The organism is Micromonospora sp. NPDC049497, from assembly GCF_044465805.1.
GTDB lineage: Bacteria > Actinomycetota > Actinomycetes > Mycobacteriales > Micromonosporaceae > Micromonospora.
This window is the reverse complement of record NZ_JBITMC010000015.1, coordinates 1-54740: the sequence shown is the minus strand read 5'-3', so window position 1 is coordinate 54740 and position 54740 is coordinate 1. Positions and strand designations below refer to the sequence as shown.

Sequence of the window (54740 nt, the reverse complement as noted above, 5' to 3'; positions counted from 1 at the left end):
GAACAGGGCGGCCGGATCGACGCCGGTGGCCGGGGCGTCCGGCACGAGCAGGCCGTAGAGCGGCCACAGCCGCTCCAGCGCCGTCGTCTGGCGGCCGCTCATCCGGCCGCGGCGCGGGTGGAAGGTGCGGATGCTCCGCGGGGCGGTGGCGGTGTGCGCGTCGGTGGAGGTCACAGCCATCCGAGCGTACGCGACGACTGCGCCGTATCGGATGTGATGTTCGCCCGGGGATGAGAGGATCCATCCCGTACGACCAAACGGGTGCGACGCGTACGCCGGGAGGGGGTTGTGGTGACGGTGACCCGCGGTGGCCTGGCGCTGTCGATCATGGCCGCCCTCGTCGGTCCGCTCCTCGCGGCCGGCCCGGTCGGCGCGGCGCAGCCGCAGCCGCAGCCGTCGCAGCCCGGCCCGGCCGTCTTCGTCGAGGTCAGCCCGAGCACGGTCGAACCGGGTTACCTCGTCGGCATCAAGGCCAGTTGCCGGGACAACTCTTTCCCCGCGACCGTGGTCTCCGACGCGTTCGGCCGCGTGCAGGTGCAGCCGCAGCGCGGCCTGCTCACCGCCGCGCCGATGGTCCGTGACCGCACCCGTCCGGGCAACTACCGGGTCAAGCTGGAGTGCCGGGACGGCGAGACCGCCTCGACCATGCTGCAGGTGGTGAAGGGGGTGCCAGCCAGCCGTGGCCCGGCAACCGGGTTCGGTGGCGGGGCCGGCGGCTTCACCGGTGGGCTGCTGCTCCCGGGCGGGGTCGCCCTCACCGTGGTCGGGCTGGTCCTCTGGGTGGTGTCGGCCCGGCGGCCCCGTGGCGTCGCCCGGCGCTGACCACCGCCATGACCACCTCCTCGTCCCCGGACCGGGTCGCCACCGCGGCCCGGCGCCGGCCCGGCCGGAGCCCCTGGTCGGTGCCCCTCGCGGTGGTGCTGGTGCTGGTCGGCGTCTTCGCCACCGGCGCCGGCCTCGGTCGCACCGCCGGACCCTTCGACTGGGCCACCACCGCAGCCGACCAGCCGGCCCGCAGCGAGCGCACCGGCCTGACCGCCAGCCGTCCGGTGCGCCTCTCCGTACCCACGATCGAGATCGCCGCCGACGTCGAGCCGGTCGGCCAGGCGCGGGACGGCTCGATCGCCGTACCGCCGCTGGAGCGGGCCGACGAGACCGGCTGGTACGACCGGGGTCCCACCCCGGGTGAGCCGGGACCGGCGGTGATCGTCGGGCACGTCGACACCAAGCGTGGGCCGTCGGTCTTCCACGACCTGCACCGGCTGCGTCCCGGCGACACGATCGAGGTGACCCGCGCGGACCGTTCGGTGGTGGTGTTCCGCGTCGACTCGGTGGAGCACTTCCCGAAGGACCGCCTGCCGGCCGACCGGATCTACGGTGACTCCGGCCCGCCCGGCCTGCGGCTGATCACCTGCGGCGGCGACTGGCTCGGCGGCCGGACCGGGTACGCCGACAACGTCATCGCCTTCGCCTCCCTGGTCTCCTCCCGAAACCCCTGACCCCCGCCCCCGCCCCTGCCCCTGCCCCACCTCGCCCTCCCGCCGCCGAGAGGGCGCTCTTTCACGGAAATAGTGGCCATCCGGCGCCGAATAGCCACTATTTCCGTGAAACTGCGTGCTGGGACGGAGGGGCGTCAGGGGCGGGGTGGGACCTGCTGGACGACCTCGAACTCGAGGAGCGTGGCGCCGGAGGCGACCGGGGGCCGCTGCTGTTCGCCGGGTGCGGAGGCGTGGGCGGCGCGGGAGGGGCCGGCGGCCCAGGCCTGGTACGCCTCTTCGCTCTCCCAGCGCGTGTAGACGAAGTAGCGGCTCTCGCCGGCGAGCGGCCGGAGCAGTTCGAAGCCGAGGAAGCCGGGGGAGTTCTCGACCGCGCCGGCCCGCGCCGCGAAGCGCTTCTCCAATTCCTCGCCGGCGCCGGGCGGAACGTCGATCGCGTTGATCTTCACAACTGCCATACCCCACCCTAACCAGACATCGCGCCCAGGACCGGCCCGCCCGCCCCAGGGAACGGGGGTCCTGGTGGGTCAGAAGGACTCGACGACGGGGACGAGGTCGGCGTCGACCACGATCGGGGCGTGGTCGGAGGGGCCCTTACCCTTGCGGGCCTCCCGGTCCACGTACGCGGACCGGACCGCGCGCGCGAACGGCGCCGAGGCGTACACGAGGTCGATCCGCATGCCCTTGTTCTGGTGGAACATCCCGGCCCGGTAGTCCCAGTACGTGAAGGGGTGCGGGCCCTTCATCGGCGTGGGCACCACGTCGGACAGGCCGAGGTCGCGCAGTGCGGCCAGGGCGGCCCGTTCGGCGGGCGTGACGTGGGTGGAGTGCGTGAACAACGCCGGGTCCCACACGTCGGCGTCGGTGGGCGCGACGTTGAAGTCACCGCACACCGCGAGGGGCAGGCTCCCGGTCAGCTCCGTCTCCAAGGTGTCGCGCAGGGCCGCGAACCAGGCGAGCTTGTACGCGTAGTGCGGATCCTCCGGCGTGCGGCCGTTCGGCACGTACACCGACCAGACCCGTACGCCGCCGCAGGTCGCCGAGATGGCCCGGGCCTCCGGCTCGGGGAACCCGGGTTCGTCCGGGAACCCGACCACCACGTCGGTGAGGCCCACCCGGGACAGGATGGCGACCCCGTTCCACCGGCCGTCGCTGTGGCTGGCCACGGTGTAGCCCAGCGCGCCGACCTCGTCGGACGGAAAGGCGCCGTCGGGGCACTTGGTCTCCTGCAGGCACACCACGTCCGGTCCGGTGCCGGCCAGCCAGTCGAGCAGTCGGGGCAGGCGGGCCTTCACCGAGTTGACGTTCCACGTCGCCAGGCGCATGGTTCCAGCCTGCCCCATGCCGGGTCGCCCCGCCGGTCAGGTGCCGGGGGTGTCGTTGGGGCGGGTCTGCTCGGCCAGGAACCGTTCCAGCTCCGCGCCGAGTTCGTCGGCGGTCGGCAGCGGCGCGCTGTCGGGCGCGAGCAGGTTCTTTCCGCCCCGTCCCCGGGCGAACGCGTCGTACTGCTCCTCGAGGGCCCGGACCAGCGCGCCGGCGTCCTCGGTCTGGGCGACCTGCCGGTCGATCTCCACCCGGACGACCTCGGCCGCCGCGCGCAGCCCGTCGCCGGGCAGCAGCAGGCCGGTGCTGCGGGAGACCGAGGTCAGCAACACCTCGGCGGCGGCCGGGTACTCGGTCTGGGCGACGTAGTGCGGCACGTGTGCGGCGAAGCCGAGCGCGTCGCGGCCCTGCTCCCCGAGGCGGTACTCCAGCAGGTGGCCGACGCTGCCGGGCACCTGGACCCGCTGCAGCCACGGCTCGTAGCCGGCGATCAGCTCGGGACGGGTGGCGTGCGCGGTCACGCCGGCGGGCCGGGTGTGCGGCACCGCCATCGGGATCGCGTTGAGCCCGACGGTGAGCCGGACGTCCAGCCGGGCGGAGAGCCCGGCGACGGCGGCCACGAACCGCTCCCACTGCAGGTCCGGTTCCGGTCCGCTGAGCAGGAGGAACGGGGTCTCGTCGTCGTCCTGGAGAACATGCAGCTCCAGCGCGGGCTCGTCGTACGACTCCCAGTGGTCCTCGACGAAGGTCATCACCGGCCGGCGCGAGCGGTAGTCGTAGAGCTGGTCGAGGTCGAACCGGGCGATCGGGCGGGCGTCCAGCGAGGTGAGCAGCTGCTCGCGGGCCAGGCGGCCGGCGCTGCCGGCGTCGACGAACCCGGTGAGGGCCTGGATCAAAACCGGCTGGCCGAGGTCGGGCAGTTCGTCGGTGAGCTCGTAGAGCTCGTGTGGGTCGAGCACCGGTACGGACCTCCCTGGATGTGCCAATCGGTCACCGTTGCGGACGGTGCCCGGTTCGGGCAACGCTCCCGCCATCCTCCTGCATTCCTCGCGCGGCCGATGCGCCGGTCCGGCCCGGCGGTGACGAGCTGTCCCGGATGCGGCGACACCGCCCGCCCGCCGACCGGCCACGTGGTCCTCCACCGAACGGGGGACGTGGGTGATCACGGTGGGACCGCTGCCGGTTCGTCCCCCTCCGGACCGGGGGCGGCCGGGCCGCGTGGTGGGCGAGGTCTGCCCGTTTCCCGAGGTCCGTCCCCTCGGCGTCGCCGCGGTGCCGGGACGTCCCCCCGGCGGGGGTGGTTTCGTGAGGAGCGCCACGAGATCACCATGCGTAATCGCAGGAGGAGCCTGCCTAGCCTCGGCTGATGCCTGACGCCAACTCCCTCGACGACCACCGCACCCACGGTGCCGCCGTTGACCGTTCGGACGATACCCCCTCGTCCGTAAAGTCGAACACCCTCGGCGCGTACGCCCGGAACCTCCTGCGCGGACCCGGCCGGGTCCGGATCGCCCTCGCCGCCGGCCTGGTCTGCTGCCTCGGCCTGACCGCGGTGGCCCAGACCCGTGACGAGGCCGCCGCCGACGCGGCCCGGATCGACGCGGCCGCGGCCCCGATCGAGCGTGCCGAGCCGGACGCCGCCTCGCGGGACCACGACCGGTCCGCGAAGGACCCGAAGGCCTCGCCGGTGGCGCCGTCCACCGCCGCCGCCGACCCGGACGTCCGCCCGGCGCCGACGAAGAAGCCGAAGCCGAAGCCGAAGCCGAAGTCGACCGTCGTGGCTCCGGTCGCCGGCCTGGACCGCGCCCAGATGCGCAACGCCCAGGCGATCGTGCGCACCGGCCAGAAGATGGACATGCCCCGGCGCGCGCTGGTGATCGCCGTCGCGACCGCCATGCAGGAGAGCACCCTCTACAACTACGCCAGTGGGGTGCTCCCGGAGTCGCAGAACTACCCGCACCAGGCGATCGGCTGGGACCACGACTCGGTCGGGCTGTTCCAGCAGCGCCCGAGCAGCGGCTGGGGCGAGGTGGGGGAGCTGATGGATCCGGCGTTCGCGACCCGCCAGTTCCTCTCCGCCCTGATGCAGGTGCCCGGCTGGCAGCAGATGCGACTCACCGACGCGGCACAGGCGGTGCAGGTCTCGGCCTTCCCAGAGCACTACGCGCAGCACGAGTGGCGGGCCGCCGAGGTCGTCGACGCGGTCCTCGACGCCGGGCGGTAGGCTGCCGACCGGCCACTATGGACGGTTGCTGTTCGGGCGTCCTGGGTACAGATGTTGTCGCTGCGATGTACACATGATGCAGGCAGCACCGACTGGAGGACGACATGTCTCTGATGCAGCGACTCACCGCGTTCCTGCGCTCACCCAAGGGCCAGCAGCTGGTCGAACGGGGTCGGCGTGAGATGGCCAAGCCCGCCAACCAGCAGAAGCTGCGGGGCCTGGCGGCCAGGTTCCAGAAGCGCCGCTGACCCCCCGCTCCGTCCCCCGCCCCCTGGTGACCCCCCGGGAGATCTCGTGACCGATTCCGCGCCCCTCGACGGCCAGCCCGCAGCCCTGCCGCCGCAGCCGCCCACGGTCGCGCGGACGTCGCCGCCGGAGGTGCCCGAGGCGCCCCCGGCCGGGCTCTGGGACCGGATGCGGGAGGACCCGCAGTACGCTCCGGAGCACCTCGCCCTGGAGGCGGTGCGCCGGCTCGGGCCGGAGGCGGCGCAGTGGGCGGCCCGGGCGCGCGCCGAGCAGCCGGCGGCGTCGCCGGAGGCCCTGGCCGACCAGGCGGTCCGCAAGTTCGTCAACCACGCCCGCCTTTCCGGGGCCGTGTCCGGCGCGGCGGGGCTGCCCGGCGCGGTGATCGACGTCGGGGTGCTGGCCTGGACCCAGGCGCGGATGGTGCTGCACGTCGCCGCCGCGTTCGGGGTGGACCCGACGCACCCGGACCGGGCCACCGACCTGCTGGTGCTCCAGAAGGTGCACAAGGTCGCCGAGAGCGCGCGGCTCGCGCTCGGGGTGGCCGCCGGTCGGGAACGCGCCGGTGCCCTCTTCGGGTCCGGCGGGCAGAACCCGCTGGGCAAGGTGATGCTGCGCCTCGGCGTACGGCTGGCGCAGATGGCCGGCGTGCGGGCCGCCAAGCGGGTCTTCGCGAAGGTGGTGCCGGGCGCGGCGATCGTCCTGGGCACCTGGGCCAACTCGTCGGCGACGAAGGACCTGGCGGAGCGCTCCCGCGCCCTCTACCGCCAGCACGGCGGCACCGTGCCCGGGCAGCGTCGCCCCTGACCCGTGCGACCCCGGCCGGGGTCGGCGTCAGCCGGACAGACCCCAGGCGCGCCAGGTCACCTCGGCGAGCCGGTCCTGGCCGGCGGCGTTGGGGTGGAACCAGTCCAGCGGGTTGACCAGGTCCAGGGTGAAGCGCACCCGGTGCACCGCGCCGCCGTCGTGGCGGCACCGGGACCCGTACGCACGGCAGGCCGCGGCCAACTGCTTGTTGTACGCGCCGATGCGCTCCCGGACATTGGCGCGCCGGGCCTGGTCGAGCGGGTCGTCCGAGGTGGGGTTGGCCAGCAGCGCCGGGCAGAGGCCGCGGCGCCAGACGCGTACCGCCCGCTCGTCGGTGTGCCCGACCTCCCAGAGCCGGTACAGGTCGGGGATGCTCACCACCAGCACCCGGGCCCTGGGCCGGCCGGTCCGCAGCACGCGCAGGCCCCGGTCGATCTCCCTGCGGAACTCGGTCACCGGGGTCATCGCCTCGACACCGCCGCGGCACACGTCGTTGGCGCCGATCAGCACGGTCACGAGGTCGGTGCGGTCGCGTACGGCCGCCTCGGCCTGACCGGCCAGCGACGCGGCCCGCGCGCCCGGACGGGCGTGGTTGTGGGCCTTGCCCCGCAGTGCCGTGTCGTCGTCCAGCAGGCGCCGGTAGACGCTGTCGACCCGCAGCCCGTCCCCGGTCGACCAGGAGTTGCGCTGGCACGAGGCCAGGACGAGGCAGGAGCCGAAGCCGGTGGTGATCGAGTCGCCCAGGGCGGCGATGCCACCGGTGGCGCCGGGTGAGGGTGTCCCGCGGGTGGGCCGGGGTGCGGCCTCACCGCCTCCCTCGCAGGCGAGCGCGACGAGCGCCACCAGGCATGCGAGGGCGGCGACCCAGCGTCGAGGCATCCTTCCCCCGTCCCGCAGCGGAGAGCGACAGCGCGGTAACTCTATGCGCGGGGTCGGGGCGACGTGAAGTGCTGTCGGTTTTGTGGCAGAAGGCTGTCGCCGGGCAGGGAGCGTGTGCTAGCGCCAGGTTCCCCGCTGGCCGTGGAGCCACCAGTGCAGGGCCCGGGTGATCCGGGGCAGCACCAGGTACGTCATCAGCGGCGTCAGTGTCAGCGTCATGATCAGCACGCGCAGGGCCAGCGGCACCTCGGGGAGGAACCGGCTGGTCAGCAACGTCGCGGTGAGGCTGAGCGGGAAGAAGGCCAACCAGATCGTCACCGCCTGCTTCCAGCGCGGCGGCGAGGGTGGCGGGACGGTGGGCTCGGCGCTGACCGGCACCGTCTCCACCACGGGCTCCGGCACCGGGTCGAACCAGCCCTCGATCCCGGTCCGCTTCTCGACCCGGGTGTGCTCGACGATGCCCTGCGCCGAGGTCAGCCACCAGTGCCGCTGCGGCGACTCCTCCCACCGGCGCAGCGTCTCGTCGTCGGCGAACCGGTAGAGCATGTGCCACTCGCCGGAGCCGGGAGCGCTGCGGACCCACCCGGCGCCGAGGAAGCCGGGGAACGCCTCGGCCAGGGCGGTGCCGGCACGCATCCACGCCACCATCTCGTCGGTCCGGGCGGGGTCGGCGCGCCGGGCGATGGCGACGGTCACCGGCATCGCGTGGGTCAGGGTCATGCGTCCATCGTCCACGCCCCGGACCGGTGTCGACGGCTCCCGGCGCACCGGTGTAACGCAACCCACGACGGCCGTGACGCGGCACACCGGCACCGGCCGCGTGGCCGGGAATCACCCGCGGTTAAGCACGCCGAGGACGGGTAGGTCGGTGTGATGACGAGATCGCAGCCCCGGCGGTTCCGTGGCCCGGTGCAGGCGCGCAGCGCCCTCAACCTCCGGCTCGTGCTGGCCGGCTTCGGCCTGGTCACCATGACGATCTTCGCCGTGCTGGCCTTCTGGGCGGACGTGGTGTGGCTCGGGGTCGTGTGCGCGATCCTCGCGGTGGTCGCCGCGGTCGACCTGGTCGTCATCCAGCGCCGTCGTGCCGCCCGTCACCGGGAGGAGCCGGGCGTGCGGCACTCACTGTTCGAGTGACAGGAGCAGGCCATGCCCATCGCCACCACCAACCCCGCCACCGGAGTGGTGCTCAAGACGTACGAGGCGATGTCGGACGAGCAGGTCGACGCGGCCATCGAGCGGGCCGACCTGGCGTACCGGCAGTTGCGCGGCACCACCGTGGGCCAGCGGGGCGCGTGGCTGGTCGCGGCCGCCGACCTGCTGGAGGCCGAGCGGGACGAGATCGCCCGGATCATGACCATGGAGATGGGCAAGACGTACGCGTCGGCGAAGGCCGAGGTGACCAAGTGCGCCACGGCCTGCCGCTTCTACGCCGCGAAGGCACCGGAGTTCCTCGCGGACTCACCGGCCGACGCGGCGGCGGTGAAGGCGACCCGGGCGTTCGTCCGGTACGAGCCGATCGGCCCGGTCCTCGCCGTCATGCCGTGGAACTTCCCGCTGTGGCAGGTGATGCGGTTCGCCGCGCCGGCCCTGATGGCCGGCAACACCGGCCTGCTGAAGCACGCCTCGAACGTGCCGCAGACGGCCCTGCTGATGGAGGACCTGTTCCGCCGGGCGGGCTTTCCCGAGGGCGCCTTCACCACGCTGCTGGTCGGGTCCGAGGCCGTCGAGAAGATCCTCGGCGACCCGCGGGTACGGGCGGCGACGCTGACCGGCAGCGAGGGCGCCGGCCGCTCCATCGGGCAGATCGCCGGCCGCGAGTTGAAGAAGACCGTCCTGGAACTCGGCGGCAGTGACCCGTTCGTGGTGATGCCCTCGGCCGACGTGGACCGGGCCGCCGAGGTGGCCACCACGGCCCGCTGCCAGAACAACGGCCAGTCGTGCATCGCCGCGAAGCGGTTCATCGTGCACACCGACGTGTTCGACGCCTTCGCGGAGCGGTTCGCGGCGCGCATGGCGGCCCTGCAGGTCGGCGATCCGATGGACGAGGGCACCGACGTGGGGCCGCTGGCCAGCGAGCGCGGGCGGGACGAGATCGACGCCCAGGTCCGCGACGCCGTCGACAAGGGCGCCACGGTGCTCTGCGGGGGCACGAAGCCGGACGGGCAGGGCTGGTACTACCCGCCGACGGTGGTCACCGACCTGACCCCGGACATGCGGATGTGGACCGAGGAGGTCTTCGGGCCGGTCGCCGGCCTCTACCGGGTGTCGTCGTACGACGAGGCGATCGAGGTGGCCAACGGCACCGCCTTCGGTCTGGGCTCCAACGCGTGGACGCGGGACCCGGACGAGCAGGAGCGGTTCGCCACCGACCTGAATGCCGGCAACGTCTTCATCAACGGGATGACCACGTCGTACCCGGAGCTGCCCTTCGGCGGTGTCAAGAACTCCGGGTACGGCCGGGAGCTGTCCGCCGTGGGCATGCGCGAGTTCTGCAACACCAAGACCGTGTGGGTGGGGGAGGGCGCCGCGTCGGCCGGCGCCGGCGCGCACGCCGAGTAGGCCGGGCAAGCTTTAGCCGGACACCGACCTGGGTACGGAGGGTGCCCATGACGGTGTTCGGCTTCCACGCCTCCCACGAGCAGATCCACCCGAGCCGCCTGCTGGAGGCGGTCGTCCACGCCGAACGGGCCGGGTTCCAGGCCGCCATGTCCTCGGACCACTTCTCGCCGTGGAGCGAGCGGCAGGGCCAGTCCGGGTTCGCCTGGTCGTGGCTCGGCGCGGCGCTCCAGGCCACCAACCTGCCGTTCGGCGTGGTCAACGCGCCCGGGCAGCGCTACCACCCGGCGATCATCGCCCAGGCCATCGGCACCCTCGGCGCGATGTACCCCGGCCGGTTCTGGGCCGCGCTGGGCACCGGCGAGGCGAGCAACGAGCACATCACCGGCGACGGCTGGCCCCGCAAGGACATCCGCAACGCCCGGCTGCGTGAGTGTGTGGACGTGATCCGCGCGCTGCTGGCCGGCGAGGAGGTCAACCACGACGGGCTGGTCCGCGTGGACCGGGCGAAGCTGTGGACCCGGCCGGAGCAGCCGCCGGCCCTGATCGGCGCGGCCGTCAGCGAGGCCACCGCCCGGTGGTGCGCCGAGTGGGCGGACGGGCTGATCACCGTCAACGCCCCGGTCGAGCACCTGCGGCGGATGGTCGACGCCTACCGGTCGGCGGGTGGGCGGGGGCCGCTGCACCTCCAGGTGCACGTCAGCTGGGCACCCGACCAGGCCGAGGCCGAGGCGGTCGCGTACGACCAGTGGCGCAGCAACGTCTTCGCGCCGCCGGTCTGCTGGGACCTGGAGATGGTCGAGCACTTCGACGTGGTCTCCGCCGACGTCCCGATGGGGAAGGTCACCGACGCCGTCAACGTCTCCGCCGACCTGGGCCGGCACGTCGGCTGGCTCGAGGAGTACGTGGCGCTGGGCTTCGACCAGATCGCCCTGCACCACGTCGGGCAGGAGCAGCGGGCCTTCATCGACGCGTTCGGCGCGGAGGTCCTGCCGAAACTCCGCGCCGCCGGCTGACCGGCCCAGCCCGGCCCGTCGGCCCCGCCCGGTCCCGGCCCGCCCCCGCCGGAGCCCGCAGTTTCACGGAAAGAGTGGTCATTCCGCGCGGAATGACCACTCTTTCCGTGAAACTGCGGCCTGGGGCGTGCGGCGTGCGGCGTGGGGCGTGCGGCGTGGGGCGTGCAGGGGCGGGGTGGGGGTTACAGGCGGCGGGCGAGGACCTGGCCGGGCCACGGGTTCCGACCGGGGCGCTCGACGGTGAACGGCTCGGTGGCCGTGAAGCCCTGCCGCTCGTACCAGCGGACCAGCGCCCCGTCGTCGCCGGCGTGGCAGTCGACCCGCAGCAACGGCAGACCCCGGGCGCGGGCCAGGTCCGCGGCGTGCGCGAGCAGCCGCCCGCCGACCCCGCGTCCCGCGTACGCCCGGTCGGTGACCAGCAGGTTCACGTACAGTTCGGGTTCGGTCGCCGCCGGCACGTAGTCGGTGGCCGCGCCGACGACCAGCGCGCCCACCGGCCGGTCGCCGACCACCGCCAGCCACAGGCCACCACCGGTCGCCCACACGTCGGCCTGGACGACCCGCCGGGGATCCTCCGACGCGGGCGTGGCGCCCCACTGGCCGGTGCGCCCCCAGGCCACCAGCCACGCGGTGGCGTCGTCGAGCAGGCGCAGGATCGTCTTCGCGTCGGCCGGACCACCGGGGCGCACGATCATCTCGTCGGTCACGGTGCCGATCCTGCTACAGCCGCCGCCGGCCGGTGCGCCAAGGCGTGCCGCACCAACACCGGCACGGCCAGGCCGGTCGCCGCGAAGACCGCCCCCAGGGCCAGCCAGCCGGGCGGACCGAGGCCGAGCAGCGCCCAGGTCAGCACCGCCGGACCCGCCGCCCGGGCCAGACCGGCGAGCAGGCCGTCGGCGCCCTGGTAGGCGCCGACCGCCGCCGGGTCGGCCAGGTCGTACGCCAGTGCCGCGCCGGCCGTGCCGTGCCACAGGTCGCCCAGCGTGTACCCGATGGTGGTGACCAGCAGCAACGCCACCGCCGCCCCGGAGGGCAGCCCGGCGGTGGCCGCCCACAGGGGCATCGCGACGGCCAGCGTCAGCCCGGCCCGGCGCATCGTCCGCGCCGCCGACCCCACGTCCCGGGCACCCCGGCTGAGCCGGACCGCGAGGAGCACGGTGAGCACCGTGTTGACCAGCAGCACCGCCGACACCGTGACCGGTGGCGCGCCGGTGGCGTTCACCACCCACAGCGGCACGACCAGGGTCAGCACCACGTGATGCAGGGACACCACCGCCGAGGCCGCGCTCACCGCGAGGAACGGCCCGTCGCGCATTGGTCGCCGGACCGCCCGTCGTGGTGCGTCGCCGGTCGGGCGCCCCGGCGGGTACGCGGGCAGCCGCAGGATCAACGCCGCCGACACCAGATAGGTCGCGGCGTTCCCGACGACCAGCAGCCGGTACGCCGAGGGCGTGTCCGCCGCCAGCGCGATCCCGGCGAGGCCGGCGCCGACCGCGATGCCCAGGTTCGCGACCGCCCGCAGGGTGGCGAAGGCGCGCACCCGCCCCTCCGGTCCGGCGACGGCGGCGATCAGCGCGGCCCGTACGGCCAGGTTGCCCGACACCAGCAGCGCGTCCGCCACCGCCACCGCGAGCAGGAGGGTGAACGAGTCCACCAGCAGGTACGACGCGGCGACCCCGGCCTGCAGAACCTGCACGACGGCCCGCACGGTGCGTGGGTCGCGCCGGTCGGCCAGGCGGCCCAGCGGCACGCTGGCGGTGAGCCCGACCAGGCCGGCGACGGTGAGCGCCAACCCGACCCGCGCCGGGCTCAGCCCGACGACCCGGGTGAGGTAGAGCGCCGAGCCGGCGACCCACAGCCCGGAGCCGACCGTGTTGGCCAGGGTGGCCAGGGCGAGGGTGCGCAGCCGGCCGGGCGGCGGAATCGGCGACACCGCCGACCAGCGGCTCACCCCCGTGCGGGAACGACGACGGTGGACATGTGTCGAACCTAGGGGCGTCGGGTCGGGCGTCGGGTGCCCCACGGGGGCGATGCCGCTCACAGAGGAGGCTCAGAACCGAGGAGGCGTTCGTCGGGGCGTCGACCGTCGACCGAGCGCGGGAAGACCGATCAGGGCATTCCGCCGGATTCGCTGGACACGCCGGCGTTGTAGCCCTGGTTGTCGTCGCCTCCGTACCCCTTGCCCCGCATCGTGCCGGGCCGCCGACGGCGCTGGTCCTGCCGGCTCTGCCGAATGGCGCGGCGGGCGGCGCGCAGCGCGTCCGCCCCGTCGGCCTCCGCCCGACGGCGCCGGCGCACCGCCACCACCGTGACGGTGAGGACCAGCAGCAGCGCCACCACCGCCACGACCACGATCCACATCGGTCCCTCCATGCCGGCGATGGTAGGGGGTGTCGCCAGGACACGGCGACCGATGAGTTCCGGGCCCTCCCGGAGTCGGTACCGGCGAGAAGACTCCTGAGCGGAAGGACCACCGATCATGACGACCGTCCACACCCTCGACGTTCCGGGCGCACGGCTGCGCTACGAGGTACGCGGCTCGGGCCCGCTCGTGCTGGTCATGGGCTCGCCGATGGACGCCGCCGCGTTCGCGCCGCTGGCCGACGCCCTCGCCGCCGACCACACCGTGGTGACCCACGATCCGCGCGGCATCTCCGGTAGCACCCTCGACGACCCGGGGCAGGACTCCACCCCGGAGGTGCGCGCCGACGACGTGGCCGCCCTGCTCGACGCGCTCGGCGCCGGCTCCGCCGACATCTTCGGCAGCAGTGGTGGTGCGCTCACCGGCCTGGCGTTGGTGCAGCGGCACCCGGGCCGGGTCCGTACCCTCGTCGCCCACGAGCCTCCGCTGCTGGAGCTGCTGACCGACGCCGAGGAGCGCCGCACGGCGGTCGACGACATGATCTCCACGTTCCACTCCGACGGTGCGGGGCCGGCGTGGCGGAAGTTCATGACCCACGCCGGGTACGGCGACGACATGCCGATGCCGCCGGGCGAGCCGTCGGCACAGGACCTCGCCAACAGCGCCCGGTTCTTCGCCCACGAGCTGCGCTTCACCACCACGTGGCGGCCGGACCCGGCGGCGCTGACCGCCGGGCCGGCCCGGGTCGTCGTCGGGGTCGGCGTCGAGTCGACCCGCCTCGTCACGTACCCCACCTCGGTGGCGTTGGCGGAGCTGCTCGGCACCCGCCCGGTCGAGTTCCCCGGTGACCACGGCGGCTTCATGTTCCACCCGGAGGAGTTCGCCAAGACGCTGCGCGGCGTGCTGGCCGACGGCTGAGCCGGCGCGGTCCGGGTGCGGGCTCCGCGCCGGTGCGCGGCACCCGGAGGGCGGCGCCGGGTCAGGCGTCCGAACGGTGCACGACGTGCCCGAGGAAGGACCGCCAGGCGGTCACCGGGAACGTCAGGGTGCCACCGGTGCGGTCCTTGGAGTCGCGGACGGCGACGACGCCGGGCAGGTTGTCGGCGACCTCGACGCAGTTGCCGCCGTTGGAGCTGCTGCGGGTGCTGGTGCGCCAGCGGGCGCCGGTCAGGTCAGCCATGGCCGTGCCTTCAGGAGTTGGATCGTCTGGTCGCGCGGCAGCGCCACCGACCTGAGAGTGTCCCAGATCTGCCAGAGGGCGGCAACGTCCTTCGTGGTCCGCCCGGCGGCCTGGTCGTCGATGTAGGCCACGTCCTCGGCGTCGTCGGTGCTGGCGAGGACGAAGGCACCGGCCTGGCCGGGGTGGAAGCCGGCGCGCAGCGGCAGCACGTGCAGCAACACCCGGGGGCGCTGCGCCATGGTCACCAGGTGGTCGAGCTGCGGCTGCATGATCTCCGGCTCGCCCCGGTGCAGCGCCGCCTCGTCGACGACGAAGATGGTCAGCGCCGGGCGGGGGCGGTCGAAGACGGCGGCCTGCCGGGCGATCCGGGCGGCCACGTAGCCCTCGACCTCGTCGTCGGCGAGCGGACCGCTGCTCAGCACTGCGTGCGCGTACGCCTCGGTCTGGAGCAGGCCCGGTAGCACGGACGGCTCGAACGAGCGGAGGGTGTCGGCCCGGCGCTCCACCTCGGCCCAGGGCAGGAACCAGACCGGCTCGCGGCGGCGCACCACGTCCGGCCAGAGCTCGCCGATGGGCCGGCCGAGCGCGGCCGACACCGCCGCCCGGTGCCGAGGGTGCGGCACCCTGCCCGGCGTCACCCAGCGGGCCGCCGTCTTCGGGTCCACGCCGGCCCGGTCGGCCAGGGACTCCGCCGTCACGCCGGCCTCGGCCATGGCGATCCGCAGCGCGTCGTTCACACCCGCCTCCACGAAGGACGTTCCAGACGTCCGCCGACCCTATCGCTACGCGGTGTGGCCGTCGCGCGACGCGCGGCAGTGTTTCCGGCAGCGGAACCGCCGCCGTGGCCCGAACCGTCGGCGGGACCGCGGGCCGCCCGGACAACGGCGTCCGGGCGGCCCGTCCAGTCCGCCCCGAAGGAGGCCGCCCGTGCTGTTCCCGTTCCGTCGCCGCGACCCCGTCCCGCCGCCGCCCCGCCTGCCGAACCCCCGAGTCTCCTGGGAGGACGCCCCCACCCGGGTGATCCCCACCATGGATCCGGGGCGCGCCGGCAACCTGACCCCGGCACAGCGGTGGCGGGCCGGCGGCTGGCGGCGCAACCCGGGCCGGTGGGGCGGGACGGGGCGGTGAGCCGGCCGGGACGTCCGCACGTACCCATGCGTCCGCTGTGGCGGTGCCGGGCGTGCGGCGCGCAGTGGCCGTGCCCACCGGCGCGGCTCGCGCTGCTGGTCGAGTACCGCCACGACCGGGCCGCGCTGCTGGTCTACCTGGCCACTCTGATGCACGAGGCAGCGGACCAGTTGGGCCAGCTCAACGGCCACTCCCACCCCGCCGGGCTGACCGACCGCTTCCTCACCTGGGCCCGCCCACGCGGCCAGGACCCCGAGACCGGGAGGTAGTGGCGACCTTTTCCCACGAAGTTCCGCCGTGGTGCATCCAGCGGCGGTGTGCGCGGCGAAGCCCTCTCCAGGAACACCCCGCATCAACGAGAAGAGGGAAAACAGCCATGAGGAAGACGATGACCGTGGGCGGCGTGGCCGCCGCCGCGCTCGTGGCCAGCGTGACCGTCGCCGGGCCGGCGTCGGCCGCTCCGCGCAACGAGGGCGCTGCCTGCGTGCAGGCCGGGCTGGGCACGCTGAAGAGCCTCGGCCTGCTGGAGGCCGCCGCGCAGCGCGAGGTGGACTACTCCACGCTGGCCGACCCCGTGAACGGCCCGATCTTCGCCGAGCTGCCGGCCGGGTCGTACCTGTCCCTGGGCACGGTGGTCAAGCTGCACACCACCAACCCGGGGCTGTTCGCCTGGTGCGGCTGACCGTCGGACGTGTGGCCTCCGGGAGCTGGAAGGCCACCCGCCGCACGCACGCTTGATTCCGCACGACGGTGGTGGCGCGAGCACCACCGGACGGACGGGCGGCCTCCCGTGTTCCCGCGCCCGGGAGGCCGCTCCTCCGCGATCATGGGCCGCGCGAGCGGGATCAGGACGCGCAGGCGCCGCCGTTCAGCGTGACCAGGCCCGGCACGGGGTTGGCCCCGCCGCCGGTGGTCCCGTTGAAGCCGAAGGTCACCGTGGCGCCGGGTGCGATCGTCGCGTTCCAGGACAGGTTCTTCGCCGATACCGTCGCGCCGGACTGGGTCACCGTCGCCGACCAGGCCTTGGTCACCTTCTGGTCGCCGGTGAAGGCGAACCGGGCCGTCCAGCCGGAGACGGCGGCGGTGCCGGTGTTGCGGATGCTCACCTGGCTGGTGAAGCCGCCCGGCCAACTGCCGTGGTTGGTGTACGTCACCGCGCAGGTCGGCGCCGGTACCGCGCCGGAGTCGCCCTGGTCGGCCAGGAACGACGCGATCCAGGTCAGCGCCGAGTTCCAGTTGATCGCGACCTCGTTGGTGGCGTACGAGTTGATGTCGTCGACGTAGCAGAACATCGGCTCGCAACCGGCCAGCAACTGCTGCGCGAACGGGTCCTGGAGGGCGGCGTTCGGGCCACCGGCGAGGGAGCCGGCGGGCGGCTTCGGCAGGGCCGGGTCGAGCTGGTGGGCGAAGATCCGGCTGTGCTGGTTCTCCGCCGCGTGCTCGCCCCAACCGGTGACGTACGAGATGTTGAGCGCGTTGCGGCCGAGGATGTAGTCCATCGCCTGCACCGCGCCGTCCCGGTACGTCGGGTCGCCGGTCAGGTCGAACGCGGTGGCCAGCACGACCGCGTTGTTGATGACGTTGCTGTTGCCGCCCCAGAAGTAGCTGCCGGCGTCACCGGGCATCGGCAGCCCGTACGCCTGCCCGGCCAGCTCCGCCAGGTAGTCGTCGGCGGCGGCGGTGACCGAGGCGCGGACGCGGGTCAGCTCGGCGGCCGGCAGCCCGTTCGGCACGGTGGCCAGGTCGAGGCGGCCCAGCGCCGCGACGCCCTGCCAGCCGAACCCGCGCGGGTCGAACACGTCCCCGGTGTGGTGCGGCGACGCGGACAGGTCCGTCAGGTAGGCCCGGGAACCGGTGGTCAGGTACAGCTCGACCGCCGCCCAGTAGAACTCGTCGGTCACGGTCGTGTCGTCGTACGCGCCGCCGCCGGTGCTGTCGGTCGGGCTGGCGTACCGCTGCGGGTTGGCCTTGGCCGCGGCGTAGGCCGTCTTCGCCGCGGTGGCGCAGCGGCCCGCGAAGGCCGCGTCGTAGGGGGCGAAGAGCCGTGCGCACTGCGCGGCAACGGCGGCCAGGTTGAGGGTGGCCGCGGTGGACGGCGGGTGCAGCTCGCGCGGCTGCGGGTCGTCCTGGGGTTGCAGCGGCAGCCCGGTCCACTGCCGGTCGTGGATCTTGTGGTGGGCCATCCCGGCGAGCGGCTCGCCGGCCGGTACCTGCATGCGCAGCAGGAACTCCAGCTCCCAGCGTGCCTCGTCGAGGATGTCCGGCACGCCGTTGCCGCGCTCGGGCACCCGCAGGGTGTTGTCGCCCAGCGCCGCGCCGCCGTCCGCGGTGGCCGCCGTCTTGGTGCGCTCGAACGTGTTCAGCAGTTGGTAGGTGGCGATGCCGCCGTTGACGACGTACTTGCCGTGGTCACCGGCGTCGTACCAGCCGCCGCGCACGTCCAGGGAGTAGTCGCAGACGCCGGGCTGGCAGGGCACCGACGTGTCGCCCTGGTTGGGGGCCACGCCGAGGTGGCCGGCGGGGCGGCCGTACTCGTCGCCGATCAGGTCCCCGTCGATGGGGATGCCGCTGCGCTGGGCGTAGAAGAACTGCAGGGCGTCGGACCGGAGCTGGTCGTAGAGGCTGCCGGAGATGTCGAACGGGTGGCTGGTCTCGCCGTCGGCGACGAGGGTCAGCCCGGCGCCGGGGGTCCGGTACGACGAGAAGTCGATGGAGTGCACGGTCTGGCCGGAGGCATCGTCCTCGCCGCGCGGGCTGCTGGTGCCGCTGGCCACCACGTCGCCGGAGGCGGAGCGGAGCTGCCACGGCAGCGCCTCGGTCGCCTCGGTGACGACGGTGGCGTTCTTCGGCCCGCCGGGCAGGTAGCCGACCTGGTTGACCCGCACGCGGGGCCCGGTGTCCGGCACGTACGGCTCGGGCGGGTCGCCGCCGCGCAGGGAGACGTCGTCCAGGCAGACGGTCTGCTCGGCGGCGTTCCCACCGACCTGGAAGATCAGCTGGGCGCTGGGGTTGTCGGCCGGCACGGTGAAGGTCTGCGTGAACCGCTGGGCGGTCCCGGTGGCGGTCGCGTCCACGCTGGCGTACGTCGTGTAGGGGGCGCTGCCCAGTTGCAGGACGGCCTTGACGGCGGCGCCGGGGGTGGCGGAGACGTCGAAACCGAGGGTGTACTCGGCGCCGGCGACGAGCGGCACGCCGTCCTGGCCGATGCCGGCGTCCCACGGGTTGGCCAGCCCGCCGGGAACGGTGGTGCAGAGTCGCCCGTCGGTGACCGCGAGCGGGCCGGTGCCGTACGAGAACCAGGGGGCGACCCCTTCGCTGAAGTCGCCGTTGTCGATCTGCTCGGGGGCGTCGGGAGGCGGTTCGGCGTACGCGGTGCCGGCGCTGGCGCCGGTCAGGGCGACGGCGGCCGCCGCGGCGAGCACCGCGAGGCGGCGTCGGGATGACGTCACGGGTAGTCCTTCCGGGACGGGTGAGGCGCTGGTGGTGGCACTGCTGGTGGGGGCCGATACCTGGGAGCGCTCCCAGGTATCGCCCCGATGTTCCCAGTGCCCGGGGTCCCTGTCAATCGACCAGGTCTGATGAAATCGTGGGCGGTCCACAGTGAGATTCGCCGCGCCCCGCGGGCTCGGTCGTGATCTCCTAGAGACAACTCGACCCTCCGCCTGGCAGGCTGCCTCCCATGACCCTGAAGCTGCGTTCCGTGGGAACGAGCGACCGTGGGCTGATCCGCAGTGGCAACCAGGACGCCCTGCACGCCGGAACCTGGCTCGTCGCCGTCGCCGACGGCATGGGCGGGATGGCGGCCGGAGACCTGGCCAGCGCCATCGCGATCGACACGGTCGCTCCGCTGGACGTGGAGACCCCGGAGGACGCTCTCGTCGCCGCGCTGCAGAGCGCCATCCAGCAGGCCGGCGCGCGCATCCGCCAGGCGGTCGCCGAGGACCCCGAGCGGCAGGGCATGGGCACCACCCTGACCGCCCTGCTCTTCGCCCGCACGGGCACCTGCCTGGCTCTGGCCCATGTCGGGGACTCCCGCGCCTACCTGTACCGGGAGGGGGTGCTGAAGCAGGTCACCCGCGACGACACGTTCGTGCAGATGCTCGTCGACCAGGGGGTCATCACCGCCGACCAGGCGAGCAGCCATCCCCGGCGGGCCGTGGTGACCCAGGCGTTGCAGGGCGACGACGTCAACCCGTCCTACGCCACGATGGTGCCCCGGGCCGGCGACCGGTGGCTGTTGTGCAGCGACGGCCTGTCCAACGTCGTCCGCCCGGACACCCTCACCGAGGTGCTCGCCGCCCACCCGCAGGCCGGCGAGTGCGTCCGTAAGCTCATCGACCTGGCGCTGCGGGCCGGCGGCCCGGACAACATCACCGCCGTGATCGCCGACGTCGTCGAGGAGTGACCCGCGTTCCTCAGCGGCGTCGCGGCGTCGCGTGCCGGGTCGGCACCGCGTCCGTCGGGTCCTCCGGCCAGGGGTGGCGGGGGTAGCGTCCGCGCAGCTCGGCGCGCACCTGCGGATAGCCGGTGCGCCAGAACGACGCCAGGTCGGCGGTCACCGCGACCGGCCGGCCGGCGGGGGAGAGCAGGTGCAGCAGCACCGGTACCCGGCCGTCGCCCACCCGGGGCGCCTCCCGCCAGCCGAAGGTCTCCTGGAGCTTCACCGCGAGCACCGGCGCGTCCGGATCGGCGTAGTCGACCCGGACCCGGGACCCGCTGGGCACGGTGATCCGCTCGGGCGCCAGCTCGTCCAGGCGGGCCGCCGCCGACCAGGGCAGCAGCCGGCGCAGGGCCGCGGCCACGTCGATCCGGGCCAGGTCGGCCCGACGCCGGGCGGTGGCCAGCTCCGGTCCGAGCCAGACCGGCGCCGCGTCGACGAGGGCCGCGTCGTCCACCTCCGGCCAGCCGTCGCCCAGCGCGCGCCGACAGAACGCCAGCCGTTCCCGTAACGCCCGGGCCGCCGGGGTCCAGGTGAGCAAGCCTGTGCCGGTACGCCGCAGGCCGTCCACCAGCGCCGCCGACACCTCGTCCGGGGCCGGGTCCAGCGGGCGCTCGACCAACTCGACCGCGCCGAGCCGGACCACCGTCCGGGCCACCACGTCGGTGCCGGACCACGCCACCTCGCGTACCTCGCGCAGCAGCGGTCCGCCCGCCTCCCGCGCGGTCGCCTCGTCGACCGGCGTGGCCAGGCGGACCCGCGCGGTCGGCGCACCGGGCGAGCGGTCGGCCACCGCGACGGCCAGCCAGTCCGCGCCCGCCAGGCCCGACCCGGCCGCCAGCTCCGCGGCGGTCCCACCGCTCATCAGGTACGCCGAGCCGCCCGGCCGCCGCACCCGGGCCAGCCGTTCCGGGTACGCCAGGCCGACCAGCAGCCCGGCCGCCAGGTCGTCGGTCAGCGGGGCGGCACCCCGGGCGGTGGTGCCCGTCGAGCCGGGCTCGCGGTGCCGCCGCGGCGACCCGTGGGCCGCCGGGGGCAGGGCGGCGCGCAGGCGGCGTACCTCCGCGCGCCAGCGCGCCGTGGCTCCCGGGTCGGTGCCCGCGCGGAGCCGGCGCCACGCGGCGGTCAGGTCGTCGCCGTTCCCGGTCAGGCCGTCCTCGGCCAGCAGCGCGACCACCTCGGCGGCCCGCTCCGGACCCACCCGGTCGGCACCGTCGAGCAGGGCCCGGGCCAGGCGCGGATGCGCCCCGGCGGCGGCGACGGCCCGCCCCCGGTCGGTGATCCGGCCATCGTCGTCCACCGCCCGGATCGTGCGCAGGGTCTCCCGGGCCACCGCCATCGCCGACGGGGGCGGCGGGTCGGGCAGGGCGAGCCCGGCGCCGTCCGGTGCGCCCCAGGCGGCCAGTTCGAGGGCGAACCCGGTCAGGTCGGCGGTGGCGATCTCCGGTTCCGGCTGGGCGGGCAGCCGCTCGTGGACGGCCGGCGACCAGCACCGGTAGACGTACCCGGGGGCCTCCCGGCCGGCCCGTCCGGCGCGCTGGGTGGCGGCGGCCCGGGACACCGGCACCGTGACGAGCGCGCCCAGCCCCCGGGACAGGTCCATCCGGGCCACCCGGGACAGCCCCGCGTCGACCACCACCCGCACACCCGGCACGGTGAGGCTGCTCTCCGCCACCGCGGTCGCCAGCACGACGCGCCGCCGGTCGGCCGGGCGCAGTGCGGCGTCCTGGTCGGCGCCCCGCTGACGGCCGTGCAGCGGCAGGACCGCCACCTCGGCGCGCAGGTCGGCCAGCCGGCCGGCGACGGCGGCGATCTCCCCGGCGCCGGGCAGGAAGACCAGGACGTCACCGTCGCGCTCCCGCAGCGCCCGCCGGACGGTGGCCGCGACGTGGTCCAGGAGCCCCCGGTCGACCGGCCGGCCGGCCGGTGCCGCGACCGGTCGCGGTGGCGGTGCCCAGATCCGGGTCACCGGGTGCAGCGCCGAGGACGCCCGGACGACCGGCACCGGCGGACCGTCCCCGCCGAGCAGGGCGGCGAACCGGTCCGCCTCCGGGGTCGCGGACATCGCCAGCAGCCACAGGTCCGGACGCAGCGCGGACCGGGCCTCCACGGCGAAGGCGAGCGCGAGGTCGGCGTCGAGCTGGCGTTCGTGCACCTCGTCGAGCAGCACGGCGCCGGTGCCGGCCAGCTCCGGGTCGTGGTGCAGCCGACGGACCAGCAGACCGGTGGTGACCACCTCGACGCGGGTGCGGGGACCGGCCCGCCGTTCGCCCCGGACCGCGTACCCGACCCGTTCGCCGACCCGCTCGCCCAGCAGGGCGGCCATCCGGTGGGCGGCGGCGCGGGCGGCGATCCGGCGTGGCTGCGCGACCAGCACCCGACCGGTCACCTCGTCGGCGACCGCCAGGGGAGCGAGGGTGGTCTTGCCGGTGCCCGGCGGTGCCACCAGGACTCCGGCGCCGGCCGACCGCAGTGCCGCGACCAGCGCCGGCAGCACGGGCCGCACCGGCAGGTCCAGGCGCACGTCGGAGAGCACGGCCCAGTCTCGCACCGGCTGGACGCGGACACGACGATGGCCGGGCCCGCCGACCCGGCCATCGTCCCACCACCCCCTCAGTACGTGCCGTCGAGCTGCCCCCGCAGCTTGGTCAGCGCACGGGCCAGCAGCCGGGAGACGTGCATCTGCGAGACGCCGATCTGCTCGGCGATCTGCGACTGGGTCAGGTTGCCGTAGAAGCGGAGGGTGAGGATCTTCTGCTCACGCTCGTCGAGGGTCGCGAGCGCCGGGCCGAGGGCGACCCGCAGCTCGGCCAGCTCGAACTCGCCGTCCTCGCCGCCGAGCATGTCGCCCAGCTCGGTGGCCCGGTCGCCGTCGCCGGTCGGGGTGGACAGCGACACCGCGTTGTAGGCGCGGGCGCCCTCCAGGCCCTCCAGGACCTCTTCCTCGGTCAGCTTGAGGTGGGCGGCGATGTCGGCGACCGTCGGGGAGCGGCCCAGGGACTGCAGCAGCGAGCTGTTCGCGTCCGAGATGGCCAGCCGCAGCTCCTGGAGGCGGCGGGGCACCCGGATGTCCCAGGTGCGGTCCCGGAAGTGGCGCTTCAGCTCACCGATGATGGTCGGGATCGCGTACCCGGCGAAGTCGACGCCGCGCGACGGGTCGAACTTGTCGATGGCCTTGATGAGGCCGACGGCGGCGGTCTGCGCGAGGTCGTCGGTGGGTTCGCCGCGACCGCTGTAGCGGTGGGCGAGGTGGTTGGCGAGCGGCAGCCAGGCCTCGATCGCCTTGTCGCGCAGCGCGGCGCGGGACGGGTGGTTGGCCGGCAGTGCCGCCATCGCGTTCAGCAGGTCGGCAGCGCTGTCGGTGAGCGCGCGCGGGTCGAGCTTCTCCGTGGTGCTCTGCACGGCCTTGGTCGCCTGTTCGCTGATCGTTGGCGCGGTCATGGGTGGTCCTCCCTGCACCTCGTCCGCGGATAAAAGACGTGACGCTTTGGTTTAGCTTCAGATGTCCGTTCGGGAGTCACCTTAGCCTGATCGTCTCGCCAAAATCTAGCCGAAAGTACGATGTACTTAAGTGATTTTCGGTCAGCAAGAACGTGAAAGGGGCAAAAACCCTCTCGATTGTGACCCCGCTAACGGCTTTCCCGCCTCGACCGGACAACCGACGGGCCGCTCCGGTCGGTCGGTGACACCCGGCCGGGTGGCCCCCTGACCTCGGATAACAGGCTCCGGGTGTCGACTTTCCGTCGTTGTCCCGTCCACGGGACCAGCCGTAGCGTCGCGGGTACCACTCATTCGGAGGCCCCGTGCTCGACCCCGCCCTGCCCCAGTTGGTCGTCAACAGCCGCACGCTCTTCTTCAGCTGGCTGCCGGCGGACCACGACGCGGTCGCGGCGCTGGTGCCGGCGGGGCTCGCCCCCCGACCGGATCGCCAGGTCTTCCTCAACCAGTACGTCGTCGACGACGAGTCGCAGACCTCCGGCTTCGGGGCGTACTCCCTGACCTACATCGGGGTGTCGCTGAGCGGGGCCGACGCCCCCGGCGGGAACAGCCCCGGCGGCTGGTGGACGACGTACGTCACCTCCAGCGAGCGGGTGCGGGCGTACGCGGCGGCCCGTGGCGCCCCCGCGGTCCTGGGGCGTACCACCATCGAGACGGAACGGGGATACCTGGTCGCCCAGACCGAGATTGGTGGCATCCCGGTGATCCGCGCCCACTGCCAGGTCGGCGAGGCCGGCCGGGCGATCAGCAGCGGTCACCACCGCTACTTCACCGCCCGCCACGGGGAACTGCTCAGCGCCGTCTACCCGTACGTCGCGGAGCCGGTGGACCCGTTCGTGATCGAGTCGGTGGAGTTCCTCGACCCGACGCACCCGACGTACGCGCTGCGCCCCGAGAACCCGCTGACCATCCCGTACGGCTTCTACTCACCGCGGGCCTCGTTCGCCTACCCGGGCGGTCTCAGCGTGCACAAGGGCGCGGCGGTGCCGGCGCAGGTCGGCCCGGCCGCTCACCAGGTGCCGGCGCGACGGGCCCGCAGCGGCCTGCCGTCCGGGTCGTAGACCAGCCGGTACACCGGCAACGCCCACGCCCGGGTGTACCAGGGCAACCGCTCCGCCCGGTGGGGCCGAAGCCGGCCCGGTGGTCGGGGGCCGCTCTGCCCGGAGTCGTACCACCGTTGCAGCTCGTCGGCCGCCCGGACGACGGCCGCTGTCGCGTCGGCCGGGTCGAGCAGGTCGTCGTCCTGGCCGCCGGCCGGGTCGCGGTCCAGGTGCTCGCGCAGCAGCCGCAGGCGCAGGTCCCGGGCGAAGACCCGGGCGCCGTCGCCCAGCCCGGCCGGGTCCACCGGAGCCCGCTCGTCACGCGTCTCGTCGAGGACCGCGCAGGACAGCTCGCTGTCGTGCGTCCAGGACCGGCGGTTGAAGTTGTCGCTCCCCACGCTCGCCCAGACGTCGTCGACCACGCAGACCTTGGCGTGCACGTACACCGGCTGCCCGGCGGGGTTCTCCAGGTCGAAGATGTGCACCCGGTCCGGGGCGGCCTTCTCGCACAGGGACAGCGCCTGCTCCCGGCCGACCGTGTTCGGTGGCAGCGCGAGCCGGCCGTCCACGTCCGGGAAGCGGGGGACCACCGCGATGAGGTGCAGGTCCGGGTTGTCCCGCAGGGCCTGCGCGAAGAGTTCGGCCACCTCGGTCGACCAGAGGTACTGGTCCTCCAGGTAGATCAGCCGGCGGGCCCGGTGGACCGCCTTGGTGTAACCCCGGGCCACCGTCCGCTCGCCGTCGGGGGCGAACGAGTACCGGGGCCGGACGGCCGGGTAGGTGCGCAGCACCTGGATGTGGTGCGGGCCGCAGGGCGGCGGGGGCGGTGGCTGGTCGGGCAGCGGGTCCGGGCGCAGGTCCGCGCCGCGCAAGCGATCCCGCACGTACGCCATCGGGTTCTCCGAGTCCAGCGGCATCGGGTCGGTCCACCGTTCCCGGAAGCTGGTGTCCAGGGCCCCGACCGCCGGGCCGCGCACCATGAGCTGCACGTCGTGCCAGGGCGGCCGGTCACCGTACCGGGCGGACATCACCACGACCTGGGGGTCGCCGGCGTGGTCGGCGTCGTCGCGGCGGCTGTGGCACAGGTCGATCCCGCCGGCGAAGGCGACGTCCCGCTCCGGCGCGCGCGGGTGGCGCAGCACCACCAGCTTCTGGTGGTGCGAGCCGCCCCGGCGGACCCGCTGGTCGAGCAGCACCTCGCCGCCGGCGGCGGAGATCGTCTCGCTGAGGTTCCGGTTCTCATCCTCGCTGTACGCCAACGCGTCGAGGTGGGACCGCCAGACGAGCCCCTTGACCACCACGCCGCGCTGCGCGGCCTGGGCGAACAGTTGGGCGACGGTGGGCCCGTCGGGCCGCATCCGCTGGTCCGGGTCACCCCGCCAGTCGGTGAAGAAGAGGTGGTCGCCGGCCTCCAGCGCCTGCACCTCGTCCACCAGCCGGTCGAAGTAATCGGCACCGTGAATTAACGGCTCGGCAAGGTTTCCACTGGTCCATACGGGTAACTCTGACCGTGGGTTGGCGCGTTCGCCCGCGGAGAGGAACCACTCCTGCAGCGTCAACGGTCCAGCCCTCCTGAGGTCGACGACGTCCTCACGGTACGACCCTCGCTGAGGGCTCGTACGCCGTCGGCACCACGGTGACCTGGACGGCTGCCCCCGGCGATACCCACACGACGACGACGCGCAAACGCGAGGAGGCCACACCATGCCCGGCGAGACGACGAACTCCGTGACCGAGTACCGCGAGCAGGCGGTGGAGGGGGAGCGGGGTGCGGTGGTAGCCGTGTTGGTGATGGTGATCCTGGGCGTGGCCGGCATATTCGCCGTCTCCTAGGCGGCCCCGACACGGCGGTGGGCGCCCCGAGTAGATCGGGGCGCCCACCGTTGTCCTGCCTCGGGACGGTCAGGGGCGGGGGCCCTGCCCGTCGGTGTGCGGCAGCCGCTCGGCGGGGATGACGCCGAGCCTGCCGGCCTGGAAGTCCTCGAACGCCTTGAGCAGCTCGTCGCGGGTGTTCATGACGAACGGGCCGTAGTGCGCCACGGGCTCCCGGATCGGCCGGCCACCCATGATGTAGAGGTCCAGCGCCGGGGTGTTGCCGTCCTGCTGGGCGTCGGCGGCGAACCGCAGGGCGTCACCGGGGCCGTGCACCGCGAGCTGGCCGGTGTGGAACGGCCGGCGTCCGATGCCCACCGTGCCCCGACCGCCCAGGACGTACACCAGGGCGTTGAAGTCCGGGTTCCAGGGCAGGTCGACCTGGGCGCCGGGCTGCACCGTCACGTGCGTGATGCTGATCGGGGTGTGGGTCGAGCCCGGACCCTGGTGCCCGGCGACCTCACCGGCGATCACCCGGATCAGCGCACCGCCGTCCGGCGTGGTCAGCAGCGCCGACTCCCGGCCGCGGATGTCCTGGTACTTCGGGGCGGTCATCTTGGCGACCCGGGGCAGGTTGACCCAGAGCTGCGTGCCGTGGAAGAGCCCGCCGCTCATCACCAGGTGCTCCGGCGGCGCCTCGATGTGCAGCAGGCCGCTGCCGGCCGTCATCCACTGGGTGTCGCCGTCGGTGATGGTGCCGCCGCCACCGTGGGTGTCCTGGTGGTCGAAGATGCCGTCGATGATGTAGGTGACGGTCTCGAAGCCGCGGTGCGGGTGCCACGGGGTGCCCTTCGGCTCGCCCGGCGCGTAGTCCACCTCGCCCATCTGGTCCAGGTGGATGAACGGGTCCAGCTCGGTCATCGGCACCCCGGCGAAGGCCCGGCGCACCGGGAAGCCCTCACCCTCGTAGCCGCTGGGCGCGGTGGTCAGCCGGCGGACCGGCCGGAAGGCGGTGGACTCGTCGAGCCGGGGCAGGCGGGGCAGGACGAGGACGTTGTCGACGGTGATCGCGGGCATCTCAGGCTCCTTGGCTGTCGCTGGTGAGGGTCGACGCGTCCCGCTCGGCGCGCAGGCGCCGGCCGAGCCGTTCGAAGATCCGGGTGAGGCAGGCGACCTCGGTGTCGTCGAGGTCGTCCATCAGGCGGTTGCGGACCGACGCGAGGTGGTGTGGCGCGGCCTCCCGCAGGGTGAGCAGCCCGGTGGCGGTCAGTACCGCCTCGCTGCCCCGGCGATCCGCCGGACAGGCCTCCTTCGCGACCAGCCCACGCTTCTGCATGGACGAGATCTGGTACGTCAGGCGGCTCGGCGAGAACACCAGGCGGCTGGCCAGCTCGCCCATCCGCAGCCGCTGGCCCGGCGCCTCGGAGAGCAGCACCAGCACGTGGTAGTCGGCGAAGCTCAGCTCGCTCGCGACACGCAGGTCCTCCTCCAGGTGGGTGAACAGCCGCTGGCTGGCCTCTATGTAGGCCCGCCAGGCGGTCAGTCGGTCCGGCTCCAGGCTCTCGGTCACGTGCCCAAGAGTAGCACTATTTCAAAACTTAACAACCATCCCCAAGCTGCACAGCAAGGCCACATCCCCGAACCCCTAGGCAACCCTTCGAATCTGAACGGACCGCCTCAACCCCGCCGCCTGGGTCCCTCCTCGTCGGCCAGGAGGGGACAACTTCGGGGAGGATGTCCCCTCCCTCGCACCGCAGCCAGCACCTTCCCCGAAGTTGCCGCCCTCGAGGCGTACACGACACGGCCGCCCCGGCGTGGTGCCGGGGCGGCCGTTCGGTAGGTCGGTCAGCGGGCGCTCGGCTGGCCGGCGCCCAGGTGCAGTCGGCCCAGCAACTGCCGGGCCTGCTCGGCGAACTGGGCGTCCACCGTGACGGCGTACTGGCCGGCGCGCAGGGAACTGGCCGAGGTGAAGTCCCGCCGCCCCCCGGTCATCGCGTGCGTGACCGCCCCGAACACCGCGCCCCAGATAGCACCGATGACCAGGCCGACCAGGATCACCGCGATCCAGTTGCCGACGGTGAAGATCCCGAACAGAAGTCCGATGAAGAGACCGAACCAGGCGCCGCTGCCGGCGCCCACCAGTGCCGCGCGTGCCGTGCTCATCCGGCCGAGAACCGTCTCCACCAGGGTGAGGTTCGTGCCGACGATCGCGGTGTGCTCCACCGGGAACCGGTTGTCGGCGAGATGGTCGACCACCCGCTGCGCGGACGGATAGTCCGGGTACGACCCGATCGTCACGGTGGGTGAACCGGTCTCCGGGCCGTGCCCGTCGCCGCTCGGCGCGGCGGGGCGGCCCGCGGGACCGGACGGGAGGGTGTCGCCGCCCGGCATGCCGGGCCGCCAGGCCGAGGTCGGACTCGACGGTGTGGTCATGAGCATCCTCCTTCGTCAACCACGGATGTTCCCCCGCTCGTCGGGCGGTAACGCCGGGTCACCCGGTCATTGCGGGAATGTCGCCCCTGCGGCCCGGGTAGGCACCGCCGTGGACAGCGGGAGGATCAGCGAACACGGCTTCCTGGCGGACGGACGCAGCGCCGTCCTGGTGGACCGGGCCGGGTCGGTCAACTGGTGGTGTCCGGAACGGTTCGACGGACCGTCGGTCTTCGGCCGGCTGCTCGGCGACGACGCGGGGCACTGGTCGATCCGGCCGGTGGGGACCTTCACCACCGACCGGTCCTACCTGGACGACACGCTCGTGCTGCGGACCGTCTTCACCACCGGGCAGGGAACGGTGGCGGTCACCGACGCGCTCGCGCTGGAACCCGGTGCGCGGGGCCACGACATCGGCCTGCGCTCACCGCGCGTCCTGGGGCGGGTGGTGGAGGGCCTGTCCGGAGCGGTGGCGGTGCGGCTGGACTACCAGCCGCGGTTCGAGTACGGCCGGGTCATGGCGTACCTGGTGGAGACCGACGGGGCGATCGGTGCGACCGCCGGCGCCTGCCACCTCAGCCTGCGCGGCGACGTGCCGCTGACCTGCGGCGACGGCAACGCCTCGGCGACGTTCACGGTGCGGGCCGGTGAGACGTACCAGTTCACCCTGGGGTACGCGCCGACCTACGACGCGGCACCGCCGCACCTGCCCGACGCCGACCGGGTGGTCGCCGACGCGGTCGCCGGCTGGCGCTCCTGGGCGGACCTGCACCGGGACCACTACCGGGGGCTGTTCCGCGACGTGGTCCGGCGCAGCGCCCTCGTCGTGCAGGGGATGACCTACGGGCCCAGCGGTGGAATCGTCGCCGCGGCGACCACCTCGCTGCCGGAGGAACTCGGGGGCGACCGCAACTACGACTACCGCTTCGTCTGGGTTCGGGACTTCAGCCTCACCCTCCAGGCGCTGTGGCGTGCGGCCTGCCCGGACGAGGCCGATCGGCAGTTCGCCTGGGTGGCGCGGGCGATGGGCCGGATCGGTGACGAGCCGGTGCCCATCATGTACGGCGTCCAGGGCGAGCGGGACCTCACCGAGCACACCCTCGACCACCTACCCGGGTACGCCGACAGCCGGCCGGTCTTCGTCGGCAACGACGCCTGGAAGCAGCGGCAGACCGACGTGCTGGGCGAGGTCCTCGACGCGGCCTGGCTCATGCGGCACTACCTCGACCCGATGATGCCCGACGTGCGGCACCTGCTGCGCTCGCTGGCCGACCAGGCGACCGTCACCTGGCGGAAGCCGGACGCCGGCATGTGGGAGGCCCGGGACGCCGAACGCCACTACGTCTCGTCGAAGGTGCAGTGCTGGACGGCGCTGGACCGGGCGGTGCGTTTCGGTCTCCGGTTGGGCGAGCCGTCCGACGTGGCCCGCTGGGCGGCGGCCCGCGACGAGGTCCGTGCGGCGGTGCTCACCCGGGGCTGGAACGACCGGATCGGCGCGTACACCGGGGCGTTCGGCTCCGACCACCTCGATGCCTCGGTCCTGATCATGCCGCTGGTGGGTTTCCTGCCCGCCGACGACGAGCGGATGCGCTCGACGATGGACGTGGTCGAACGCCGGCTGTCCCGGGGCGGCCTGCTGCGCCGCTGGGACGACGATCCGGCGGGATTCGTCATCTGCTCGTTCTGGCTGGTCGGCTGCCTGGCCCTGGCCGGCGAGGTGGACCGGGCCGGCGACCTGTTCGCGCAGCTCGCCGGCCGGGTCAACGACCTGGGCCTGTACGCCGAACAGATCGACCAGGTCACCGGGGAGCACCTGGGGAATTTCCCGCAGGCGTTCTCCCACATCGGGCTGATCAACGCCGCCGGCCACCTCACCGAGGCCATGGAGCGGCGCCGCGAGGCCGCGGGCCGACCGCGGCAACCCGTGCCGGCCGGTACGGGACGGACGGAAGGAGCACGCTCATGACCGGACGGCTCACCGGGAAGACCGCCCTGATCACCGGCTCCGACTCGGGTATCGGACAGGCCACGGCCATCGAGTTCGGCCGGGAGGGCGCCGACGTGGTGGTGCACTACCTGCACGACCACGCCGGGGCGAACCACACGAAGGCCGAGATCGAGAAGACCGGCCAGCGGGCCGTCGTGGTGCAGGGCGACATCAGCGTCGAGCACCAGGTCGAGGCCATGTTCGACGAGGCGCTGGCCGAGTTCGACCGGCTGGACATCCTCATGAACAACGCGGGCGTGGACGCCTCCGGTATCCCCGTGGCCGATCTCGACACCGAGACCTGGGACCGGTGCATCCGCACCAACCTGTACGGGATGTTCTTCTGCTGCCGGCGGTTCGTGGGGCACCGCCGCGACGAGGGCGGCCAGGGGAAGATCATCAACATCACCTCCGTCCACCAGGAGGTGGCCCGGGCCGGTGGCGCGGACTACGACTCCAGCAAGGGCGGCATGCTGGAGCTGGCCAAGAGCCTCGCGCTGGAGGTCGCCCCGATGCGCATGAACGTCAACAACATCGGGCCGGGGATGGTGCTGACCCCGTTCAACCAGGAGGCGATCGACAACCCGAAGTACCTGGAGGAGCAGGTGCAGAGCATCCCGTGGAAGCGTGCCGCGGAGCCCGGCGAGATCGCCAAGCTGGCGGTCTTCCTGGCCAGCGACGACGCCGACTACGTGACCGGCTCGACGTACTTCATGGACGGTGGCCTGATGCAGAACCAGGGGCAGGGCGCCTGACCGCGGCGTACCGTGCCGGGCCCGTCGTCGTCCGACGACGGGCCCGGCGGTTCCTCGTCGGTCAGGAGCAGGCGGTGCCGTTGAGCGTCCAGCCGCCGAACGCGGGGAGGGCGCTCCCGGTGAAGGTGCCCTGGAAGCCGACGCTGGCGGTGCCGCCGCTGGCCAGGTTGCCGTTCCAGGTGGCGTTGCGGACGGTGATCCGATCACCGGACTGGCTCCAGTCGCCGTTCCACCCGTTGGTCAGCCGGACGCCGGCCCCCGGGGCGAAGCTCAGTGTCCAGCCGTTGAGCGCGGCACCGTTGTTGGTCACCCGCAGCTCGGCGGTGAAGCCGCCGGTCCAGACGTTCGGGGTGTACGTGACCGTGCAGCGGCCCGCCGGCGGGGGAGTGGTGGGCGGTGCCGTGGTCGGCGGTGCCGTGGTGGGCGGAGGAGTGGTCGGCGGTGCCGTGGTGGGCGGTGCCGTCGTCGGCGCGCTCGTCGTCGGCACCGGCCCGGCCGCGATCGCCAGGTCGTACGCCCGCTGCGGGACGAACTGGCCGGCCGGCGCGATGCAGCCGTCGGACTCGCCGGGCAGCTTCACCCAGAGGAACGCGTCGATCGCGGCGTCGCCGGTGGCGGTGGTGCTGGGCGTGCCGATGGCCCGGCCGGCCGGGTCGCACCACTCGGAGCCGGCCGGTCCGTTGCCGTTGCGGCTGGTGTCGATGACCGCCTTCAGCCGGGACACGCCGGTCGCCGCGATGATCGCCTTGGCGTACGCGACCTCGTCGGCGGTGCGCCGGTAGTTGGAGACGTTCAGGGAGATGCCGTCCGCGCTGTTGGCGATGTCCGCGCCGAGCAGCCGGGAGGCCGCCTCGCTCGGCGACAGCCACGCCGAGTGCCCGGCGTCGAGGTAGACCCGGGCCTGCGACGAGCCCGCCTTGAGCTTCTTGCCCGCGTACGCCATGGAGGCCTTCGTCTCGGCCTGCTGGGCGGCGTTCTGGCAGCTGGTCATCAGGGGCAGCACGTCCGGCTCCAGCACGATGGTCGCCGGACGCCCGTTGAGACCGGCCGCCACCTGGTCGACCCACTGCCGGTAGGTGGCGTGGTCCGGTGCCCCGCCGGTGCTCGCGCCGCTGCAGTCCCGGTTGGGGATGTTGTAGACGACCAGGATCGGCACCTTGCCGGCCGCGGCGGCCGCTCCGACCAGGGCGTCCACCTCGGCGCGTACGGTCGAGGTGTTGGTGCGGGTGAACCAGCGACCCTGGGGCACGGTGGCGATCCGGTCCCGGATCACGGCGGCGCGGGGGTCGCCGGGGTTGGCGGCGACCCAGCCGGCCGCGGCGGTGGCCGGGTCGACGTAGAAGGCCGACTCGGCGGCGACGGCCGCCGGCGCGTGGATCAGGGCCAGGGCGGTGGCGGCGGTCAACGCCGACGTGGCGGCGGCCGCGGCGAGTACCGGTCTGCGTCTCATGTCAGTCACTCCCGTTCATCGAGGGACGCCGCTGGAAGCGCTCCCAATACCGTCGCCAAACTACGTGGCGGTTGCCGGCTTGTGAAGACCCCGCCCGCCGGTGCCGACAAGTCGCCTGATGGGGCCCCGGAGCTTTCGTCAACGCGTGGATTACTTTCGATTCACCGGACTGAAGTTCTGTTCTGGTCGAGTGAAAGGCGTTAATGTCTGGACACACCACCCGGTGCTCCTCCAGTCGGCGGGAGCGGCACCGAGATCCCCACCCCTGGAGGTCTCGTGTCCCCTGTCCCGCGCCGACTGCTGGTCGTCGCCACCGTCCTGCTCACCGCCCTCGCCCCGGTCGGCCCACCGCCGGCCGCCGCTCACCCCGGTCACGCCGGCGACCACCCCGCACCCGCCGAGGCGCCCGCGCGTACCTCCTCGGAGGCCGCCGTCGCGGCGGCGCTCGCGCCCCCGGCCACCAGCGGCTTCGAGAAGGTCGCCCTCGACGGCGGCCTCTCCATGGGCGAGCCGATCGAACTGGCCGTCGCACCCGACGGCAAGGTCTTCTACATCAACCGGGGCACCACCAACGGCGGCGGCCAGGTCCGCATCTGGAACCCGGCGACGAAGACCACCACCGTGGCGCTCACCCTCGCCCTCGACGCACGGTACGAGGACGGGCTGATCGGCATCACGCTGCACCCGGGCTTCGCCAGCAACCGCTGGGTGTACCTGTTCTACTCGCCCAAGGGCACGCCGCTGGTCAACCGGATCTCCCGGTTCACGTTCGACCCGTCGGCGCTGACCCTCTACCCGGCCAGCGAGGACGTGCTCATCGAGTGGCCCACCGAGCGCGACCTGTGCTGCCACTCCGCCGGCTCGATGAGCTGGGACTCCGCCGGCAACCTCTACTTCGCCGTCGGCGACAACACCAACTCCGGCGGGGACTCCGCCGGCATGGCGCCGATCGACGAGGGGACCACCCGCAACCCGCAGTACGACGCCCAGCGCACCTCGGGCAGCACCAACGACCTACGTGGGAAGATCAACCGGATCCGCCCGCAGAACGACGGCAGCTACACCATCCCGGCGGGCAACCTCTTCCCGGTCGGCACCGCGAAGACCCGGCCGGAGATCTACGTGATGGGGGTCCGCAACCCGTACCGGATCTGGGTCGACCGCACCGCCGGCGACACCCTCTACTGGGGTGAGGTCGGCCCGGACGCGGGCGCCGACGTCGCCAACCGGGGGCCGGCCGCGTACGACGAGTTCAACCGTGCCACCGGCCCCGGCAACTACGGCTGGCCCTACTGCGGCGGGCCGAACGTCGCGTACAACGACTGGGACTTCGCGACGAACTCGCCGCGCGGCTGGTTCCCCTGCGGCGGGTCGACCGGCCCGGTCAACGACTCACCGCGCAACACCGGCCTCAACCAGCTTCCGCCGACCAGGCCCGCGCTGGTGTGGGAGCAGCACGGCGGCAGCGAGGACTGGCCGGCCCTGGACAACCCGGGCGGCTGCGGCTCGCCCAACCACGTGGAGGTCTACCACCACGACCCGAACCTGGTCTCCGACGTGAAGTGGCCCGCGTACTACGACAACAAGTGGCTGATCTCCGAGTACTGCCGCAACTGGATCAAGGAGGTCCAGTTCGACAACGGCAACCCGGCCACCGGCGTCCCCACCGTCATCGAACCGGTCCTCGCCGGCATGACGTTCGTGCACCCGATCGACTGGCAGTTCGGCCCGGACGGCTCGCTCTACCTGCTGGAGTACGGCAGCGGCTACTTCTCCGGTGCCGCCGACGCGGGCCTGTACAAAATCAACTACGTCCAGGGCGGCCGGTCGCCGGTGGCCAAGGCCGCGGCCAACAAGGACAACGGCCTGGCACCGCTCGCCGTGACCTTCTCCAGCGCCGGCAGCTCCGACCCCGACGGCGACCCCCTGTCGTACGCCTGGGACTTCACCGACAACGGCAGCGTCGACTCGACGGCCGCCAACCCGTCGTTCACGTACACCGCCAACGGCAGCTACCGGGCCCGGCTGACGGTCAGCGACGGCACGGGCCGCACCGGCACCGCGACCGTCACCGTCGTGGTCGGCAACAACCGACCCACCGTCTCCCTGAACGGGCTGCCCGCCGGCGGGCTCTTCGACTGGGGGCAGGACGTCACCCTGGCCGCCTCCGCCAGCGACCCGCAGGACGGAACCCCGGCCTGCTCCTCGGTCATCGTCCGGGCCGCCCTCGGTCACCAGGAACACGCCCACGAGGAGGGGGAGGGCACCGGCTGCGGCGCCACCTTCAACACCGGCCCGGTGCACGCCGGCCCCGACTCGGTGCTCTTCTTCGTGCTGCGCGGCAGCTACACCGACAAGGGCGCGGCCGGCTCGGCGCCGCTGACCGGTGAGAAGGAGATCAGCCTCTACCCCAAGCAGTGGCAGGCCGAGCACTACGTGGCCCTGAACGGTCCGAAGGTGATCGACCAGTCGGCCGCGCAGGGCGGCAAGCGGCTCGGTGACATCCAGAACGGGGAGAACGTCCGCCACCACGCGGTGAGCCTCAAGGGCATCACCGGGGTCAAGGCCCGGGTGTCCTCCGGCGGTCCCGGCGGCACGGTCTCGTTCCGGTACGACTCGCCCACCGGCCCGGAGGTCGCCCGGCTGACCGTGCCCAACACCGGCGGGTGGGACTCGTACACCGAACTCAGCGCCACCGTGACGAAGCCCGACGACGGCACCCACGACCTGTACCTGGTCTTCACCGGCGGCAGCGGCGCGCTCCTCGACGTGGACAGCTACACGTTCACCGGGCCCGGCGTCGGCACCGGCGGGGCCCGCACCGGAGAGATCAAGGGCCTCGGCAAGTGCGTCGACATCGCCTCCAGCCAGACCACCAACGGCACGAAGGTGCAGATCTGGACGTGCAACGGGACCGCGGCGCAACGCTGGACGCTCCCCGGCGACGGCACGGTCCGGGGCCTGGGCAAGTGCCTGGACGTCAAGAGCAGCGGCACCGTCAACGGCACTCTGGTCCAGCTGTACGACTGCAACGGCACCGGGGCCCAGCAGTGGACCGCCCAGCCCGACGGCAGCCTGCACAACCCGCAGTCCGGTCGCTGCCTGGACATCCCCGGCTCGGTCACCACCGACGGCCGCCAGTTGCAGATCTACGACTGCAACGGCACCGCTGCCCAACGCTGGACGCTCCCCTGAGGTGAAAGGAAGGGCCCCTTCTTAACGCCTCGTGTAGAGGAAGGGGCCCTTCTTAACACCGGGCCGTCGTCGGTGCGCGTCTATGCGGCGGTCGCCGCGGCTTCGGTCGACAATGGGGCAATGCGTCTGGTCATCACGGCGGACACCCACGTGCCGAAGCGGGCCCGGGACCTGCCCGCGCCACTCTGGGCGGCGGTCGACACCGCCGACGTGGTCGTCCACGCGGGGGACTGGGTGGACGAGTCGCTGCTGGACGCGCTGGGGGCGCGCGCCCGCCGGCTGGTCGGGGTGTACGGCAACAACGACGGGCCGGCGCTGCGCGCCCGGCTGCCGGAGATCGCCCGGGTGGAGCTGGACGGGCTGCGGATGGCGGTCGTCCACGAGACCGGGCAGAAGACCCGGCGGGAGGAACGCTGCGCCGCCCGGTTTCCCGACGTCGACGTGCTGGTGTTCGGCCACTCGCACATCCCCTGGGACACGGTCGCTCCGGGCGGCCTGCGCCTGCTCAACCCCGGCTCGCCGACGGACCGGCGGTCGCAGCCGTACGCCACGTACCTCACTGCCAGGGTGGTCGACGGCCGGCTCGACGACGTGGAGCTGCACCGGCTCCCGCCGCGCTGAGCCCGTCGGCGCCTGCCGTCGTACCGTCGGGGTCCGCCGCGCCGCCCGACCCGGCGCGGCGCGGCGGCCCGCCGTCACTGGCCGCGGCCGGTCTCCTCCTGGAGCTCGTCGATCCGCTTGGAGGCCTCCGCCTTGGTCATGTCCTCCGGCAGGTCCTCGCCCGCCTCCCGGGCGAGCGTCGCCAGGTACGACTCCTGGGCCGCGGTGGGCGGCTCGTCGCCGGTGACCCACTCGTCCGGGTCCTTGATCGCGCCCTGCGGATTGGCGCGGCTGCTGTCGCGGTCCGTCATCATCTCCACCTTCCTTCGAACAGACGTGCCAATACCCCCGGTGGCCGCGATCCATGCCGGCGTGGGCCGATCTCCCGCCACCCCGGGGGACGGAGGACGCATACGATCATCGGATGGCTACGGAGCGGGCGGGTGTCGTGGTGGTCGGCGCGGGGATCGCCGGTGTGGCGTGCGCCGTCGAGCTGGTCGGTGCCGGGATTCCCGTGCAGGTGCGGGAGCGGGGGCGGGTGCCGGGCGGGCGGATGGCCAGCAAACGCTTCGACGGCCGGCCCGCCGACACCGGGGCCGCCTATTTCACGGTCAGTGACCCGGACTTCGCCGAGGTGGTCGAGCGCTGGCGGGCGGCCGGGCTGGCCCGGGAGTGGACCGACACCTTCGTCGCGTACGGGCCGGACGGTCGGCGGGACGTCCCCGGCCCGACCCGCTGGTCCGCGCCGCGCGGGCTGCGCTCGCTGGTCGAGGACCTCGCCCGGGACCTGCCGGTGACGGTGGACCGGCTGGTGCACACCGTCGAGCCGGGGCCGCTGGTGGACGGGCAGCCCTGCGAGGCCGTGGTGCTGGCCATGCCCGGTCCGCAGGCGGCGCTGCTGCTCGACCCGGCGTTGACCCGGGCCACCCGGGCCGCGCAGGCGCAGGACTGGTCGCCGTCGCTGGCCGCCGTGCTGCGTTTCCCGGCCCGTGGCTGGTCCGACTTCCGGGGCGCCTTCGTCAACGACCACCCGATCCTGAATCTCGTCTGCGACGACGGCGACCGGCGTGGGGACGCGGCCCCGGTCCTGGTGGCACACACGACGCCGGAGTTCGCCGCCGGCCACCTGGCCCGGCCCACCGGCGCCGCTCCGGCGATCGAACAGGCCGTGCGGGACCTGCTCGCACTACCCGAACCGGCGGCCGACGTGCACGTGCACCGCTGGAGGTACGCGAAGCCGACGGCGGGCCCCGCGGGGACGTACCACCTGGACGCGGACGGCGTGGGGCTGGCCGGGGACGCCTTCGGCAAGCCCCGCGTGCAGAGCGCCTGGCGCTCCGGCCACGACCTGGCCCGAGCCCTCACAACCCACCTGTCCTGACCACCCGCCCCGCGCTCCCCTCACCGCGTTGATCAAGGGGTTTGGGCCAGGATCAGCATGGATCCTGGCGCAAACCCCTTGATCAACCGGAGGGAGCGGGGAGGGGCGGGGAGGGGGAGGGGCGGGGAGGGGGGTGGGGGTGGGGTGGGGGTCAGGCTCGGGCGGGTTCGGGGGAGCGTTCGGCGGCGTCGGGAGGGGTGCGCTCGCCCTCGCGGTCGAGCAGTTGCATGACCGGGGTGGCCGCGATGCCGTGCACCACCACGGACACGATGACCACCAGGCCGACGGTGGCCCAGATCAGGTCCGCCTGCGGGAACTCGGTCTTCGTGGTGGCGTACGCCAGGTAGTAGAACGAGCCGACGCCCCGGATCCCGAAGAAGGCGATCACCCAGTGCTCCGCCGGACGGCCCGGTGCCCCGCGCAGCGACAGCCAGCCGAAGAGCGGCCGGACCAGGAAGATCAGCGCCAGTCCGACCGCTGCGGCCTCCCAGGTGAGCGGGGCCAGCAGACCGCCGACCACGGCACCGCCGAAGAGCAGCAGCAGCATCACGGTGAGCAGCCGCTCGACCTGCTCGGCGAAGTCGTGCAGCACGGCGTGGAACTCCGAGGTGCGCTCGGCGGCCCGGATCGCCCGCGCCGCCACGAACACCGCCAGGAAGCCGTACCCGCCGATCAGCTCGACCAGCCCGTACGCGAGGAACGTCGCGGCCAACGCGAGGAAGCCCTCGGAGTGCCGGGCCAGGCGTAGTTCGCTCGGGGCGCGGAAGAACAGCTTGCCGAGCAGCCAGCCGATCGCCCAGCCGCCCGCGACACCGGCGGCGACCTTCCAGAACACGTCGATGCCCAGCCACTCGACGAACCAGTCGGACGGCGCGAGGCTGGTGGTGGCGATGGCGATGGCGGCGTACACGAACGGGAAGGCCAGGCCGTCGTTGAGGCCCGCCTCGGAGGTGAGCGCGAAGCGCACCTCGTCCTCGGCGTCCTCGTCGTCGTTCGGCTCCCCGACCTGGACGTCGGCGGCGAGCACCGGGTCGGTGGGGGCGAGGGCCGCGGCGAGCAGCAGCGCGGCGGCCGGCACCAGGCCCGCCCACCACCAGCCGAGCAGCGCCGTGGCGGCGATGCAGAGCGGCATCGCGATCGCCAGCAGCCGCCACGTCGACGACCAGCGGGCCCAGCTCAGCGGACGGTCGATCTTCAGGCCGGCGCCCATCAGCGCCACGATCACCCCGATCTCGGTGAGATGGGTGGCGACCTCGTTGTGCTCGAGCGGGTCCGGCTTGGGCAGGCCGGTGGGCAGCAGGAAGATCAGCATGCCGAGGCCGAGGAACGCTATCGGCATGGACAACGGACGACGATCCAGCACCCGCGGCAGGATCCCCGCCAGCAACGCACCGACCCCGAACACCGCGAGCGCGACGTCTACCGGCTCCACGACACCACCTCTCCGCCTCGCCCGTGGCGTACGGGCAGGTGGTGTCAGATCATGCCCATGGAAGCCTTTCCGTACTCCTGTCCGGATCGCCGGAACGGGTGAGCCTCACCTCCGGGTGGTGAGCGGGGAGTCGGCGAGGGCGGCCAGCAGCGCGGCGGGATCGTCGTACACCGCCACCGCACCCGCACCGGCCAGCTCGCCCCGGCTGGTGCCGCCACAGGTGAGCCCCACGCACGGGATGTCCAGCTCACCGGCGGCGGCGACGTCCCACACCGAGTCGCCGACGAACACCACCCGGGCGGCGTCCAACCCGGACTGCTCCAGCGCCGCCTGCAGGATGTCCGGCGCCGGTTTGCTCTCCTTCGCGTCCGCCGCGCAGGTGACCGTGTCGATCACGTCGTCGGCGGCGAGCGCCCGGCGCAGCGCGCCCACCTCGTGTTCGGCCGCCGAGGTGGCCAGCACCACCCGCAGGCCCCGCTCGGCGCAGGCCCGCAGCAGGTCGGCCGCGCGGGGCAGCGGCTCCAGCCGTTCCCAGTACTCCCCGTAGAGGGTCGAGTGGGCGTCGCGCAGCTTCTGGTCCTCGTCCCGGTCGCGTTCCGGACCGAGGAGGTGGTCGAGCAGCTTGTCCGAGCCCATCCCGATGGCCCGGTGGATCGTCGCCATCGGCACCGGCTGCTCGGACTGGCGCAGCGCCTCCCACCAGCTCACGGTGTGCAGATAGGTGGTGTCGACCAGGGTGCCGTCCACGTCGAAGAGCACACCGGCGGGAGTCTCGTGGGCCATGACCGTCCTCCTACCCCCTCCACACGGCGCCGATGCCACCGCCGGGACCGCCGGACGCGGTCACTCCGGCGGGATGAGGATCTCGAACCAGACCGTGGAACCGCGTACGGTCGGGTCGGTCCCCCACGCGTCGCTCAGCTCCTCGATCAGGCCCAGCCCGCGACCCCGGCTGCTCAACGTGTCGGTCTGCGCCCGGGTGACGGTGCCCCGGGTGCCCGAGTCGGCCACCGAGACCAGCAGCCGCTCCGCGCTGAGGTCGATCTCCACCCGGGCGGCGGTGCCGGCGTGCAGGAGCGCGTTGGTGGTCAGTTCGCTGGTGCACAGCACCGCCGCGCCGATCACCGACTCCGGTACCCGCCAGTCGGTGAGCTGGCCGGTCATCCAGTGCCGCACCCGGCTCGGTGCGGTCGGCTCGGCCGGCACCTCCATGCTCGTCGACCGGCTCGGCCGCAGCGCGTGCTCCACCGCGAGCACCGCCACGTCGTCCTCGGTGGTGCCGCCGACGGCGGCGGTGGCGACCGCGCAGAGCGCCCGTGGGTCCCCGCTGCCGGCGGTGGCCACCGCCCCGGCGAGGGCGTCCAGACCGGCCGCCAGGCCCTGCCGTCGCCGCTCCACGACGCCGTCGCTGAACAGCAGCAGCGTGTCGCCGGGGGCGAAACGGACGGTGGTGGTGGTCGGTCGGCAGCCGAGGCCCAGCGGAGCGCCGGTGGGCACGTCGAGGTACTCGGCGGTCGGCTCGCCGTCCGGCGGGCACCGGCGGATCAGCGGGGCGGGGTGGCCGGCGCTGGCCAGGGTCAGCCGGTGCCGGTCGGCGTCGACGACACCGAACACCACCGTGACGAACAGTTCGTACGTACCGCCCTCGGCGCCGAGACTGGTGACCAGCCGGTCGAGGCCGGCGAGCACGGCGTCCGGGCGCGGGTCGCTCAGCGCCAGCGCGCGCAGCGCGGCGCGCACCTGACCCATCCGCGCGGCGGCCTGGACGTCGTGTCCCGCGACGTCGCCGAGCACGATGCCGAGCCCACCGGTGGGCAGCAGGAAGGCGTCGTAGAAGTCGCCGCCGGCCGCGTTGCCGTCGACGCCCGGGTCGTACCGGGCGGCGATCCGCAGCAGGGGCAGGTCGGGCAGGTGCTCGGGGAGCATGCTGCGCTGGAGGAGCTGCGCGGTGCCGTGCTGGGTCTCGAACCGGCGGGCCCGTTCGGCGGCCTGTCCGACCAGCTCGACCGAGGCGGCCAGCAGCGCCCGCTCGGCCGCCGACCACCCGTGCGGCCGCTGGTAGCCGACGGTGAGGGCGCCCCGGACCACCGAGGCGCGCAGCGGCACCGTCGCCAGCGAGCGGATCTTCTGGTCGTGCCGGTCCACCGCGGTCCGGGCCAGCGGCTGGTCGTCCTCGACGAACAGGGGTGTCCCGCTGCGGGCGGCGACGACCAGCGGGGCGCCCCAGTCGGCCGGGGTGCGGCGCCACAACGGGGGCAGCCGCTCGTCGGCCTCGTCCATCAGCTCTCCGCGCAGGCGCCGGACGATGCGCCAGCCGCCGCCGCCCTCGTCCACCGCGAAGGCGACCCGGTCGGCGTCGAAAGAGGTGATCGCCCAGCGCAGCGCCACCCGGGCGACGTCGTCCAGGGTGAGTGTGCCGGCCAGCGCGGCGGCGAAGTCGCTGAGGCTCTGCAACTGCTGGGCGACCTGGGTGGTCTCCGCCGCCACGGTCAGCACGCCGACGATCGCGCCGGTGCTGTCCCGCACCGCCGAGTAGCCCCGCGTGAAGACGGCCTGCTCCATCACGCCGGAGCCGCGCCGCAGCAGCGGAAGGGTGGTCTCCTTCTCCAGGAAGGGCTCGCCCGTGCGGTAGGTGTGCTCGACGACCTCACCGATGCCGGGCAGGTGCCAGATCTCGGGGAACATCTCCGCGGCGGGTCGGCCCAGTGCGGCCGGGTGCTTGTCGCCGATCAGCTCCGCGTACCCGTCGTTGTAGAGCAGGAGGAGATCGTCGCCGAGCGTGAGGGCCATGGGCACCGGTGAGGCGAGGACCAGCTCGGCCGCCGCGTGTACCGAGGGGTCCCATCCCGCCCAGGGGCCGAGCGGGGTACGGGACCAGTCGTGGTGGAGCACGAGATCCGCGGCCGCGGGCTGACCGGAGACCGGGGCTGGGGGCATCGGGACCCGTCCGACCGTTCCTGGCATGCCCCGCAGCCTAGTCCGACCGTCCGCGACGTCTCCGATCATGGGCCTGCGGCGTGGCGGGAACGGCTGTCCGGGCAGCTCAGGGCCGTTGTGTCGGCCTGTCGGCAAAAACGGGGGACCGGTACGGCGTGCCTTCCCCGCGACCGGGTAAGCGCGCGGCGCAGTCCATGCGACAGGAGGGACATCATGCCGGAAACCCTGGCGGTCAGGCAGGTCGACATCGGTGATGCCGTGGCCGACATGTGGAGATCGGTGCTGTTGTTCATACCGAGGGCCATCGCGTTCATCGCGATCCTCGTGGTCGGATGGCTCATCGCGAGAGCCGTCCTCAAGATCGTGGACGCGGCACTGGAACGGGTCAACTTCGACCGGGCCGTCGAGCGGGGCGGCATCAAGCGCGCACTGGAACGAACGAAGTACGACGCCAGCGACATCCTGGCGAAACTGGCGTACTACGCCGTCCTGCTGTTCACCCTGCAGTTCGCCTTCGGTGTCTGGGGGCCCAACGCGATCAGTGACCTGATCGGCGGTGTGGTGGCCTGGCTGCCGCGCGCGTTCATCGCGATCGTCATCGTGGTCGTGGCCGCCGCGATCGCCAACGCCGTCCGCGATCTGGTGACCGGGGCGCTGGGCGGGCTCGCGTACGGGAAGATCCTGGCCGACCTGGTGGCGGTCTTCATCCTCGCGCTCGGCGTGATCGCGGCGCTGAACCAGGTGGGTATCGCCACCTCGGTGACGACGCCGGTGCTGGTGACGGTGCTCGCCACGATCGCCGGCATCCTGATCGTCGGCGTCGGCGGTGGTCTGGTGAAGCCGATGCAGAGTCGCTGGGACGGCTTCCTGAACCGGATGGCCGAGGAGTCGCGGGCGGTGCAGGAGCACCGGCAAGCGCGGGCGGCAGGTCAGGGCGACACGGAGCGCCAGATGGCCGACCGTGCGGGTGTCGAGCGGACCCAGGTCATAGCGCGGGGGCAGGAGTCCGGCGTGGCCGCTCGGCCCGGCGCGTACCAGCCCGGGACGGTGAGCGACGAGACGCAGCAGTTCCGCCGCTGACGCACACGTCAGGGCGTGCCGGGGAGGGTGTCCGCGACCGCGGGCGCCCTCCCCCACTCTCGGTGACGGGTCAGAGCGGGGGGAGTGGGGCGGGCGTCGGCGCACCCAGCGTGCGGGCCAGGGCGCACACGGCGAGCAGTCGGGCGAGCGGCCAGTCCGGCGCCGACCAGTCGACCGGGCCGGCCGGTGGGCGCCAGTCGTGCTGGAGCGCGGCCGCGCGTACCCCTTCGGCGTAGCCGGCGAGCGCGGCGGCGCTCAGCGGCCGGCGGTCGCCGTCCAGGCTGTCGCGCACCGCGGCGGCGTGCTGGTCGATCAGGGCGAGCAGGCCGGGCCGGGCGCCGGCGGCCGCCGTCCCCTCGGCCACGGACTCTGCCAGGGCGGCCAGGGTGGAACGCGCCGCCTCGACGACGGCACGGGAGCTGACCTGGTTCGACGGCACGCGCATGGGGACCGACGCTAGCCGGTGGATCGGGGGTTCGACCTCGGCCGCACGGCGGGTGCCGGGTCCTCCACCGGTCGGTCGGGCGACGTCCGAGGGATTGAGTCGGCGGGAATCGGGCACGAGGTGAACCGCCCGGTGGGGGCGCGTCGAGACGGTGGAGGAACGAATGACGGCACACCAGGACGGACCGGACGAGCGGCACCGGCGTCCCGCCGGTGTCAGTGACGAGACGGTCGCCGCGCTCGGCAAGCTGAGCGAGGCGCTGGAGTGCGTCGAACGGGTGCGCGGTCACCTCTACTCGCTGCACCAGCTCGTCGGGCACGCCGACCTGATGCTCGACGAGGCGGTGGAGATGTTCCGGAAGGCCGGACACGGGCACATCGCCGATCGGATCGACACCGACCTGCTCGGCCGGAACGTGATCGCCGGGCGCTGGACGTTCCAGATCGTCGAGGACTTCGACGACGGCTACTACGCGCTGTTCCGCGAGCTCGACCGGGAGGCCCGCGACGAACTGGTGGCGGGGCGCCGCCACCTGTACGAGGCGGAGATGAAGGAGCAGCGCCGGACCCGCGGTCGCCCCGGGCACGAGGCTCGGCCCGGGGCCGGCACCTCGGACTAGTCCCGGGGACGGGCCTCGGCCGGCTGACGGCGGGACGCGTCGTCGGCGATGATCACGGTCGCCACCATCAGCGCGACGCAGAGGCTGAACAGCCAGGAGCTGTCCGCAACCAGCTTCGCGGAGACGGGCGCCTGGATGGCGGCGAGCAGGAAGCCGAGCCATGCGAGGCGACGCTGACGGGTCGTGAGGATGCCCTTGCCCTGATGCATTCCGAAAGTCTTGCGCGCGATGCGGTGGTTGCCGTCAGCCGAACGGCCGATTCTGGATGAGCTGTCCGCTTTCACGACCACACGGACCGTGCTTTTTGTCTTGGTGGGGGAGGGCGGGTCTGCGGGAAATCCTGCGGGCAGGATGGCCCCCGTGCCTGTCGCCCGGCCCCGTGCCTCCCTGCTCCTGCTCGCCTATCTCGCGTTCGTCAGCCTCGGCCTGCCCGACGGACTCATCGGGGTCGGCTGGCCGTCGATGCGCAGGGACCTGGGCGTACCCACCGAGGCCGTCGGCCTGCTCCTCTTCGCCGGCACCACCGGCTACCTCACCTCCAGCGTCCTCGCCGGCTTCACCCTGGCCCGGCTCGGCGTGGGCCGGCTGCTCGCCGTCAGCACGCTGCTGGCCAGCCTGGCGCTCACCGGCTACGCGTCCGCGCCCCATCTCACGATGCTGATCGGCTGCGCGCTGGTGCTCGGTCTCGGCTCCGGCGCGATCGACAGCGGACTGAACGCGTACGCGGCGGGAGCCTTCGGACCCCGGCACATGAACTGGATGCACGCCTTCTTCGGCCTCGGCGTGGCCATCGGGCCGCTGATCATGACGGGTGTGCTGAGCGCGGGGCTGTCCTGGCGCTGGGGCTACGGCAGCGTCGCCGCCGCGCAACTCGCCCTCGCCCTCGCGTTCGCCCTCACCGTCCGCGCCTGGCGGGACCGGGGACCGGCCGCGGCTTCCGCGCCCGCCCTGCCGGGAGGGGGGCCGGACACGACCACGCCGGTGCCCGCCGTGGCACCGACCCTGGCCCCGGTACGCGTGCGCGACACCCTCCGCCTGCCGGCGGCGTGGCTCGGTGCGCTTGCCTTCGCGGTGTACGTCGCGATCGAGGTGGCCGCCGGCCTCTGGGCGTTCCTGCTGCTCACCGAGGGGAGAGGGGTGAGCGCGGCGGTGGCCGGTGGTGCCGTCTCCGCGTACTGGGGGAGCCTGTTCGTGGGACGGGTGGTGCAGGGCGTGGTGGCCGAGCGGCTGGGGACGGCCGGGATCCTGCGGGGCAGCCTGCTGGGGATGGCGGTCGGGGCGGCGCTGGTCGCCGTACCCGGGCCGGCGTGGCTCGCCGTGGCCGGCCTCGTCGTGATCGGCTTCGCCGCCGCGCCGGTCTTCCCGCTGCTCACCCTCACCACCGCCGAGCGGGTCGGTGCGGCGCACGCCGACCGGGTCATCGGGTTGCAGATCGGGGCGGCCGGGCTGGGCGCGGCGCTGGTCCCGGCCGGGGTCGGGGTGCTGATCAGCCGCACCTCGGTCGAGGCGCTCGGGCCGGCGCTGCTGGTGCTGGCCGTCGTCCTGCTGATCGTCCACGCCACAGGAACCCGGCGTCCCCCGTCCGTGGCCTGACCGGGGCACACGAGCACGCCCGGTCCCGCCGGAGAGCGGCGGAACCGGGCGAACCGATCAGATCGTGTCGGGGCCGGTGCGGCCGGTCGTCGAGGGACGGTACGCGCGGTCCCGGTCGGTCGGCTCCCGCCCGGCCCCGGCGGCCTCGCCGCCCCGGTCGACCGCTTCGGGTCCGTGCCCGAACGCGGCCTCCTCGCCGGCGTCGTTGCCGGTCACGTCGTCGGTCTGGCCGTCCAGGGTCGACCGGGCCACCGCCCGGTCCAACTCCCGCAGCGGAGTCTTCTCCTCGTCGCGCCACACCCTGTTCTCGTCCGTCATACCCATCGCGGTACCCGACCGGCCCACCGCCAAACAGCGGGGAGACGCCGATGGCCGCCGGGGGACCGGCGGCCATCGGGAGTCGTGGTACGGGGGGTGTCAGGTCACGGCGTCGGACGGTCCACGTGGCCGCGCCACGCGCCGGTCTCCTGGCCACGCCGCTCGATGAACTGCTTGAACCGCTCCAGGTCGCCCTTGGCGCGGCGGTCGACGATGCCGAGCTTGTCGCCGGCCTTCTCCACCACGCCGTGCGGCTCGAACTCCAACTGCAGGGTGACCCGGCTGGTGCTCTCGTCGAGGCGGTGGAAGGTGACCACACCGGCGTGCTGGGTGCCGCCGGTGGACCGCCACGCCACCCGCTCGTCGGGGAGCTGCTCGGTGATCTCGGCGTCGAACTCGCGCTTCACCCCGGCGATCTCGACGGTCCAGTGGGTCATCGTCTCGGAGAGCTGCCGAACCTCCTGCACACCCTCCATGAAGTGCGGGAACTCCTCGAACTGGGTCCACTGGTCGTACGCGGTGCGCACCGGGACGGAGACGTCCACGTGTTCGGTTACGCCACTCATCAGGACTTCCTCCCTATGTCCGCCGATGACGTGCCCGGATCGTGCGGCGATCCGGTCACCAGCGGGTCGTCTCGTTCTTGTGGCCGAGCGCCGCCCACACCTCGGAGACAGTCTGGTACCGGGTCCCCTCGGGCAGTCGCTCCAGCTCGGCGACGATGTCGTCCGGCGCGTCGTTGTCCCGCGCGTTGGCGATCAACGCCTCGCGGTCGCCCGGCAGCGCGCTCATCGTGATGAACCGCCCGAGGCGGCTGCGCTGTTCGACGTCCTCCGAGCTCATGCCCTTCGGCGCGCCGGTACGCAGTTCGCCGGCCGGCGCCGTCGTCGCCTCCGGCTGGTCCTCGCCCGCCGGCTCCGGCACGCGGGCCTCGTCGACGCGCGAGCCGCCGGTCCCCGGCCCTTGCAGGAGACCGCTGACCTCCTGGCTCATCTGCTCGTCGAGCCGCGGTCCGTGCTTGCTGCTGCCACGTTCCATGTCTTGTGCGCTACCCGGTGGCCCCACGGATAAACCCGGCACACGGTCACGTACCGGCCGGGCTCTTGGGTTCCAGGACCGGCTCGTCCGGGTCCTGGACGCCGGCCTGGAGCACCCGGCCGCGCTGCAACTCGGCGTTGATCTGTACGCCGAGCATGAGCGCGGAGTTCGACAGGTAGAGCCAGACGAGGAAGGCGATGACGGCGCCGAGGCTGCCGTACGTGGCGTCGTACGAGCCGAAGTTCGCCACGTACAGGCCGAAGCCGAAGGAGGCCAGCACCCAGGAGACCAGGGCGACCGCCCCTCCGGGAGTGAGCCAGCGGAAGCGGGGCTGTCGGACGTTCGGCGCGATCCAGAACAGCAGGCTGAGCAGCACCATCATGATCATGGCGAGCAGCGGCCACTTCAGGACGCTCCACACCGTGCGGGCCAGGCCGCCGGCGTTGATCAGGTTGCCGACCGCGTCGGTCACCGGCCCGCTGACGATCAGGCCCACCGCGACGACCGCCAGCAGGAGCATCGAGACCGCCGCCAGGCCGATCTGCATCGGGCGCAGCCTCCACACCGGCCGCCCCTCCTCGACGCCGTAGATGGCGTTTGACGCGCGGGTGAACGCGCCGATGAAGCCCGACGCCGACCACAGCGCGCCCAGCAGACCGAAGCTGAGCAGCACGCCCGACCCGCTCTGCTGCTCGACCACGCCCCGGACGACGCTCACGAAGCCGTCGTTGCCCACCACCGATCCGGCGCCCATGTCGCGGGCCAGGTCCAGCACCGTGTCCACCGTCTCCTCGCCGTTGGAGACCAGCCCGACCAGGGCGACCACCACGATCGTGGAGGGAAACAGCGCCAGCACGCCGTAGTAGGTCAACGCCGCAGCCCAGTCCGCGCAGTTGTCCTTGAGGAAGTTCTGGACACTGCGGACCAGCACCCCGCGCCAGGTCGACCAGCTGAGCTGCCGTACCCGGCGGGGGAGGTGTGACCGCTGTGCCTCGTCGAGTGCCGTCCCGGGCTCCGTCGTCGTCATGGCCCGCTCCCTGTGCCCCGGCCACCGGATGTCGGGGTACACCCGGATTCGCCTGGCCCCGCCGGTACCCGGGGCCGGAAATCGACAAACCCGGCTGCCCGTCACGGCGCCGCGACGGTTTGCCTCCGCACCGAGGGGGAACGGACAAGCCAGACCCATCGACGCGGAGGAGGACGAGATGCCCGGGCGCGAGGACATGCCCAGCACGCTGCGGCGCTCCCCGGAGAAGGCGCAGCGCACCTGGGAGAAGACACACGACTCGGCGGTGGAGACCTACGGCGAGGGCGAGCGGTCCCACCGCACCGCGTTCGCCGCGGTCAAGCACCAGTTCGAGAAGGTCGGCGACCACTGGGAGTCGAAGGGCCGCAAGGGCCCGAGCGATCGGCAGGCCGCCGGCGGCGGGCCGCAGCGGCGCGCCGAGACGGCCGGCGGTGTGGACGCCAACGCGACCAAGGACCACCTCATGGAGGTCGCGCGCAAGCTCGACGTCCCCGGTCGGTCCAGCATGACCAAGCCGGAGCTGGTCACGGCGATCGAGAAGGCGAACAACCGCCAGACCGCCAAGGCCCGCGAGAAGAAGCGCTGAGGCGTACGCGACGAAGGGGCCGTTCCGATCCGGAACGGCCCCTTCCGCGTCACCCGCTCACCAGTGCCCGCCCCCCGGCGCCTCGATGTGCACCGCCTTCGTCGCGGTGAACTCGTCCAGCAGCTCCGGGCCGTACCCGAAGCCCTGGCCGCTGCCCCGGCGCGGATGCGCGGCACCGCCCGGCGCGCCGCCGAAGACCGCGTTGACCTTCACGGTGCCCACCGGCAGCTCCCGCCAGGCGCGCTGCGCGTGGCTCATCGAGCCGGTGAGCACCGTGGCGGCCAGCCCGTACGGCGAGTCGGCGGCGCAGCGCAGCGCCTCGGAGAACGAGTCGACCACCACGACCGGCGCGACCGGGCCGAAGGTCTCCTCGCGGATCAGCGGCATGTCGTGCCGGCAGTCGGTGACCACGGTGGCCGGGTAGAAGGCCCCCGGACCGTCCGGGACCGTGCCACCGACGCGGATCCGCGCTCCCTGCGCCACCGCCGCGACCACCTGCCCGTGCACGTGGTCACGGTGCCGTCGGTCGACCAGCGGGCCCAGTTCGGTGCCCGGGTCGGTGCCCGGACCGGTCCGCAGCGCGGCCGCCCTCTCCGCCAGCGCCTCGACGAAGTCCTCCGCCACGTCCCGGTGCACGTAGATCCGTTCCACGGCCACGCAGATCTGCCCGGCGTTGGCGAACGCGCCGATCGCCGCCTGCCCGGCCGCCCAGACCGGATCGACGTCGGCGTCGACGATCAACGGGTCGCTGCCGCCGTTCTCCAGCAGCACCTTCGCGCCGGTGCGGGCCGCCGCCGCGGCGATGGCCCGCCCGGTGGCGGTGGACCCCACGTGGGCCACCACGTCCACCTCCTGGGCGGACAGCGCGGCACCCACCTCCGGACCACCGGTCAGCAGCGACAGCACGCCCGGCGGCAGCGCCGAGTCCAGTGCCCGGGCCAGCAGCCAGCCGGTCGCGGGCGTCCGCTCGCTCGGCTTGTAGAGCACCACGTTGCCGGTGACCAGGGCGGCGCCGAGCAGCCCGCACGAGACGGCCACCGGGTCGTTCCACGGGGTGATCGCGGCCACCACCCCGCGGGGCTGCGGAGTCATGAAGTCGATCGCGTCGGCGCCGCCCAGCAGGGTTCGCCCGCCGCGCACCGGAGCCAGTTCCGCGTACTGGCGCAGGGTGCCGATGCCCGCCTCGACGCCGCCCCGGGCGTCGTCCAGCGGCTTGCCCATCTCGGCCGTCGTGGACCGGGCCAGCTCGTCGGCGACCGCCGCGACCGCGTCCGCCGCCCGGTGCAGGGCCGCCGCCCGCTCCGCCGGTGCGGTCGCCGCCCACTCCGCCACGACGCCGCGCGCCGCCTCCACCGCCTTGCCGACCTCGTCCGCCGTCGCCACCGGCACCGAGCTGACCGGGGAACCGTCCGCCGGGTCGTGGACGACCAGTTCGCCCCCCTCGCCGCCGGCCCCCCACACTCCACCTATGAGCTGTGCAACCGTGTACATGCGGCAGTGGATGCCCCGGTCCGCACAGGGCAAACGCGTTTCGCCCGGTTGGAGGCCGGGTAGGCGGATCGGATGATTCCGAGCGGTAGGGACAGGGGATGACGTCGACCGGCGCGGAGAGCGCGGACGCCGTCGTCGTCGGGGCCGGCCACAACGGTCTCGTCGCCGCCAACCTGCTGGCGGACGCGGGCTGGGACGTCGTGGTGCTGGAGGCCACCGCCGTCCCCGGCGGCGCGGTCCGTTCGGCCGAGGTGACCGCCCCCGGTTACCTCAGCGACCTGTACAGCTCCTTCTACCCCCTCGGCTACGCCTCGCCGGTGATGAACGGCCTCGGGCTGGACCGCTACGGCCTGCGCTGGCGGCACGCGCCGGACGTGCTGGCCCACCTGCTGCCCGACGGTCGGGCGGCGGTGCTCAACCGCGACCCGGAGGCGACCGCGGCGTCGCTGGAGGCGTTCGCGCCGGGCGACGGCAAACGCTGGCTCAACGCGTACGACGACTGGCTCCAGGTCGCCGAGCCGATGCTGGGCGCCATCACCCGACCCTTCCCACCCGTGCGGGACGGTGTGGCCCTGCTGCGCCGGCTGCGGGTGTCCGGGGCGCTGCGGCTGGCCCGGCGGCTCGTCGTGCCGGTGCGCAAGCTCGGCGACGAACTCTTCGACGGGCCGGGCGGCCCGGCCCTGCTGGCCGGCTGCGCCCTGCACACGGACCTGTCCCCGGACGAGGCCGGCTCCGGCGTGTACGGCTGGTTGCTCGCGATGCTCGGCCAGCAGGTCGGCTGGCCGGTGCCGGACGGCGGCGCGCAGAAGATCACCGACGCGCTGGTGGCCCGGCTGACCGAACGCGGCGGCCGGATCCTCTACGGCGCCCGGGTCGACCGGGTGCTGACCGCCCGGGGTCGGGCGATGGGCGTACGCACCGTGGGCGGCGCGCTGTGGCGTGCCCGGCGTGCGGTGCTCGCGGACGTCCCGGCGCCGGCCCTCTACCTGGACCTGGTCGGTGCGGCCGCGCTGCCGCCCCGCCTGGTCGAGGACCTGGCCCACTTCCGGTGGGACGGCTCGACGCTGAAGGTCGACTGGGCCCTCTCCGCGCCGGTCCCGTGGACCAACCGGGCCGTGGCCCCGGCCGGCACCGTGCACCTCGGCTCCGACGTCGACGGCCTGACCACGTACGCCGCCGAACTGGCCCGCAACGAGGTGCCCCGCGACCCGTTCCTGCTGGTGGGGCAGATGACGGTGGCCGACCCGAGCCACTCGCCACCCGGCACCGAGTCCCTCTGGTCGTACACCCACCTGCCGTTCCGGCGGAACTGGCGGGCGGAGGAGATCGCCGCGCACGTCGAGCGGATGGAGCAGGTGATGGAGGAGGCCGCACCCGGCTTCCGCAGCCTGGTCGTGGGACGGCACGTCGCCGGGCCGGCCGACCTGGAGGCCGGCGACCCGAGCCTGGTCGGTGGGGCGCTGGGCGGTGGCACCGCCGCCGCGTACCAGCAGCTGTTCCTGCGGCCGATCCCCGGCCTCGGGCGCGCGGACACCCCGGTGGACCGGTTGTTCCTGGCCAGCGCCTCCGCGCATCCCGGTGGCGGGGTCCACGGCGCCCCCGGCGCGAACGCCGCCCGCGCCGCCCTGGCCCGCGACCGTGCCGTCACCGGCGGCCTGTACGCGGCGACGATCGGTGCCGCGCACCGGACCGTCTACCGCCCCTGACGTCGGTTCGACCCGGACCGCGACGGTGACGCCGCGTACGGTCCGGGTGACGGCGCGGGGTGTCAGCGGGTGATGTGGCGGTGCTTGCTGCGCAGCTTGAACGGCATCAGCGCGCTCTCGATCTTGGTGGCGGTGGTCATCTTCGACGCACCGTCCCGCCGCTCCTCGAAGCGGATCGGCACCTCCAGGATCGTGTGCCCCAGCTTGGTGGCCAGGTAGTGCATCTCCACCTGGAAGCTGTAGCCGTTGGACTGCACGCGCTCCAGACCGATGTCCCGCAGCGCGTCCGCCCGCCAGATCTTGAACCCGGCGGTCAGGTCGCGGATCCGCACCCGCAGCAGCGTGTGCACGTAGAGGTTCGCCCAGCCGCTGAGGGCCCGCCGGTACAGCGGCCAGTTCTCGTCCAGTTCGCCGCCGGGCACGTACCGGGAGCCGATCACCACGCCCGCGCGGGTGCTGAGCAGGGCGCCGAGCATGCCCGGTAGCGCCTCCGGCGGGTGCGAGAGGTCGGCGTCCATCTGCGCCACGTACTCCGCGCCGCCGTCGAGGGCGCGCCCGATGCCGTCCACGTACGCGCGCCCGAGCCCTTCCTTGCCGGCGCGGTGCACGACCTCGAACCGGTCCGGGTGCTCGATGGCCAGCTTGTCGGCCACCTCGCCGGTGCCGTCCGGCGAGTTGTCGTCGGCGACGAGGATCTTCAGGCCCGGCAGAGGCAGGGCGAGGAGCCGCTCGACCAGGCCCGGGAGGTTGCCCGCCTCGTTGTAGGTCGGGACAACGACGGTCACGCGCACGTCCCGCCACGGCGAGGGCAGCTGCACGGCTTCAATCATTTCGGACATCCTCGGTCTGCGGACAGGGCTCCCTGAGAGGGTAGCCACCTGCTCCATCCGTGCTGACAATGCTCCCCGTTCCCGGTCCGGCGTGCCGCGTTCCGGCACCTCCGCAGGCTGGTCCGCGGGCCGGCCGCTCAGCGCCGATGCCGGCCGAGAGCGGTCACGGCCAGGGCCAGCGCGGTCAGCGCCACGCCGGAGACGGCCGGCTTGTGCGTTCCCACCCACAGTGCGGCGGAGGTGCGCCGGGCCCGGTCGGTGAAGACGCCCTCGGCGCCCCGGTCCGCGTCGTCGTCGCCGGGCCGGTCGAGGTTGTCACGCCAGGCGGCCGGATCGATCTCGGTCGGAGTCTGCTGGCTGTCGTACCCGTCCCGGGCCAGCTTCCGGTCCAGCAGGCCGGGCGCCAGGATGTCGCCCAGCCGGGCCTTCCAGGTCGGTCCGCCCACGTTGAGTTCCCTCCGACCGTGGTCGGCGGCCCAGACGATGGCCCGGGCGGCCACCTCCGGCGCGAAGATCGGCGGCACCGGCTGCGGGTGGCGCGGCAGCCGCGTCCGGACCCAGGAGAACTGCGGCGTGTTGATCGCCGGTAGCTGGACCATCGACAGCGTCACCCCGGGGTACTCGTGCAGCAACTCTGCCCGCAGCGAGTCGTTGAAGCCCTGGATCGCGTGCTTGCTGGCGCAGTACGCCGACTGGAGAGGGATCCCCCGGTAGGCCAGCGCCGAGCCGACCTGCACGATCGCGCCCCGCCCGTGGACCCGCATGTGCCGCAGCGCGGCCAGCGTGCCGTACACGGTGCCCAGGTAGTTGACCTCGGTGACCCGGCGGAACTCGGGCGCGGTCACCTCCCAGGCGGGAGCGAACACCGACACCATCGCGTTGTTGACCCACACGTCGATCCCGCCGTACCGGTGCACGACGTCGTCGGCGGCCTGCTGCACCGCGCCCGCGTCGGCCACGTCGACCTGGTAGGTCCGCACGTCCGCCGCGCCGCGCCCACGGCAGTCGCGCTCCGCCGCCGCCAGACCGGCCGCGCCGCGCGCGAGCAGCGCCAGCCGGGCACCCCGTTCGGCGTACGCGCGGGCGACCGCCCGTCCCACGCCGGCGCTCGCCCCGGTCACCACCACGGTCGGGGTCATTCCGGACTCTTCTGCCGCCGTGCGATGTCGGAGAGCCGGTCCAGCGTCTCGTTGTTGCGCTGGTGCAGCACCAGGTCGTTCACCTTGTTGCGGACCCACCGCAGCGGGCCGGCGGCGAAGTCCTCGCCGAGACGCACCCGGGTGCTGCGCTCACCCACCTGCTCCAGGGTGAACACGACGATCGCCTCACCGGCCGGCCACAGGCCGGCCCGGATGATCAGCTTGTGTGGCGGCTCGCACCCGAGCACCGTCGAGGAGTCCTGGAGCGAGAACGGCCACGGTCCCGCCCGATGATGCAGCTGGCTGCCGACCCGGGGCCAGGCTTCGTCGACGTCGCGGACGTGCGCCGTGCCCACCACCCAGTCGCTGTACGTCCACCCGTCGGCGAGCACCGCCCAGATCTGCTCGGGGGGAGCCTCGATCACTTTCTCCACAATCGCCACTGCGTTCCCATACCCGGGTGCCGGCTCCGGCTAACAACCAGCGGGTTAGCTTCTCCGGGGCGACGGGTAACGCCACCTCGGGCCGGCGTGCCGACGCCGCCGGCGCCGCGGTACGGCCACCGCGGCGAAGATGATGTTTACTCCTCGGGGCGCAGGGAACCCGCCGGCTGTGCGACAGGACCACGTGGAGGCGGATCAGCGCAGGTCAGCCCGGGTTGATGCCGGCGCCGACCGGTCTGGGTCCGCTCCCGTCCTG

The 54740-nt window shown here is 73.5% G+C and carries 57 protein-coding genes (1 of these 57 running past the window's edge); 24 read left to right on the top strand and 33 right to left on the bottom strand.

Features of this window, described 5'->3' with window-relative positions; all coding sequences use genetic code 11:
• Positions 1–174, bottom strand: partial view of a tRNA (guanosine(46)-N7)-methyltransferase TrmB gene (trmB, locus tag ACIBR0_RS20595; protein WP_396718057.1) — the start only. It extends 528 nt beyond the left edge of the window; the window shows 174 of its 702 coding nt (coding positions 1–174); its start codon is at positions 172–174; its stop codon lies off the left edge, out of view.
• Positions 175–288: 114 nt separating this feature from the next.
• On the opposite strand from trmB, the gene ACIBR0_RS20590 reads away from it, so the two are divergent.
• Together ACIBR0_RS20590 and ACIBR0_RS20585 are read left to right on the top strand one after the other, a co-directional pair.
• Positions 289–822: a hypothetical protein gene (locus ACIBR0_RS20590; RefSeq protein WP_396717865.1), complete on the top strand. Its 534-nt coding sequence runs from the start codon at positions 289–291 to the stop codon at positions 820–822.
• Positions 823–830: 8 nt separating this feature from the next.
• Positions 831–1499: a class F sortase gene (locus tag ACIBR0_RS20585; RefSeq protein ID WP_396717862.1), complete on the top strand. Its 669-nt coding sequence runs from the start codon at positions 831–833 to the stop codon at positions 1497–1499.
• Between the two features lie 134 nt (positions 1500–1633).
• Here the strand turns inward: ACIBR0_RS20585 and ACIBR0_RS20580 are convergent, their stop codons facing one another.
• The 3 genes from ACIBR0_RS20580 to ACIBR0_RS20570 form a co-directional block, all read right to left on the bottom strand.
• Entirely contained in the window at positions 1634–1954 is a 321-nt protein-coding gene (locus ACIBR0_RS20580; protein ID WP_396717860.1) for an antibiotic biosynthesis monooxygenase family protein, read from the bottom strand.
• Positions 1955–2023: 69 nt separating this feature from the next.
• Positions 2024–2821 (bottom strand): exodeoxyribonuclease III, encoded by a 798-nt coding sequence (locus ACIBR0_RS20575; protein WP_396717858.1) that lies wholly within the window; start codon positions 2819–2821, stop codon positions 2024–2026.
• A gap of 36 nt (positions 2822–2857) precedes the next feature.
• A complete protein-coding gene (locus ACIBR0_RS20570) occupies positions 2858–3778 on the bottom strand; it encodes a PAC2 family protein (RefSeq protein WP_357038999.1) in 921 nt (306 codons plus the stop codon).
• A 407-nt stretch (positions 3779–4185) separates the two neighbouring features.
• On the opposite strand from ACIBR0_RS20570, the gene ACIBR0_RS20565 reads away from it, so the two are divergent.
• From ACIBR0_RS20565 to ACIBR0_RS20555, 3 genes are all read left to right on the top strand, one after another.
• On the top strand, positions 4186–5043 hold the full coding sequence (locus ACIBR0_RS20565; protein WP_396717855.1) for a peptidase M23: 858 nt from the start codon (positions 4186–4188) through the stop codon (positions 5041–5043).
• A gap of 104 nt (positions 5044–5147) precedes the next feature.
• Positions 5148–5291 carry a hypothetical protein gene (locus ACIBR0_RS20560; RefSeq protein ID WP_357039005.1) on the top strand — a complete coding sequence of 48 codons (144 nt, stop codon included), beginning with the start codon at positions 5148–5150 and terminating at the stop codon, positions 5289–5291.
• Between the two features lie 46 nt (positions 5292–5337).
• On the top strand, positions 5338–6093 hold the full coding sequence (locus tag ACIBR0_RS20555) for an EcsC family protein (protein ID WP_396717853.1): 756 nt from the start codon (positions 5338–5340) through the stop codon (positions 6091–6093).
• A gap of 27 nt (positions 6094–6120) precedes the next feature.
• Here the strand turns inward: ACIBR0_RS20555 and ACIBR0_RS20550 are convergent, their stop codons facing one another.
• Both ACIBR0_RS20550 and ACIBR0_RS20545 read right to left on the bottom strand, forming a co-directional pair.
• On the bottom strand, positions 6121–6972 hold the full coding sequence (locus tag ACIBR0_RS20550; protein WP_396717851.1) for a GDSL-type esterase/lipase family protein: 852 nt from the start codon (positions 6970–6972) through the stop codon (positions 6121–6123).
• Positions 6973–7089: 117 nt separating this feature from the next.
• Positions 7090–7692, bottom strand: coding sequence for an antibiotic biosynthesis monooxygenase (locus ACIBR0_RS20545; protein WP_396717849.1), 603 nt, complete (start codon positions 7690–7692; stop codon positions 7090–7092).
• 153 nt (positions 7693–7845) lie between these two features.
• Here ACIBR0_RS20545 and ACIBR0_RS20540 point away from each other — a divergent pair, with 153 nt between their 5' ends.
• Genes ACIBR0_RS20540 through ACIBR0_RS20530 form a run of 3 tightly spaced genes read left to right on the top strand, consistent with a single transcriptional unit; the run spans position 7846 to position 10544 of the window.
• Positions 7846–8106: a DUF6343 family protein gene (locus ACIBR0_RS20540; RefSeq protein WP_396717846.1), complete on the top strand. Its 261-nt coding sequence runs from the start codon at positions 7846–7848 to the stop codon at positions 8104–8106.
• Positions 8107–8118: 12 nt separating this feature from the next.
• Complete coding sequence (locus tag ACIBR0_RS20535; RefSeq protein WP_396717843.1) at positions 8119–9531, top strand: NADP-dependent succinic semialdehyde dehydrogenase; 1413 nt, start codon at positions 8119–8121, stop codon at positions 9529–9531.
• A gap of 47 nt (positions 9532–9578) precedes the next feature.
• On the top strand, positions 9579–10544 hold the full coding sequence (locus ACIBR0_RS20530) for a TIGR03885 family FMN-dependent LLM class oxidoreductase (protein WP_357037862.1): 966 nt from the start codon (positions 9579–9581) through the stop codon (positions 10542–10544).
• Between the two features lie 182 nt (positions 10545–10726).
• Here ACIBR0_RS20530 and ACIBR0_RS20525 read toward each other — a convergent pair whose 3' ends face one another.
• The 3 genes from ACIBR0_RS20525 to ACIBR0_RS20515 form a co-directional block, all read right to left on the bottom strand.
• Positions 10727–11251: a GNAT family N-acetyltransferase gene (locus tag ACIBR0_RS20525; RefSeq protein WP_396717840.1), complete on the bottom strand. Its 525-nt coding sequence runs from the start codon at positions 11249–11251 to the stop codon at positions 10727–10729.
• Positions 11248–12495, bottom strand: coding sequence for an MFS transporter (locus ACIBR0_RS20520; protein ID WP_396717838.1), 1248 nt, complete (start codon positions 12493–12495; stop codon positions 11248–11250). Before ACIBR0_RS20520 ends, ACIBR0_RS20525 begins: the two co-directional genes overlap by 4 nt.
• Positions 12496–12653: 158 nt before the next feature.
• On the bottom strand, positions 12654–12917 hold the full coding sequence (locus tag ACIBR0_RS20515; protein ID WP_396717836.1) for a hypothetical protein: 264 nt from the start codon (positions 12915–12917) through the stop codon (positions 12654–12656).
• A gap of 106 nt (positions 12918–13023) precedes the next feature.
• On the opposite strand from ACIBR0_RS20515, the gene ACIBR0_RS20510 reads away from it, so the two are divergent.
• Positions 13024–13824 carry an alpha/beta fold hydrolase gene (locus tag ACIBR0_RS20510; RefSeq protein ID WP_396717834.1) on the top strand — a complete coding sequence of 267 codons (801 nt, stop codon included), beginning with the start codon at positions 13024–13026 and terminating at the stop codon, positions 13822–13824.
• 61 nt (positions 13825–13885) lie between these two features.
• On the opposite strand, the gene ACIBR0_RS20505 is transcribed toward ACIBR0_RS20510, so the two are convergent.
• Together ACIBR0_RS20505 and ACIBR0_RS20500 are read right to left on the bottom strand one after the other, a co-directional pair.
• Positions 13886–14086: a DUF397 domain-containing protein gene (locus ACIBR0_RS20505; protein ID WP_396717832.1), complete on the bottom strand. Its 201-nt coding sequence runs from the start codon at positions 14084–14086 to the stop codon at positions 13886–13888.
• Complete coding sequence (locus ACIBR0_RS20500; RefSeq protein ID WP_396718055.1) at positions 14074–14799, bottom strand: Scr1 family TA system antitoxin-like transcriptional regulator; 726 nt, start codon at positions 14797–14799, stop codon at positions 14074–14076. The genes ACIBR0_RS20505 and ACIBR0_RS20500 overlap by 13 nt, the downstream gene beginning before the upstream one ends.
• A 214-nt stretch (positions 14800–15013) precedes the next feature.
• Here ACIBR0_RS20500 and ACIBR0_RS20495 point away from each other — a divergent pair, with 214 nt between their 5' ends.
• The 3 genes from ACIBR0_RS20495 (at position 15014) to ACIBR0_RS20485 (ending at position 15896) form a co-directional block, all read left to right on the top strand.
• Positions 15014–15214 carry a hypothetical protein gene (locus tag ACIBR0_RS20495; RefSeq protein ID WP_396717829.1) on the top strand — a complete coding sequence of 67 codons (201 nt, stop codon included), beginning with the start codon at positions 15014–15016 and terminating at the stop codon, positions 15212–15214.
• 26 nt (positions 15215–15240) lie between these two features.
• Positions 15241–15483, top strand: coding sequence for a flavin reductase (locus tag ACIBR0_RS20490; protein ID WP_396717827.1), 243 nt, complete (start codon positions 15241–15243; stop codon positions 15481–15483).
• Between the two features lie 107 nt (positions 15484–15590).
• Positions 15591–15896 carry a hypothetical protein gene (locus tag ACIBR0_RS20485; RefSeq protein WP_396717825.1) on the top strand — a complete coding sequence of 102 codons (306 nt, stop codon included), beginning with the start codon at positions 15591–15593 and terminating at the stop codon, positions 15894–15896.
• Between the two features lie 163 nt (positions 15897–16059).
• Here ACIBR0_RS20485 and ACIBR0_RS20480 read toward each other — a convergent pair whose 3' ends face one another.
• Complete coding sequence (locus ACIBR0_RS20480; RefSeq protein ID WP_396717823.1) at positions 16060–18663, bottom strand: glycoside hydrolase family 9 protein; 2604 nt, start codon at positions 18661–18663, stop codon at positions 16060–16062.
• Positions 18664–18893: 230 nt separating this feature from the next.
• Here ACIBR0_RS20480 and ACIBR0_RS20475 point away from each other — a divergent pair, with 230 nt between their 5' ends.
• The gene (locus ACIBR0_RS20475) at positions 18894–19619 is read left to right on the top strand and encodes a protein phosphatase 2C domain-containing protein (protein WP_357037382.1); all 726 of its coding nucleotides are present in this window, start codon (positions 18894–18896) and stop codon (positions 19617–19619) included.
• Between the two features lie 10 nt (positions 19620–19629).
• Here ACIBR0_RS20475 and hrpB read toward each other — a convergent pair whose 3' ends face one another.
• Together hrpB and ACIBR0_RS20465 are read right to left on the bottom strand one after the other, a co-directional pair.
• Entirely contained in the window at positions 19630–22188 is a 2559-nt protein-coding gene (gene hrpB / locus ACIBR0_RS20470) for an ATP-dependent helicase HrpB (protein WP_396718052.1), read from the bottom strand.
• A gap of 77 nt (positions 22189–22265) precedes the next feature.
• Positions 22266–23093: a SigB/SigF/SigG family RNA polymerase sigma factor gene (locus ACIBR0_RS20465; RefSeq protein ID WP_396717821.1), complete on the bottom strand. Its 828-nt coding sequence runs from the start codon at positions 23091–23093 to the stop codon at positions 22266–22268.
• 362 nt (positions 23094–23455) lie between these two features.
• Here ACIBR0_RS20465 and ACIBR0_RS20460 point away from each other — a divergent pair, with 362 nt between their 5' ends.
• Positions 23456–24211, top strand: a complete 756-nt coding sequence (locus tag ACIBR0_RS20460) for a hypothetical protein (RefSeq protein ID WP_396717819.1) — start codon at positions 23456–23458, stop codon at positions 24209–24211.
• Here ACIBR0_RS20460 and ACIBR0_RS20455 read toward each other — a convergent pair.
• The 4 genes from ACIBR0_RS20455 to ACIBR0_RS20440 form a co-directional block, all read right to left on the bottom strand.
• Entirely contained in the window at positions 24160–25749 is a 1590-nt protein-coding gene (locus ACIBR0_RS20455) for a phospholipase D family protein (RefSeq protein WP_396717817.1), read from the bottom strand. The two genes, ACIBR0_RS20460 and ACIBR0_RS20455, sit on opposite strands and share 52 nt — an antisense overlap.
• A gap of 343 nt (positions 25750–26092) precedes the next feature.
• On the bottom strand, positions 26093–27079 hold the full coding sequence (locus ACIBR0_RS20450; RefSeq protein ID WP_396717814.1) for a pirin family protein: 987 nt from the start codon (positions 27077–27079) through the stop codon (positions 26093–26095).
• Between the two features lies 1 nt (position 27080).
• Complete coding sequence (locus tag ACIBR0_RS20445; protein WP_396717811.1) at positions 27081–27572, bottom strand: MarR family winged helix-turn-helix transcriptional regulator; 492 nt, start codon at positions 27570–27572, stop codon at positions 27081–27083.
• Between the two features lie 275 nt (positions 27573–27847).
• The gene (locus ACIBR0_RS20440; protein WP_396717809.1) at positions 27848–28435 is read right to left on the bottom strand and encodes a general stress protein; all 588 of its coding nucleotides are present in this window, start codon (positions 28433–28435) and stop codon (positions 27848–27850) included.
• Positions 28436–28544: 109 nt separating this feature from the next.
• On the opposite strand from ACIBR0_RS20440, the gene ACIBR0_RS20435 reads away from it, so the two are divergent.
• Both ACIBR0_RS20435 and ACIBR0_RS20430 read left to right on the top strand, forming a co-directional pair.
• Entirely contained in the window at positions 28545–30398 is a 1854-nt protein-coding gene (locus tag ACIBR0_RS20435) for a glycoside hydrolase family 15 protein (RefSeq protein WP_396717806.1), read from the top strand.
• Entirely contained in the window at positions 30395–31174 is a 780-nt protein-coding gene (locus tag ACIBR0_RS20430; RefSeq protein ID WP_396717804.1) for a glucose 1-dehydrogenase, read from the top strand. Before ACIBR0_RS20435 ends, ACIBR0_RS20430 begins: the two co-directional genes overlap by 4 nt.
• A gap of 61 nt (positions 31175–31235) precedes the next feature.
• On the opposite strand, the gene ACIBR0_RS20425 is transcribed toward ACIBR0_RS20430, so the two are convergent.
• Positions 31236–32624, bottom strand: a complete 1389-nt coding sequence (locus ACIBR0_RS20425; RefSeq protein ID WP_396717801.1) for a glycoside hydrolase family 6 protein — start codon at positions 32622–32624, stop codon at positions 31236–31238.
• A 276-nt stretch (positions 32625–32900) separates the two neighbouring features.
• Between ACIBR0_RS20425 and ACIBR0_RS20420 the strand changes: the two genes are divergently transcribed.
• Positions 32901–35819, top strand: coding sequence for a ricin-type beta-trefoil lectin domain protein (locus tag ACIBR0_RS20420; protein WP_396717799.1), 2919 nt, complete (start codon positions 32901–32903; stop codon positions 35817–35819).
• Positions 35820–35939: 120 nt separating this feature from the next.
• Positions 35940–36440 carry a metallophosphoesterase gene (locus tag ACIBR0_RS20415; protein ID WP_357031714.1) on the top strand — a complete coding sequence of 167 codons (501 nt, stop codon included), beginning with the start codon at positions 35940–35942 and terminating at the stop codon, positions 36438–36440.
• A gap of 74 nt (positions 36441–36514) precedes the next feature.
• Here the strand turns inward: ACIBR0_RS20415 and ACIBR0_RS20410 are convergent, their stop codons facing one another.
• A complete protein-coding gene (locus ACIBR0_RS20410) occupies positions 36515–36733 on the bottom strand; it encodes a DUF3072 domain-containing protein (RefSeq protein ID WP_357031717.1) in 219 nt (72 codons plus the stop codon).
• Positions 36734–36843: 110 nt separating this feature from the next.
• On the opposite strand from ACIBR0_RS20410, the gene ACIBR0_RS20405 reads away from it, so the two are divergent.
• Entirely contained in the window at positions 36844–37800 is a 957-nt protein-coding gene (locus tag ACIBR0_RS20405) for an NAD(P)/FAD-dependent oxidoreductase (protein WP_396717795.1), read from the top strand.
• A gap of 151 nt (positions 37801–37951) precedes the next feature.
• Here ACIBR0_RS20405 and ACIBR0_RS20400 read toward each other — a convergent pair whose 3' ends face one another.
• The 3 genes from ACIBR0_RS20400 to ACIBR0_RS20390 all read right to left on the bottom strand — a co-directional run bounded on the left by ACIBR0_RS20400 (position 37952) and on the right by ACIBR0_RS20390 (position 42196).
• Positions 37952–39232 (bottom strand): cation:proton antiporter, encoded by a 1281-nt coding sequence (locus ACIBR0_RS20400; RefSeq protein WP_396717792.1) that lies wholly within the window; start codon positions 39230–39232, stop codon positions 37952–37954.
• A gap of 105 nt (positions 39233–39337) precedes the next feature.
• Complete coding sequence (locus ACIBR0_RS20395; RefSeq protein ID WP_396717789.1) at positions 39338–40015, bottom strand: HAD family hydrolase; 678 nt, start codon at positions 40013–40015, stop codon at positions 39338–39340.
• 60 nt (positions 40016–40075) lie between these two features.
• Positions 40076–42196 carry a SpoIIE family protein phosphatase gene (locus tag ACIBR0_RS20390; protein WP_396717787.1) on the bottom strand — a complete coding sequence of 707 codons (2121 nt, stop codon included), beginning with the start codon at positions 42194–42196 and terminating at the stop codon, positions 40076–40078.
• 186 nt (positions 42197–42382) lie between these two features.
• Here ACIBR0_RS20390 and ACIBR0_RS20385 point away from each other — a divergent pair, with 186 nt between their 5' ends.
• Positions 42383–43249: a hypothetical protein gene (locus ACIBR0_RS20385; RefSeq protein ID WP_396717784.1), complete on the top strand. Its 867-nt coding sequence runs from the start codon at positions 42383–42385 to the stop codon at positions 43247–43249.
• Between the two features lie 70 nt (positions 43250–43319).
• Here the strand turns inward: ACIBR0_RS20385 and ACIBR0_RS20380 are convergent, their stop codons facing one another.
• The gene (locus tag ACIBR0_RS20380) at positions 43320–43694 is read right to left on the bottom strand and encodes a DUF6401 family natural product biosynthesis protein (RefSeq protein ID WP_396717782.1); all 375 of its coding nucleotides are present in this window, start codon (positions 43692–43694) and stop codon (positions 43320–43322) included.
• Positions 43695–43857: 163 nt separating this feature from the next.
• On the opposite strand from ACIBR0_RS20380, the gene ACIBR0_RS20375 reads away from it, so the two are divergent.
• A complete protein-coding gene (locus tag ACIBR0_RS20375; RefSeq protein ID WP_396717779.1) occupies positions 43858–44313 on the top strand; it encodes a hypothetical protein in 456 nt (151 codons plus the stop codon).
• Here the strand turns inward: ACIBR0_RS20375 and ACIBR0_RS20370 are convergent.
• Positions 44310–44522: a hypothetical protein gene (locus tag ACIBR0_RS20370; protein ID WP_396717776.1), complete on the bottom strand. Its 213-nt coding sequence runs from the start codon at positions 44520–44522 to the stop codon at positions 44310–44312. The two genes, ACIBR0_RS20375 and ACIBR0_RS20370, sit on opposite strands and share 4 nt — an antisense overlap.
• 151 nt (positions 44523–44673) lie before the next feature.
• Between ACIBR0_RS20370 and ACIBR0_RS20365 the strand changes: the two genes are divergently transcribed.
• Positions 44674–45906, top strand: a complete 1233-nt coding sequence (locus ACIBR0_RS20365) for an MFS transporter (RefSeq protein WP_396717774.1) — start codon at positions 44674–44676, stop codon at positions 45904–45906.
• Between the two features lie 57 nt (positions 45907–45963).
• Here ACIBR0_RS20365 and ACIBR0_RS20360 read toward each other — a convergent pair whose 3' ends face one another.
• From ACIBR0_RS20360 to ACIBR0_RS20345, 4 genes are all read right to left on the bottom strand, one after another.
• Positions 45964–46224 carry a hypothetical protein gene (locus tag ACIBR0_RS20360; protein ID WP_357037196.1) on the bottom strand — a complete coding sequence of 87 codons (261 nt, stop codon included), beginning with the start codon at positions 46222–46224 and terminating at the stop codon, positions 45964–45966.
• A 104-nt stretch (positions 46225–46328) separates the two neighbouring features.
• The gene (locus ACIBR0_RS20355; RefSeq protein WP_357037182.1) at positions 46329–46790 is read right to left on the bottom strand and encodes an SRPBCC family protein; all 462 of its coding nucleotides are present in this window, start codon (positions 46788–46790) and stop codon (positions 46329–46331) included.
• A 55-nt stretch (positions 46791–46845) separates the two neighbouring features.
• A complete protein-coding gene (locus ACIBR0_RS20350) occupies positions 46846–47262 on the bottom strand; it encodes a DUF2795 domain-containing protein (protein WP_396717771.1) in 417 nt (138 codons plus the stop codon).
• A gap of 46 nt (positions 47263–47308) precedes the next feature.
• A complete protein-coding gene (locus ACIBR0_RS20345) occupies positions 47309–48289 on the bottom strand; it encodes a YihY/virulence factor BrkB family protein (protein WP_396717768.1) in 981 nt (326 codons plus the stop codon).
• 178 nt (positions 48290–48467) lie between these two features.
• On the opposite strand from ACIBR0_RS20345, the gene ACIBR0_RS20340 reads away from it, so the two are divergent.
• Positions 48468–48875, top strand: coding sequence for a ChaB family protein (locus ACIBR0_RS20340; RefSeq protein WP_396717766.1), 408 nt, complete (start codon positions 48468–48470; stop codon positions 48873–48875).
• Positions 48876–48932: 57 nt separating this feature from the next.
• Here ACIBR0_RS20340 and ACIBR0_RS20335 read toward each other — a convergent pair whose 3' ends face one another.
• A complete protein-coding gene (locus tag ACIBR0_RS20335) occupies positions 48933–50366 on the bottom strand; it encodes an aldehyde dehydrogenase family protein (protein WP_396717763.1) in 1434 nt (477 codons plus the stop codon).
• A 98-nt stretch (positions 50367–50464) separates the two neighbouring features.
• Between ACIBR0_RS20335 and ACIBR0_RS20330 the strand changes: the two genes are divergently transcribed.
• Entirely contained in the window at positions 50465–52072 is a 1608-nt protein-coding gene (locus ACIBR0_RS20330; RefSeq protein WP_396717761.1) for a phytoene desaturase family protein, read from the top strand.
• Between the two features lie 62 nt (positions 52073–52134).
• Here the strand turns inward: ACIBR0_RS20330 and ACIBR0_RS20325 are convergent, their stop codons facing one another.
• The 3 genes from ACIBR0_RS20325 to ACIBR0_RS20315 all read right to left on the bottom strand — a co-directional run bounded on the left by ACIBR0_RS20325 (position 52135) and on the right by ACIBR0_RS20315 (position 54466).
• On the bottom strand, positions 52135–52902 hold the full coding sequence (locus ACIBR0_RS20325) for a polyprenol monophosphomannose synthase (RefSeq protein ID WP_357036090.1): 768 nt from the start codon (positions 52900–52902) through the stop codon (positions 52135–52137).
• 137 nt (positions 52903–53039) lie between these two features.
• On the bottom strand, positions 53040–54041 hold the full coding sequence (locus tag ACIBR0_RS20320) for an SDR family oxidoreductase (RefSeq protein ID WP_396717758.1): 1002 nt from the start codon (positions 54039–54041) through the stop codon (positions 53040–53042).
• Positions 54038–54466: an SRPBCC family protein gene (locus ACIBR0_RS20315; protein ID WP_396717755.1), complete on the bottom strand. Its 429-nt coding sequence runs from the start codon at positions 54464–54466 to the stop codon at positions 54038–54040. The genes ACIBR0_RS20320 and ACIBR0_RS20315 overlap by 4 nt, the downstream gene beginning before the upstream one ends.
• Between the last annotated feature and the right edge of the window lie 274 nt (positions 54467–54740).

Coding starts and splice junctions, on each gene's coding strand:
- ACIBR0_RS20575 (WP_396717858.1), bottom strand. CDS start 2,821: ATGCGCCTGGCGACGTGGAACGTCAACTCGGTGAAGGCCCGCCTGCCC.
- ACIBR0_RS20450 (WP_396717814.1), bottom strand. CDS start 27,079: ATGCCCGCGATCACCGTCGACAACGTCCTCGTCCTGCCCCGCCTGCCC.
- ACIBR0_RS20475 (WP_357037382.1), top strand. CDS start 18,894: ATGACCCTGAAGCTGCGTTCCGTGGGAACGAGCGACCGTGGGCTGATC.
- ACIBR0_RS20565 (WP_396717855.1), top strand. CDS start 4,186: ATGCCTGACGCCAACTCCCTCGACGACCACCGCACCCACGGTGCCGCC.
- ACIBR0_RS20485 (WP_396717825.1), top strand. CDS start 15,591: ATGAGGAAGACGATGACCGTGGGCGGCGTGGCCGCCGCCGCGCTCGTG.
- ACIBR0_RS20550 (WP_396717851.1), bottom strand. CDS start 6,972: ATGCCTCGACGCTGGGTCGCCGCCCTCGCATGCCTGGTGGCGCTCGTC.
- ACIBR0_RS20490 (WP_396717827.1), top strand. CDS start 15,241: ATGCGTCCGCTGTGGCGGTGCCGGGCGTGCGGCGCGCAGTGGCCGTGC.
- ACIBR0_RS20350 (WP_396717771.1), bottom strand. CDS start 47,262: ATGGAACGTGGCAGCAGCAAGCACGGACCGCGGCTCGACGAGCAGATG.
- ACIBR0_RS20415 (WP_357031714.1), top strand. CDS start 35,940: ATGCGTCTGGTCATCACGGCGGACACCCACGTGCCGAAGCGGGCCCGG.
- ACIBR0_RS20320 (WP_396717758.1), bottom strand. CDS start 54,041: ATGACCCCGACCGTGGTGGTGACCGGGGCGAGCGCCGGCGTGGGACGG.
- ACIBR0_RS20385 (WP_396717784.1), top strand. CDS start 42,383: ATGCCGGAAACCCTGGCGGTCAGGCAGGTCGACATCGGTGATGCCGTG.
- ACIBR0_RS20345 (WP_396717768.1), bottom strand. CDS start 48,289: ATGACGACGACGGAGCCCGGGACGGCACTCGACGAGGCACAGCGGTCA.
- ACIBR0_RS20540 (WP_396717846.1), top strand. CDS start 7,846: ATGACGAGATCGCAGCCCCGGCGGTTCCGTGGCCCGGTGCAGGCGCGC.
- ACIBR0_RS20390 (WP_396717787.1), bottom strand. CDS start 42,196: ATGCCAGGAACGGTCGGACGGGTCCCGATGCCCCCAGCCCCGGTCTCC.
- ACIBR0_RS20545 (WP_396717849.1), bottom strand. CDS start 7,692: ATGACCCTGACCCACGCGATGCCGGTGACCGTCGCCATCGCCCGGCGC.
- ACIBR0_RS20335 (WP_396717763.1), bottom strand. CDS start 50,366: ATGTACACGGTTGCACAGCTCATAGGTGGAGTGTGGGGGGCCGGCGGC.
- ACIBR0_RS20330 (WP_396717761.1), top strand. CDS start 50,465: ATGACGTCGACCGGCGCGGAGAGCGCGGACGCCGTCGTCGTCGGGGCC.
- ACIBR0_RS20340 (WP_396717766.1), top strand. CDS start 48,468: ATGCCCGGGCGCGAGGACATGCCCAGCACGCTGCGGCGCTCCCCGGAG.
- ACIBR0_RS20380 (WP_396717782.1), bottom strand. CDS start 43,694: ATGCGCGTGCCGTCGAACCAGGTCAGCTCCCGTGCCGTCGTCGAGGCG.
- ACIBR0_RS20325 (WP_357036090.1), bottom strand. CDS start 52,902: ATGATTGAAGCCGTGCAGCTGCCCTCGCCGTGGCGGGACGTGCGCGTG.
- ACIBR0_RS20425 (WP_396717801.1), bottom strand. CDS start 32,624: ATGAGACGCAGACCGGTACTCGCCGCGGCCGCCGCCACGTCGGCGTTG.
- ACIBR0_RS20500 (WP_396718055.1), bottom strand. CDS start 14,799: ATGGCCGAGGCCGGCGTGACGGCGGAGTCCCTGGCCGACCGGGCCGGC.
- ACIBR0_RS20440 (WP_396717809.1), bottom strand. CDS start 28,435: ATGACCACACCGTCGAGTCCGACCTCGGCCTGGCGGCCCGGCATGCCG.
- ACIBR0_RS20410 (WP_357031717.1), bottom strand. CDS start 36,733: ATGATGACGGACCGCGACAGCAGCCGCGCCAATCCGCAGGGCGCGATC.
- ACIBR0_RS20585 (WP_396717862.1), top strand. CDS start 831: ATGACCACCTCCTCGTCCCCGGACCGGGTCGCCACCGCGGCCCGGCGC.
- ACIBR0_RS20375 (WP_396717779.1), top strand. CDS start 43,858: ATGACGGCACACCAGGACGGACCGGACGAGCGGCACCGGCGTCCCGCC.
- ACIBR0_RS20535 (WP_396717843.1), top strand. CDS start 8,119: ATGCCCATCGCCACCACCAACCCCGCCACCGGAGTGGTGCTCAAGACG.
- ACIBR0_RS20510 (WP_396717834.1), top strand. CDS start 13,024: ATGACGACCGTCCACACCCTCGACGTTCCGGGCGCACGGCTGCGCTAC.
- ACIBR0_RS20560 (WP_357039005.1), top strand. CDS start 5,148: ATGTCTCTGATGCAGCGACTCACCGCGTTCCTGCGCTCACCCAAGGGC.
- ACIBR0_RS20465 (WP_396717821.1), bottom strand. CDS start 23,093: ATGACCGCGCCAACGATCAGCGAACAGGCGACCAAGGCCGTGCAGAGC.
- ACIBR0_RS20370 (WP_396717776.1), bottom strand. CDS start 44,522: ATGCATCAGGGCAAGGGCATCCTCACGACCCGTCAGCGTCGCCTCGCA.
- ACIBR0_RS20515 (WP_396717836.1), bottom strand. CDS start 12,917: ATGGAGGGACCGATGTGGATCGTGGTCGTGGCGGTGGTGGCGCTGCTG.
- ACIBR0_RS20580 (WP_396717860.1), bottom strand. CDS start 1,954: ATGGCAGTTGTGAAGATCAACGCGATCGACGTTCCGCCCGGCGCCGGC.
- ACIBR0_RS20430 (WP_396717804.1), top strand. CDS start 30,395: ATGACCGGACGGCTCACCGGGAAGACCGCCCTGATCACCGGCTCCGAC.
- ACIBR0_RS20360 (WP_357037196.1), bottom strand. CDS start 46,224: ATGACGGACGAGAACAGGGTGTGGCGCGACGAGGAGAAGACTCCGCTG.
- ACIBR0_RS20405 (WP_396717795.1), top strand. CDS start 36,844: ATGGCTACGGAGCGGGCGGGTGTCGTGGTGGTCGGCGCGGGGATCGCC.
- ACIBR0_RS20395 (WP_396717789.1), bottom strand. CDS start 40,015: ATGGCCCACGAGACTCCCGCCGGTGTGCTCTTCGACGTGGACGGCACC.
- ACIBR0_RS20530 (WP_357037862.1), top strand. CDS start 9,579: ATGACGGTGTTCGGCTTCCACGCCTCCCACGAGCAGATCCACCCGAGC.
- ACIBR0_RS20355 (WP_357037182.1), bottom strand. CDS start 46,790: ATGAGTGGCGTAACCGAACACGTGGACGTCTCCGTCCCGGTGCGCACC.
- ACIBR0_RS20505 (WP_396717832.1), bottom strand. CDS start 14,086: ATGGCTGACCTGACCGGCGCCCGCTGGCGCACCAGCACCCGCAGCAGC.